Below are 56,386 nucleotides of genomic sequence, written 5' to 3'. Positions count from 1 at the left end.
CAACTGTTGTATCACGGCGGCGTTGCGCTGCCATTCGCCATGCTCCGCGTACGGGAAGACCCCGGTGTAGCGGCCAGGCTTGGAAATATTGGACGTCACTGCCGTGCCGCCCGAGATATGCACGTCGTCACCCAGCACCAGATGCCCCGAGAGCATCGCGGCGCCGCCGATGGTGCAGCGCTCGCCGATGGTGGTCGAGCCCGCCACACCCACGCAGGCCGCCATCGCGGTATGTGCGCCGATGCGGCAGTTGTGGCCGATCATGATCTGGTTGTCGAGCTTCACGCCGTCCGCGAGGACGGTGTCTTCAAGGGCGCCGCGGTCGACGGTGGTGTTGGCGCCGATTTCGACGTCATCGCCCAGCGAAACGCCGCCGAACTGCGGGATCTTGCCCCAGGCGCCCTTGCCCAGCGAGGGATCCGGCGCGAAGCCGAAACCATCGGCCCCCAGCACCGAACCGCTGTGCAGGATGACTCGGGCGCCGATCTTGACGCCTTCATACAGCGTGACGTTGGCATGCAGCCGGCCATCGGGCCCGATGGACGATCCGGCGCCGATGACGCAACCCGGACCCAGCACCGTGCCCCGTCCGATGCGCACGCCGGCTTCGACGACGCAGTTCGGGCCGATCCGCACGCCTTCTTCGATGATTGCGTCGGGCGCAACCACGGCGGAGGGATGGGTTTCAGCAGGCAAGGCGGGTCTGCGGGCAGTGTCGAACCACTGCGCGACGCGCGCGTAGAGCAGATAGGGATGCTTGCAGACGACCAGCGCAAATGGCGGGCGGTCGCTGCCCTGGGCTTCGAGCGCCTCGGCGACGTCGGTGGAGACGATGACCGCCCCCGCTCCGGTTGCGCCAAGCTGGCTTTGGTAACGGGGATTGGACAGGAAAGTGATTTCCTGGGGGCCGGCCGAAGACAGGGTCCCGATGCCGCAGACCCGCATGGGGTCTGCGCCGGGAACCGCACTGATACGCCAGTCCATACCCTGGGTATTGGCGGCGCTCAACAATGCTTCAAGTGTCGGCGCGCGGGCAAGATCCAGTAAAACCGGCATGACTAGACGGGTATCGCTTTACTTGCCCAGGCTCTGGATCACCTTGTCGGTGATGTCGATGCGCGGGTTGACCGTCACCGCGTCCTGGATGATCAGGTCGTAGTTTTCCTGTTCGGCAATGCGCTTGATGGCGTCATTGGCCTTGGACACGATGCCCGAGAATTCTTCGTTGCGGCGGCGGTTGAAGTCTTCCTGGAACTCGCGGCGCTTGCGCTGCAGGTCGGTGTCCAGGTTGGCCAGTTCGCGTTGGCGCTTGACGCGGTCGGATTCCGACAGGACGGGGGCGTCCTTGTCGAACTTCTCGGCTTGCGAGCGCAGGCTGTTGTTCAGGCGCTGGAGTTCGTCGTCGCGCTTCTTGAATTCGGCTTCGATCTTGCTTTGGGCAGTCTTGGCCGGACCCGATTCGCGCAGGATGCGTTCGGTATTGACGAAACCGATTTTGGTGCCTTGCGCTTGCGCGGGGATCGCGGCAGCCGAACCGAGAATGAGCGCACCCACCAGGGCAATGGAGCCGCCCAGCTTGCCACGGCGCTTGGCGCCCAGCGTCTTCGATGATTTAAGTGCGAAATCAGACATCATGAAAATCTCACCTTCCAGTAAGGCAAAGCCAAAGTGTGTATTGTGCCACTAAACAGCAAGGACGCTGGACCAGGGGGCCGCGCCCTTGTTTTCAAGAGTAACGCCTCGCTTAGAATCCCGTCCCGATCTGGAACTGGAAGCTTTGCTTGTCGTCGCCCGGCTTGGAATTAAGCGGTCGCGCATACGACAGCTGCAGCGGGCCCATCGGCGATTGCCAAGACAGGCCGATACCGGCCGAGAAACGCCAGCCGCACGGATCCTCGACCTCGGTGTTGTCGCGGCCACGGGTGCAGGACAAGCCGCTGCCCGCCGACACCTGACCGGCGTCGCTGAAGATGAACCAGCGCAGGGTGCGATCCTTCGAGGCGCCCGGGAACGGCAGGTACAGCTGGGCGTTGGCCACGATGCGGCGCGTGCCGCCCAGGTAATCGCCCGTCTTGACGTCGCGCGGACCCAGCGACGAGCCTTCGTAGCCGCGGACGGTGCCGATACCGCCGGCATAGACGTTCTTGATGACCGGGTAATCCTTGCTGCCGTAGCTCTGGCCCCAATCGACCATGCCGTTCAGCGCCAGGGTGTACGAGCCGCCCAGCGGCACGTAATACTGCTGTTGCGCCGTCAGCATCGTGTATTGCAGATCGATGGTCGACACGTCGGCCTTCAGGCGCGTGTACGAACCCTTGGTCGGCGCCAGCGCGCTGTCACGCGTGTCCTTGGACCAGCCGGCGCTCAGGATCACCGAGTTCGTCGCATCGCCATACTGGTCAACGAAACTTTCGTAGGCCGCCGGCGAGTTGTTGTACAGGTCGATCTGGTTGCGTTCGAAGTTGCCGCCCAGGAAGATGCGGTCGTACTCCGAGATCGGGATACCGAAGTTCATGCCCAGGCCCAAGGCCTTGACGCGGTAGTCACCGTCGTTGTTGTTCCAGGGCTCGGTCACGCGGTAGTACGCCGACGTGGTGCGGCTGATGCCGTCCTTGGTCCAGTACGGATCGGTATGCGACAGCACCACGGCGCGGTTCGTCTTGCTGGTGTTCAGTTGCAGCGTCAGGTTGGTGCCGCTGCCGAAGACGTTGTCTTCGCTGATACCGGCCGACAGAATGGCCTTTTCGGACGAGCCGTAGCCCACGCCCAGGTTGATCATGCCGGTGGGCTTTTCCTTCACGTCGACGTTGACGTCGACCTGGTCGGGGGAGCCCGGGACCGGCTCGGTCTTGACGTTGACGTCGCTGAAGTAACCCAGACGGTCGACGCGATCGCGCGAGGTCTTGATGTCGCCGGCGTCGTACCAGGCAGCTTCCTGCTGGCGCATTTCGCGGCGCACGACTTCGTCGCGGGTACGGGTGTTGCCGCCGATCTGGATGCGGCGCACGTAGACGCGGCGGCTCGGATCGACGTAGAACGTCAAGTCGGCTTCATGCTTGGCGCGGTCCAGTTGCGGGTTCGGGTTGACGTTGGCGAACGCGTAGCCCAGCTCACCCAGGTAGTCGGTGATCGCCTTGGCGGAATCATTGGTCTTGGCGGCCGAGAAGGTCTCGCCTGCCTTGATCTGCACCAGGTCGTTGATTTCCTTGTCCAGGCCCAGCAGGTTGCCGGCCAGCTTGACGCTGCGCACCTTGTAGGGCTCGCCTTCGTGGACGGTGATCGTGATGCGGATGTCCTGGCGATCCGGCGAAATGGTGACCTGCGGCGGCTCGACCGAGAACTCCAGGTAACCCTTGTCCAGGTAGAACGAGCGCAGGCGTTCGAGGTCGCCCTCGAGCTTTTCGCGCGAGTATTTATCGGTATCGGTGTACCAGGTCAGCCAGCCGGGGGTGGTCAGCTTGAATTCGTCCAGCAGGTCGCTTTCGGAAAAGGCCTTGTTGCCGACGAAACGGATTTCCTGAATGCGGGCAACCGAGCCTTCGAACACGTCGAAGCTCACGCCGACGCGGTTACGCGGCAGCGGCGTGACGGTGGAAGTGACTTCGACGCCATATTTGCCCTTGGACAGATACTGCTGCTTCAGTTCGTACTCGGCGCGCTCGAGCATGGAGCGGTCGAAAATGCGGCCTTCCGCAAAACCGACTTGCGCCAGCGAGGTGGTGATGGCCTTGGAATCGAATTCGCGCATGCCGTTGAAGTTAACGGACGCGATGGTGGGACGTTCTTGAACGACCACGACGACGACATTATTGTCCGTCTGGATCTGAACGTCGGTGAAAAAGCCCGTGCCATACAAACGGCGGATGGCTTCGGTGGCTTCTTCTTCGGTGAATTTCTCGCCGACCTTGACAGGCAGATAACCAAAGACAGTGCCGGCGTCGGTTCGTTGAATACCCTCCACGCGGATATCCCGCACGACAAAGGGTTCGAAGGCGTGGGCCAAGGCCGGCAACATCAGCGCGGCTACGAGACCCGGCAGTACACCCTTTTTGTGTTGAAACATCCGGCGAAAAGACATCCTTGAGTATCCTCGGTCGTGCAAATGGCGGGGGATTTTATGCTAAATGGCGTTCAAGTGAACAAACGCGTGAAATCGTTGAACAGCGCAAGCCCCATCAGGCTTGCCAATATGCCTATGCCGGCGCGTTGTCCGATGTCGATCCATCTTGCGGGCGGGGGGCTGCCCCGCACAATTTCGACGAGATAGTACAGCAGATGGCCACCATCCAGCATAGGAATGGGAAGCAAATTTAAAACGCCCAGGCTGATACTGATCAATGCGATATAGGCGATATACGCAACAATTCCGATCCGGGCGGTCTGGCCGGCGTAGTCCGCAATCGTGACCGGACCGCTCACATTGCGCCACGACACGTCGCCCGTCACCATGCGGCCCATCATGCGCAGCGAAAACCAGGCGGTGTCCCAGGTGCGGACGGCGCCGCGCCAGAGGCTGTCGAAGACGCCATAGCGCACGGTCACCATCGGCACGTTGCCGCCCAGTTGCACGCCCAATCGGCCGATTTCCTGGCCGTTGACGACTTCAGGGCGAGGCGTGACATTCAGGGTGACGTTGGCACCATCCCGGACCACGGTCAGGGCGAGCGGCTTGCCGGCGCTTTCCTGGATCTGCTTGACGAGCGCGCCGGTGTCGGGCGCCGGCTGGCCATTGACGGCCACGACCAGGTCACCCGCGCGCAGGCCGGCGGCCTGCCCTTCTCCGCCGTCGATCACCGCGCGCACGGCGGGCTTGGGCTGGGCCAGACGCACGCCGGCCGCGGCAAGCGGGTCGCCCTCGGCCGGGTCCATCGTGTTGGGGGGAAGATCGAGTTCGCGCCGCTGGACGGCGCCGGACGGCGTGCTGACCTCGATGCTGGCGCGCCCGCCGGTGGACATGACGTCCATCAGACGCCAGCGGGCGTCGGACCACGAGGCGACCTCCTGGCCATCGATGGCCAGGATGCGGTCGCCGGCCAACAGGCCAGCCCGCGCTGCGGGGGTCTCGGCCGCGGGCGGCGCGATGATGGCGACGGGCTCCTCGGTGCCGGCCATGTTCAGGCACGCATACAGGAACACCGCGAGGATCAGATTGAAGATGGGGCCAGCGGCCACGATGGCGATGCGCTGGCCCACAGGCTTGGTGTTGAAGGCGGAAGCCGCCACGGCCGGCGAGGCCCCAGGCGGCGCATCGTCCAGCATCTTGACGTAGCCGCCCAGCGGCAGCGCGGATACCGCCCATTCGGTGCCGTGCCGGTCGGTGCGGCGCAGGATGACCTTGCCAAAGCCCACCGAGAAACGCAGGACCTTCACACCGCAAAGGCGGGCGACCCAATAGTGCCCAAGCTCATGGAAAATGATCAGTGAGCCGAGCGCTACCGCAAAGGCCAGCAAGGTGAAAAGCATGGGGTCGGAATCTAGGAAATCAGAGGCAAACGCAGAGGCAATCGCGGCCCGCCATCAGGCCAGTCCGAGGTTGCCCGCAAAGGCGCGCGCCTCGGCGTCAAGCGCAAGTACGTCGTCAAGACTGCTGAGCGTAACAGATGCTTGCCGCGCCTGCCACTCGAGCGCAGCCTCGATGACCCGCGGAATCCAGGTGTAGGCCAGCCGCCCGTCCAGAAATGCGTCAACCGCCACCTCGTTGGCCGCATTGAGCACCACGCAGGCGCCCTGCCCCGCCCGCATCGCGGCAAAGGAATGCGCCAGGCACGGAAAGCGGGTCAGATCCGGCTTTTCGAAGTCCAAGCGGCCATGCCGGGTCAAATCCAGCGGGCTTACGCCGCTCTCGATGCGGTCGGGAAAGCCAAGGCCGTACGCGATGGGCGTGCGCATGTCGGGCTGGCCCAGCTGCGCGAGCACCGAACCGTCGTCGTACTCGACCATCGAATGCACGACGCTCTGCGGGTGCACGACCACGTCGATCCGATCGGCCGGCATCGCGAACAACCAGTGCGCTTCGATGACCTCAAGCCCCTTGTTCAGCATCGTGGCCGAATCGACGGAGATCTTGCGGCCCATGCTCCAGTTGGGGTGGGCGCAGGCCTGCTCGGGGGTGATGTCGTGCAGATCTTCCAGGTCGCGGCCGCGGAAAGGCCCACCCGACGCGGTCAGCAGCAAACGGCGCACGCCCTTGGCCGGCTGCTGCGGCGCATCGGCACGGCCTTGGTGCGGCAGACATTGGAAGATGGCGTTGTGTTCGCTGTCGATGGGCAGCAATTCGGCGCCATTGTCGCGGATGGCCTGCATGAAAAGCGTGCCGGCGGCGACCAGCGCCTCTTTGTTGGCGAGCAGCACGCGCTTGCCGGCGCGCGCGGCGGCAAGCGCCGAAGGCAGGCCTGCGGCGCCCACGATGGCGGCCATCACGGTGTCGCACTGCGAATCCGCGGCGGTGTCGGCCAGCGCCTGTGCGCCCACGCGGATCTCGGGCATGGATTGCCCGCCCGTCCAGGCATCGATGAATTTCTGGCGGGCGGCGGCGTCGGGCACCACGACGACCGCGGCCCGGCTGGCCAGCGCCTGCTCGGCCAGCCGTTGCATCCGGCTGTGGGCCGAAAGCGCGTAAACCGCCATCCGCTGCGGGTGGCGGGCAATCACGTCCAGCGTGCTTTCACCAATCGAACCGGTCGATCCCAGCACGACGACACGTTGAAAAGCCGTCAAAACAAGACTCCAGACAAAAGTAGCGCGAACGGCGCGACGGGAAGAATCGCATCGATCCGGTCATAGACGCCGCCATGGCCAGGCAAGAGTGTGCTGGAATCCTTGCGGCCCGCGCGGCGCTTGAGCAGCGACTCGAACAGGTCTCCCACAATGGACAGCACGCCCAGCACCGCGGCGATCGGCAGAGCGAGCCAGAAAGTCCAGCGTTCCACCAGGGCGTGACCGAAGGTGCCGTCCCACAGGCTGGACAGCCCGATCCACACCACCGCGCCCAGGACGCCAGCAATGGCGCCTTCGATGGTCTTGCCCGGACTCACTCGCGGAGCCAGTTTACGCTTGCCGAAGGCCCGGCCGGCAAAGTAAGCGGCAATATCGGCCACCCAGACGAGGGCCAGCAGCGACACGACGAACACGGCGCCGCGCGCCACGTACATCTGCGCCAGCACCGCCCAAGCGGCAAACGCGGCCGGGACGGAGAAGACCGACCACGCCAGACTGGCCGGCGGCGCGTCGGCGCGCCCGCGCACCACGGCGGCCACGCCGGCAAACAGCCAGACGGCGGACACGGCCGGCACCAGGTAGCGCAGCACCCAGCCGGGATCGCCCGCGCCGGTCCGGTCACCCGCCAGCCACGCGGACGTCAGCACCAGCATGCCAGCGAACAGCAGGACGGCGACACCGATGGAGATGAGGGGGGAAGGCGGTTGCGGCAGCGTCAGGCGCAACCACTCCCAGTTGGCGCACGCGGCCGCAAGGGCCAGCAGCGCGACGAACCACCAGGGATTGGCGCTCGCCATGGCGGCGGCCAGAATGGCCAACAAAACGACGGCGGTAACGATACGCTGGCCCAGCATGTGACGGTCTCCTCTTGTGCAGCCTGGAAAGACGCGCGCGTCGCGTTCAGCTTACTTTGCAGCCGCTTCGCTGACTTGTGCGCTGGTGCGGCCGAAGCGGCGCTCGCGCGTGCGGTACCAATCAAAGGCGGCCATGAGTTCATTGGCGCCGAAATCCGGCCAGTAGCGGTCCGTGAAGTAGAACTCCGCGTACGCCATCTGCCAGATCAGGAAATTGGAAATGCGCTGCTCACCGCCGGTGCGGATGAACAGGTCGGGCTCGGGGGCCCATGCCATGGAAAGGTGCCGGGAAAGACGCTCCTCGTCCACCCGTTCTGGGTGCGCGGCCAGGTCGGGCTCGGCCGCCAGCATGGCGCGGGTGGCTTGCAGGATGTCCCAACGGCCGCCGTAGTTGGCGGCGACGGTCAGGTGCAGCCGGTCGTTATGCGCGGTGCGCTCTTGCGCAGCGGCGATCAGCTCGCGCAGGCGCGGTTCGAAGGCGCTCAGGTCGCCGATGACGTGCAGGCGCACGCCCTGCTCTTGCAGCTTGCCGACCTCGCGCTCGAGCGCCTGCACGAACAGGCGCATCAGGAGCGAGACTTCTTCGGCCGGACGGCGCCAGTTCTCGGAACTGAACGCAAACAACGTCAGGTAGCGCACACCCGCGCGACCGCACGCCTCGACCACGCGGCGGACGGCCTGCACGCCTTTGGCGTGCCCGGCCGTGCGAGGCAGCAGACGCCGCGTCGCCCAGCGGCCGTTGCCATCCATGATGATAGCGACGTGCTCGGGGATGTCGCGGATATCGGGAACCGCCTGAGTCGAACTTGTTGCCATTAGTTTGGGGGCTGCGCGCGGCGGACCGGCGAAAGACACGAATACGGGAAAAAACCTGCGCCGTCGTTTCCATCGCTACGAGGAAGTACCGCGAGGCAATGGACAGGACGGCGCATGTGCAACGAAATCCTGACGCCACGCGGGCCGACAAAGCGGCGCCGCGTGGCGTGTTGGGATTATACGGTCATGATTTCGGCTTCTTTCTGGACGACCATCTTGTCGATGTCGGCGACGGCGCGATCCGTCAGCTTCTGGACGTCGTCCTGCGAACGGCGTTCGTCGTCCTCGGAGATTTCCTTGTCCTTGACCAGCTTCTTGAGCGCTTCGTTGGCCTCACGGCGCAGGTTACGCACCGCGATCTTGGCGTCTTCGCCTTCGCTGCGCACGACCTTGGTCAGGTCGCGGCGGCGTTCTTCGGTCAGCGCGGGCATCGGAACGCGGATCGTGTCGCCCATCGAGATGGGGTTCAGGCCCAGGTCCGACTCACGGATGGCCTTTTCGATCGGGCCGGCCATGTGCTTTTCGTAAGGCTGCAGGCTGATGGTGCGGGCATCGACCAGGTTCACGTTGGCGACCTGGCCGACCGGCACGGGCGAGCCGTAGTATTCGACCTGCACGTGGTCCAGGATGCCGGTGTGGGCGCGGCCCGTGCGGATCTTGGCCAGGTTGGTCTTGAGCGTATCAAGCGACTTGGCCATCCTGGCTTCGGCGGATTTGCGGATTTCTGCTGCGCTCATGGAATTTCCTTTTCTTTAAACGTGTACCAACGTGCCTTCGTCCTCGCCGCTCACGACTCGCTTGAGCGCGCCGGACTTATTGATCGAAAACACCTTGATCGGCAATTTCTGGTCGCGGCACAACGCGAAGGCGGTGGCGTCCATGACTTCAAGGCGGCGAACGATCGCCTCGTCGAAGCTGATGCGCGCGTAACGCGTCGCGGTGGGATCCTTGTTGGGATCCGCACTGTAGATGCCGTCCACCTTGGTGGCCTTCAGCACGATCTCCGCGCCGATCTCGGCGCCGCGCAGTGCCGCAGCCGTGTCGGTGGTGAAGAAGGGATTGCCGGTACCCGCGGCGAAGATCACGACCTTGCCCTCTTCGAGGTAACGCAAGGCCTTGGGCCGGATGTAGGGCTCGACGACCTGATCGATATTCAGCGCGGATTGTACCCGGGTGTCGATACCCTTGTGCTTGAGCGCGTCTTGCAGCGCAAGCGCGTTCATGATGGTGGCCATCATGCCCATGTAGTCGGCGGTGGCGCGGTCCATGCCCTGCGCACCCGGGGCGACGCCACGGAAGATGTTGCCTCCGCCGATGACGATGGCCAATTCGACGCCTGCGGCGGCGACTTCAGCGATCTCATCGGTCATACGGACGATGGTGGAGCGATTGATGCCAAATGCATCGTCGCCCATCAGCGCCTCGCCGGAAAGTTTGAGAAGAACCCGTTTGTATGCCCTGCTGCTCATAGGTGATATCCCGAAGAACAATCCGACGAAAGTGTAAGACAAGAATGGGGTTGACCCCCAGCACCGCGCCCGCCTGGCGGGTTGGCTGCCCCATCGGCGTCTGCCTTTGGGGGCCCATGCGGCGAAAAAGGCCGGACTAGAATTTAATCTAGCGCCGGCCTTTAAGCACTACCTAGAGGTCAGGCGGCGCCAGCGGCGGCGGCGGCAACCTCAGCGGCAAAGTCGCTGGTCTTCTTCTCGATACCTTCGCCGACGACGAACAGCACGAACTTGCTGATCGATGCGCCCTTTTCCTTCAGGTGCTGTTCGACCGTGTGCTTGTCGCTCTTGACGAACGGCTGCGACAGCAGCGTCACTTCCTTCAGGAACTTCACGACCGAGCCTTCGACCATCTTGGCGACGATGTCGGCCGGCTTGCCGGATTCGGCGGCCTTCTGCTCGGCAACCGAGCGCTCGGCGGCGATGTCGGCAGGGTTCACGCCGTCGGCGTTCAGGGCCTTGGGCTTGGTGGCGGCGATGTGCATCGCCAGGTCCTTGCCCACTTCCTCGGCGCCGGTGTATTCGACCAGCACGCCGATCTTGCCGCCGTGCACGTAGCTGGCCAGCGAGTTGGCGGTCTCGATGCGCTCGAAGCGGCGGATCGAGATGTTTTCGCCGATCTTGCCGATCAGGGCGGTGCGGGTGGTTTCGACGGTGCCTTCACCGAAGGGCAGCGCCGACAGCGCGGCCACGTCGGCCGGGTTCTGCGTGGCGACCAGCTCAGCCAGCTTGTTCACGAAGCCGACGAAGTCGTCGTTCTTGGCGACGAAGTCGGTTTCGCAGTTGATTTCGATGACGGCGCCCTTCTTGGCGTCGGCGGAGATGAACAGACCGATCAGGCCTTCGGCGGTGACGCGGGCGGCGGCCTTGCTGGCCTTGTTGCCCAGCTTGACGCGCAGGATTTCTTCAGCGCGGGCCAGGTCGCCTTCAGCTTCCGTCAGGGCCTTCTTGCATTCCATCATGGGCGCGTCAGTCTTTTCGCGCAGTTCCTTGACCAGGGCAGCGGTAATTTCAGCCATGTTTGCTCCAAATTTTGCTAAGACACGCCCCGGCGGGCCGGGGCTGTGATTTGATTCGATGAGACGCCCGCACGTGGCGGGCCTGGAAGATGGGAGCCCAGCTTCGCAGCGCCGGCGGGGCGAAAGCGGACCAGATGCGGCGCCGCTTCCAGACCTTACCCGCCGGACATGACAACAGGCTTAGGCCTGGTTGTCTTGCACTTCGACGAACTCTTCCTGACCTTCGCCCAGCTCTTCGACCAGACCGTTCAGGTTTTGCTCGCGGCCTTCCAGGACGGCGTCGGCGATGCCCTTGGCGTACAGCGCGATGGCCTTGGCCGAGTCGTCGTTGCCGGGGATCACGTAGTCGATGCCTTCGGGCGAGTGGTTGGTGTCAACCACGGCGACCACGGGGATGCCCAGGGTCTTGGCTTCGGCGATGGCGATCTTGTGGTAGCCGACGTCGATCACGAACATGGCATCGGGCAGACCGTTCATGTCCTTGATGCCGCCGATCGACTTGTTCAGCTTGTCCAGTTCGCGTTGGAACAGCAGGCCTTCCTTCTTGATCATGCGCTCGGCGCCGCCTTCGGCGACCACGGCTTCCATGTCCTTCAGGCGCTTGACCGAGGTCTTGACCGTCTTGAAGTTGGTCAGCATGCCGCCGAGCCAGCGGGCGTCGACGTAGGGCATGCCGCAACGGGCGGCTTCAGCAGCGACCAGCTCGCGAGCGGCGCGCTTCGTGCCGACGAACAGGATGTTGCCGCCGCGAGCAGCCAACTGCTTCACGAACTTGGTGGCTTCCTGGTACTTATCAACCGTCTTTTCGAGGTTGATGATGTGAATCTTGTTGCGGTGACCGAAGATGTACTGAGCCATCTTGGGGTTCCAGTAACGGGTCTGGTGACCAAAGTGGACACCCGCTTCCAGCATTTCGCGCATCAAAGACATTTAATTCTCCAAGGGTTGGTTTCTTGCGCCGCACCTGCATCAGCATCTTGCTGACACCCTGGGTGGTGTTGCGCGCGATTTCCCGCAAAACGCGGGATGACAAAGATTTTAACCGGGCCGGCCGATCACTGCCGCAATAACTACGACGCTCCAGGCGCGTTGCCTGTAGCGGCTCGCCTTTAACGACTTCTACTACGCTGCCGCGATAAACCCAGACGGCCGCCACCACAAGATTCTTGCATTGCGTCTTTCCGACACTCCAGGAGACTCCTGGAAGTTTCTTCGAGACGCACCCGGAATTGTTTTGTTGGCGGCGAAATCCAGTTCTTCGCAAACCTGGCCGCTAGGCCAGCCCGCGCATCAGGCCGCTGTGGCAGTTCTTCAGGATCCTTTTCAGGAATGCCCTTTTCAGGGTGCGCTTTTCAGCGCATTTCCAAGAACTTAATCCAGCGCCCATACCGAACCTGCATCGCCGCTCGAAAACACTTCCGGGCTTGCAAGCACACCGCGCCCAGCTGGCGGCGGCATTCATGCCCCGAACGCATCCGGCTGGATCCCGATCGACGCCCGACTGCTTCCCAACACCCTGCGGCTTGCCCGAATTCGCTCCACAACCTTCGCTTGCGGTGAAACTTCAGGGCCTGCCGCGTGATCTTATGAAGAACCGCGCATGACCGAATAATCCTGCCGGGTGTGCCCTGAACCCAAAGGCCAGCACCCGCCGGGTTTGGCTGGGGGTCAGACTGCCTGAGCGTTGGCTTTTGCCGAAGCTCTTGCCATGGCACTGGCGGTGCAGACCCTTCTTGCCGGTAACCCGATTGCTCCCCAAATTTTTAGGGAAGCCTATAATTCTACTATTCTTTCAAGCAGACATTCAAGCGACATATCGCAAGCTTTCCATGGGCACAATCACTGATCCGGCCGACCTGGCCAAGATGCGCGCCGCCTGCCAGGACGCCGCCAAAGTTCTCGATTTCATCACGCCGCACGTCAAACCGGGCGTTACCACCGGCGAACTCGACCGCCTCTGCCTGGAGTACCTGACCGACGAACTGAAGGTGAAGTCCGCCACGGTCGGCTACGCGCCCCCCGGCTACCCGCCCTTCCCCGGCGCCATCTGTACCTCCGTGAATCACCAGGTGTGCCATGGCATCCCTGGCGACAAGGTGCTGAAAAATGGGGACTCATTGAACATCGACGTCACCATCATCAAGGATGGCTGGTTCGGCGACACGAGCCGGATGTACGCGGTGGGCGAACAGTCCATTTTGTCCCGGCGCCTGTCCGACATCACGTTCGAGTGCATGTGGAAGGGCATCCAGCAGGTCAGGAACGGCGCCACCCTGGGCGACATCGGCAACGCCATCCAGAAGCACGCCGAGTCCAACGGATTTTCGGTGGTGCGCGAATTCTGCGGCCACGGCATCGGGCAGCGCTTTCACGAAGATCCCCAGGTCCTGCACTACGGCAAGCCCGGCACGGGCGTCAAGCTGGTGACCGGCATGCTGTTCACGATCGAGCCGATGATCAACGCCGGGCGCCGCGAGATCCGCCAACTGGCCGACGGCTGGACCGTGGTCACGCGCGACCACAGCCTGTCCGCGCAATGGGAACACGCCGTCTGCGTGACGGAGACCGGCTACGAGGTCCTGACCCTGTCGCCCGGCATGCCCCAGCCGCCCGCGTTCATCACCGAACCCATCGTCATCCCCGCCGTCTGAAGCACCGCAGCCATCCATGACCGCCGAAATCCTTACCCAGCTGCGCGAACGCATTCAGGAATCCCGGCGGGCCGCGGTGGCCCAGTTCCGGGAACACGAACGCCCCGATATCCTGCTGACCGAGCTGCGGCGCATCGTGGATGCCGCCCTGCGGGATCTGGTCAAGCATTGCCCGCTGCCGGTCGGCGCCACGCTGGCGGCCGTGGGCGGCTATGGCCGCGGCGAGCTCTACCCCCACTCCGACGTCGATCTGCTGATCCTGCTGCCGCATGCGCCGACGCCCGACGAGGAAAGCGCGATCGAAAAGCTGGTGGCGTCGCTGTGGGATCTGGGACTGGAGCCGGGCCACAGCGTGCGCACCATCGAGGACTGCGAACGCGAGGCGGACGCCGACATCACCGTGGAAACCGCCCTGCTGGAATCCCGCTGGCTGGCCGGCAGCCGCGTGCTGATGCGCAAGTTCGACGCGGCCACCAAGTCGCGGCTCGATCCGCAAGCTTTCTTTCTGGCCAAGCGCGTCGAAATGCAGCAGCGCCACGGGCGCTACCACGACACGCCCTACGCGCTGGAACCCAATTGCAAGGAATCGCCCGGCGGGCTGCGCGATCTGCAGGTCATCCTGTGGATGGCCCGGGCCGCCGGGTTTGGCAACAACTGGCGGTCGGTGGCGCAGGCGGGTCTGCTGACCTCGTCCGAGGCGCGCGACCTGCGCAAGGCCGAGCAAGCCTTCAAGCGCCTGCGCATCGAACTGCACCTGCTGGCCAACCGGCGCGAAGACCGGGTGCTGTTCGACCTGCAGCCCGCGCTGGCCGAGGTCTACGGCATCCATGCGACTGCCACGCGGCGCGGCAGCGAACTGCTGATGCAGCGCTACTACTGGGCGGCACGGCTGGTGACGCAGCTGAACGGCATCCTGGTGCAGAACATCGAGGAGCGGCTGTTTCCCCGCCCCGACAGCGACGCGCGCGACATCGACGACGATTTCCGCAACCTGCGCGACCGCCTGGACATCATTCGGGACGACGGCTTCGAGCGCAATCCCACCCTGCTCCTGCGCGCTTTTTTGGTGATGCAGCAGCACCCCGAGCTGACGGGCATGTCTGCCCGCACGCTGCGCGCCATCTGGCATTCGCGTCACCGCATCGACGCGCAGTTCCGCCGCAATCCGGTCAACCGCAAGCTGTTCCTGCAGATCCTGCAGCAGCCGCGCGGCATCGTCCACGAATTACGGCGCATGACCATGCTGAACATCCTGCCGCGTTACCTGCCGGTGTTCCGCCGCATCGTGGGCCAGATGCAGCACGATCTTTTCCATGCCTATACGGTGGACCAGCACACGCTTGCGGTGGTGCGCAACCTGCGCCGTTTCACCATGCCCGAGCACGCGCAGGAATATCCGTTGGCCAGCCAGCTGATCGCGGGCCTGGACCGTCACTGGCTGCTGTACGTGGCCGCGCTGTTTCACGACATCGCCAAGGGCCGCGGCGGCGACCATTCTGAACTGGGCGCGCGCGAGGTGCGCAAGTTTGCCGCCGACCACGGCATGGATCCCGAAGACGCCAAGCTGGTGGAGTTCCTGGTGCGTCAGCATCTGCTGATGTCGGCGGTGGCGCAAAAGCGTGATCTGTCCGATCCCGACGTGGTGAAGGAGTTTGCCGCGACGGTCAAGGACGAACGCCATCTGACCGCGCTTTATCTGCTGACGGTGGCCGACATCCGCGGCACCAGCCCCAAGGTCTGGAACGCCTGGAAGGGCAAGCTGCTGGAAGACCTGTACAAGCTGACGTTGGCCGCGCTGGGCGGCGCCCACGCCGACGCCCATACGGTGCTGGCTGAACGCAAGGAAGAAGCGGCGCGGCTGACCCGCCTGGCCGGTCTGCGCGACGACGCGCGCGAAGCCTTCTGGAATCAGCTGGACGTGGCGTACTTCCTGCGGCACGACGCCTCGGACATCGCCTGGCACACGCGCCATCTGTATCACCAGGTCGAGCCCACGCGCGCGGTGGTCAAGGCGCGCCCCACCGAGCAGGGCGAAGGCCTGCAGATCATGGTCTACACGCGCGATGCCCCCGACCTGTTCGTGGCGATCTGCGGGTATTTCGACGCCAAGTCCCTGTCCATTCAGGACGCGCGTATCCACACGACCCGTCATGGCTGGGCGCTGGACAGCTTTATCGTGCTGCTGCCGGAAGGCGCCAGCGACCTGCGGGCGCAGGCCACGCTGGTCGAGCACGAACTGGCCGAGCGGCTGAAGGACCCGCAAGCAGCCGCGCAGGCCCAGCCCGGGCGCGGCGGATGGTACGGACGCGGCCGGCAGTCGCGCGTGTCTCGCGTGTTTCCGGTCATGCCGCAAGCCGAACTGCAGCCGGACGAGCGCAGCACATCGTGGCGCCTGTCCGTCACGGCGACCGACCGGCCGGGGCTGCTGCATGCCCTGGCGCGCGTCTTTGCCCGCCACGAGGTCAACCTGCTCATGGCCAAGATCATGACGCTGGGCGACCGCGTCGAGGACGTGTTCATCGTGGACGGGTCCGCCCTGGCGCGCCCCCGCAGCCAGATGCAGTTCGAACGCGACATCCTGGACGCGCTTTCCGGCGGCGAGGCCCAGCAGCGCGCCACCTGAGCCCGCATCGCCAGACCCCGCCCGGACCGCATACAATCCGGGTTTTCGGCCAGGCGATGCTTGCTCCCATGCAGCTCAATGACTATCTGCGCGTTTTCGGTGGCAGCTTTTTCTTTGCGCTGGCCACCCTGCTGCCGTTTCTGAACCCACCCGCGATCGCCCCCATCTTCCTCTCGCTGACCGAGGGCGCTTCGTCCGCCACGCGGGTGGTGCTGGCCAAGCGGGTCGCCACCAACGTGTGCCTGATGCTGATCGTGGCCATGGTCGCGGGCAACGTGCTTCTCAGCTTCTTTGGCATCTCGCTGTCGATCGTGCGCGTGGGCGGGGGCATGCTGGTGATCGCCAGCGCCTGGCGGCTGGTGAACTCGCCAGATGCCGACACCGAACGCGTCGCCCGCATGGCCGAATCGTTCACGCCCGAAATGGCCAAGGCCCGCGCGTTCTATCCGCTAACCTTTCCCATCAGTTGCGGTCCCGGCTCCATCGCGGCCGCCATCACGGTGGGGGTCTCGCTACGAGACCAGAATCACGCATTGAGCCTGGTACGCCTGGCCGGCTCCATTCCTGGCATCATCGTCGTTTCGCTCACGCTGTATGTCTGCCTGCGCTTTGCGGCCCAGATGCTGCACCGCCTGGGCGACAATGGCACCGCTGTCTTCATGCGGTTGTCGGCCTTCATCATGCTGTGCCTGGGGGTGCAGATCTTCTGGGAGGGCGCCCGGGAACTCCTTTTGGGCGTGCTGACCCAGGTGATGCAACCAATTCCCGTCCCGAAGGCCTAAGCATGGCCGGCCGCCACGCCGGCCTCGTTTAACCCATTCCAACGCAACAATGACCTCTCGCTCAGAACGCCTGCTCCGCCTGATCGCCCTCTTCTCCTTCGGCGCCGTGGGCATCGCCCTCGTTTCCCAGCACGTCTTCGACATGCCGCCCTGCGCCTGGTGCGTGTTGCAGCGCCTGATTTACCTGGTGATCGGCGTCGTCGCCCTGGTGGGCGGCTTTGGCGGCGGACGCGCCCTGACGCGGATCTGCGGCTTTCTGGCCGCCCTGCTGTCGCTGTCGGGCATCGTGGCCGCCTGGTACCAGTACACCGTGGCCGCCAACATGCTCTCGTGCGACCAGACCTTTGCCGATCGTTTCATGACCGGCATCGGCCTGGAAAGCGCCATCCCGTCGCTGTTCGGCATCTACGCCACCTGCATGGACGCCAAGGTGCCGGTGCTGGGCATTGAATATGCCCTGTGGAGCCTGGCGCTCTTTGTGATTCTGTTCTTCATGGCGCTGCCGGTGGCGTTCAGGCGCGGCCGCGCGTGAACGCGGCGTGCACATGCAGACACTGAAATACCTGGCCGGCTATCCGGAACCGCTGCTGGCGCAGGCCCAGAAACTGCTCGACCAGGACAAGCTGGGCGCGGCCCTCCTGGCGCGCTATCCGGAAGGCGCGCACGACGTGCGCACCGACAAGGCGCTGTACCAGTACGTGACCGAGCTGAAGAACGCCCACATGCGCAATGGCGACCAGATCAACAAGGTTGTGTTCGACAGCAAGATCCATGTGATTCAGCACGCGCTGGGCCAGCACACCTACATTTCGCGGGTGCAAGGCGGCAAGCTGAAGGCCAAGCACGAGATCCGCGTGGCGACGTTGTTCAAGAACGTGCCCGCGCCATTCCTGAAGATGATCACTGTGCACGAGCTGGCGCACCTGAAGGAGAAGGACCATAACAAAGCCTTCTACAACATGTGCCTGCGCATGGAGCCGCACTACCACCAGTACGAATTCGACCTGCGCCTATACCTGACGCACCTGGAGGCCACGCGCACGCCGCTGTGGGAAGCGAAAGGCTAGATCGCATCTTCAACGGGTAAAAAAATGCCGTCCCGAGGGACGGCATTTTGTTCTGCGCCAAACGCCGGCGGCGATCAGGCTTCGTCGGAGGTGTGCCCCATGTTGAAGCGCAGGCCGCCCGCATCTTCGTCCTTGCCGGGCTCGGAGCGCGATTGCCCCAGGCGGGCCAGGTACTCGGGCGTGATGTCGCCGGTGATGTACTGGCCGTCGAAGCACGAGGCCTCGAAGCGCGTCAGCTTGGGATTGATGTCGCGCACGGCCTGCTGCATGTCGTGCAGGTCCTGGTAGACCAGGCTGTCCGCGCCAATGGCGCGGGCGATTTCCTCGTCCGTGCGGCCGGTGGCGATGAGCTCGCTCTGCGTGGGCATGTCGATGCCGTACACGTTGGGGAAGCGCACCGGAGGCGCGGCCGAGGCGAAGTACACCTTGTTGGCGCCGGCGGCGCGGGCCATGTCGACGATCTCGCGGCTGGTCGTGCCGCGCACGATGGAGTCGTCGACCAGCAGCACGTTCTTGCCCTTGAATTCCATGCCGATGGCATTGAGCTTCTGGCGCACCGACTTCCGGCGCACGGCCTGGCCCGGCATGATGAACGTACGGCCCACGTAGCGGTTCTTGATGAGCCCTTCGCGATAGTCCAGGTTCAGGCGTGCGGCAAGCTGCATGGCGGCCGGGCGCGAGGAATCGGGAATCGGCATGACGACGTCGATGTCGCCCAGGCGCATGTTGCGCGCGACCTTGTCGGCCAGGTACTCACCCATGCGCAGGCGCGCGTCGTACACCGACACGCCGTCGATCATCGAATCGGGGCGGGCGAAGTAGACGTATTCGAAAATGCACGGAACCAGCTGGGGGTTGTCGGCGCACTGGCGGGCCACCATGCGGCCGTCCAGGTCGATGAAGACGGCTTCGCCGGGCTCCACGTCGCGCACGAACGTGAATCCGCTGCCTTCAAGCGCCACGGATTCCGAGGCAACCATCCATTCCACACCCTCTTCGGTTTCCTGGCGGCCGATACACAGCGGGCGGATGCCGTTGGGATCGCGGAAGGCCAGCAGGCCGTAGCCGGAAATCTGGGCCACGACGGCATAGGCGCCGCGCACACGCTTGTGCAGGGCGGACACGGCGCGGAACATGGCGTCCTCGTCGAGCGACACGCCGTTGGCGGCCGATTGCAGCTCGTGCGCCAGCACGTTCAGGAGGACTTCGGAATCGGAGTTCGTGTTGATGTGGCGGCGATCGACGCGATACAGCGACTCGCGCAGCTCACGCCAGTTGGTCAGGTTGCCGTTGTGGGACAACATGATGCCGAACGGGGCATTGACGTAGAACGGCTGGGCCTCTTCCTCGCTGGCGCTGGAGCCGGCGGTGGGATAGCGGACCTGGCCGACGCCCGACGTGCCGGGCAGCGCGCGCATGTTGCGCGTGCGGAAGACATCGCGCACCAGGCCGTGCGCCTTGTACATATTGAACTGGTTGCCTTGCGACGTCGCAATGCCCGCGGCGTCCTGCCCGCGATGCTGCAACAGCAGCAAGCTGTCATAGAGCAGCTGGTTGACCGGCCCGCGCCCGATGACCCCTACGATTCCACACATGGTGAGATTTCCTGGTTGATTTGAAGCTAATCAGTACGGCAGCCACGTCGCCAGGGTTGGCGGCAGCCACGTCTTGATATGTTTGATGGCCTCGATGGCCGAATGCGAAAACATGGCGTCCTGCCACCACGGCTCTTGCGGCAGCGGCGTATACCCTGCGGCGGCGACCAGCGCCAGCACGATCAATAGACCACGGGCCAGCCCGAACATTCCGCCCAGGCCGTGATCGGCGGGGCTGAGTCCGGTGCTGCGGATCAGGGCGGCAAGCGTCATATTGACCAACCCCACGCCGAGCAACACGATGATGAACACCGCCGCGTAGGAAACTCCCATGCGCAGCAGCGTCGTTTCAATATAGGGCTCCAGCCAGGTGTACACCGTGGGCCCCCACCATATCGCGGCCACGAAGGCCAGCAGATAGGCGACCAGCGACAGCACCTCTTTGAGCAGGCCGCGCACCAGGCCCAGCACACCCGATACCACCAGGATGGCCAGCACGACGAAGTCGAAGCCGGTCACTATTGGGCGGCAATGAAACCATTGTCATAGCCCAGCGTGCGCAACCGCGCCTGGGCCGCCTGGGCCGCCTCGCGCGACGGGAACGGCCCCACGCGCAGACGGTACTGCTGCTTGCCATTGATCGTGGCCTGCTCGACAAAGGCGTTGGTGACGCCGGCCTGATGCAATTTGCCGCGGCGCGACTGGGCGTCTTCGGACGTCGTGTAGGCAGCGATCTGCAGCACGAAATTGCCCTTCGCGGCGGCGGGTTTGGACGCTTCCGGCTTGGGCGCCGATGCCGGCGCACTGCGGCCCTCGAGCAGCGCCAGGGCGCGTGCGCCGTCGTCGGAACGCGTTTCAGGCTTGGCCGGCGTGGCCGGCTTGGCGGGCTCGGGCTTGGGCTTGGTTTCGGGCTTGGGCGGCGTGGCCGGCGGGACGGCAGGCGTCGCGGGCGGGGTGGCCGGCTGCGTGGTGTGGGGCGTCGTGGGCGTGCCGGACGCGGCGGCCACGGGCGGCACGGAATTCACGGCGGGAGGCGTAGGCACCGCGGCCGGGTCGGTGGCCCCGGACGCCGAGGGGTCGGCGGGCGCGGCAACCTGGGGTTCGGAGACCTGAGGCTGGAACGGCGTCGTGCGTTCCGGCACCTTGATTGGGATGTTGTCGTCGACCGGGGCGGGCTGAGAGTCCAGCACCATGGGCAGGATGATGACTGCGGCCAGCACCAGCGCCACTGCGCCCGCAAGCCTGCGCCGCGCACGGCCGCGCAACTCGGCCGCCTGGACCTCGCTGGGCACGGCAGCCCGTTTGGAGGCCTGCGCCTGCTCGGCAGGATCTTTGCGTTTGAAAAAACCCATGGAAGAGAATTCCTTGCGGCGCCTTGCGGCATTGCGGCGGCACGGCCGCCATGACGCGAATGGCCCGATTTGCCTATGCCTTGCGACCCAGAGCCTGCAAAACGGAGGCTACGGTGAGAAACGATCCGAATACGACGATTCTATCATTCTCCCCTGCCCGTTCGCGCGCTGCCGCAAAGGCCTGCGCAGGATCGGCGTAGGCCTGGATGCCGGGGCTTTCGCTGCCGGCGGGCAGCGGCGGGAGCGCCGCGCCGACCTGGTCCGCGAGCGCCTGGCCCGGGGTGCCGCGCGGTCCGGGCAGGCCCGCGCAATACCAGTAGTCGATGCGGGAACCGAGCTTGGCCACCACGCCGGCGAGGTCCTTGTCGTTCAGCATGCCGAACACCGCGTGGGTGTACGGATGAAAGCCCATGTTGTCCAGGTTCTGCGCCAGCACGGCGGCGGCGTGCGGGTTGTGCGCGACGTCCAGAATAACGGTGGGCTGGCCCGGCAGGATCTGGAAGCGGCCCGGCAGCGAAGCTTGCAGCAGCCCCAGGCGCACGGCCTGCTGCTGCACGGGCAGCCGGTCGCGCACGGATTCCAGCGCGGCCAGCGCCGCCGAGGCGTTGAGCAATTGGTTGGCGCCGCGCAGGGCCGGATAAGCCATCGCGCTGCGGCGCTGCTCGCGCCCGCCGTAGGCCCACTGCTGGCGGTCGCCCGAATAGTTGTAGTCGCGTCCGAAAAGCCACAGGTCCGCGCCGATCTCCTGGACGTAATCCAGCAGCGACTGCGGGGGCACCGGGTCGCTGCAGATGGCGGGCCGGCCGCTGCGGTAGATATGGGCTTTCTCGAAACCGATCTTTTCGCGCGTGTCGCCCAGCCAGTCGGTGTGATCGAGGTCGACGCTGGTGACGATGGCGCAGTCGGCGTCGACGATGTTCACGGCATCCAGGCGTCCGCCCAGGCCGACTTCGAGGACGACGGCGTCGAGCCGCGACTGCGAGAACAGGCGCAGAATGGCCAGCGTGGTGAATTCAAAGTAAGTCAGCGAGACGTCGCCGCGCGCGTCTTCGACGGCCTGGAACTGGGCGATCAGGTCCTGGTCGGACGCGATCTGCCCGTTGACGCGGGCGCGCTCGTTGAAGTCGATGAGGTGCGGCGAGGTGTACAGGCCCACCTTGTAGCCCGCCGCAAGCAGGATGGCCTCGAGCATGGCACAGGTGGAACCTTTGCCGTTGGTGCCGCCGACGACGAACTTCACGCCGGGCAAGGACAGCGCCATGCGATCCGCGACCTGGCGCACCCGGTCCAGACCCATGTCGATCGCCGTGGCGTGGATGGACTCCAGGTACTGCAGCCAATCAGACAGGTTGGCGGCGGCGTCAGGCGTGCGGACAGAAGACATGGGGCGGGTTCGCGAAAGGAAATCAGCCTGCGATTTTAGCAGTCCGCGCCCGGTGTTTTCCCTAATCCCCTAGGGCGCGGCCCGGTATCCCGGTACAAAAAGTGCTTGCCCATGTTTTTCTCATACGTAAAAATAAATTCATGTATGAAAAATATAAGGAAGAGACATGACGCAGCGTGATACCCCGAGCTGGCTGGTGCGTGAAGCCGACGTCCCCGGTTACCACCCGGCCAACCACACCGGCACCCTCAACCGCCGGCTGATCAGCCCGGACACCGTGGGCGCCCGCGGGGTGGAAGTCCTGCTGGGCGTGATCGACAAGGGCAAGGGCGCGCTGCCGCACGCGCATCCCGGCATCGAACAGGTCTGCTACCTGATTTCGGGCACCGCCCGCGCCCAGGTGCAGGACGAATGGGCCGACATGGGCCCGGGCGACTGCTGCTACTTCCCGCCTGACATCCCCCACGTCTTCACGGTGACGAGCGACGAGCCGGCCCGGCTGCTGGTCATCTACACGCCCCCGTACGAAGAATCCCCCGAACGCGTGATACGCGATTTTCCGGCGTCACCCTCGGCCGCTTGACGCGGCTTGACCCAGGCAGCGGCCGCAGAGCCGCGCCGCATTCCATAAAAACAGGAGACACACCCATGCAATCCCTACGCCTGCTGGGCGCCGCGCTAGTGAGCGGCGCCGCCTTGATGGCCGCTGGCCCCGCGCACGCCGCCGATTACCCCACCAAGCCCATCACCCTCGTGGTGCCCTTTCCCGCCGGATCCGGCACGGACGCCGTGGGGCGCATTTTCGGGGCCGAACTGTCGACCATTCTTGGCCAGCAGGTCGTGGTCGAGAACAAGCCCGGCGCCAACGCGACGATCGCGGCCAACTACGTGGCGCGCGCCAAGCCGGATGGCTACACGCTCTTCGTCACCACCAACACGTCGCATTCGGCCGCGCCATGGCTGATGAAGAACGTGCCATACGACCCGGTGAAGGATTTCACCCCCATCGCGCGGGGCGGCAACCTGCCCTTCATCCTGGTCGTGAACCCAAAGCGCCCCTGGAAGACGGTGGCTGACCTGGTGGCCGACGCCAAGAAGAATCCCGGCCGCATCACCTATGCCAGCGGCAACAGCACGGGCATCGTCGCCGGCGCAACACTGGCCAACCGCGCCAAGATCGACATCCTGCACGTGCCCTACAAAGGCACGCCGCAAAGCCTGACGGACGTGGTGGGCGGCCAGGTGGACTTCATGTTCACCGATCTGGCCTCGGGCCTGCCGTTCGTGCAGTCGGGGCAATTGCGCGCCCTGGCCGTGTCCACGGCCGAGCGCAGCGCCATCGTGCCCGACCTGCCATCGATGGCCGAAGCGGGCGTGCCCGACTTCGACCTGAATTCCTGGAATGGCTACTTCGGCCCGGCCGGCATGCCGCCCGAGATCGTGGCCAAGCTGAATGCGGCCATCAACAAGATCGCCGCGAATCCCGACACAAAAAAGCGCCTGGCGGGACTGGGATTTGATGCGTTCTCCAGCACCCCCGAGGCCTTCGCCCAGTTCGTCGGCGAACAGCGCGACCTGTGGGGCAAGCTGATCCGCGACGCGGGGATCGAGCAGCAATGATCGACCAGCCCCTGCCCGACACGCCGGCCGCCGGGCCGCTCGCCGGCGTGCGCATTCTGGACCTGAGCTCGGTGGTGATGGGGCCGTATGCGACCCAGGTCCTGGCGGACCTGGGCGCGGACGTCATCAAGGTGGAGTCGCCGGCGGGGGACAACATGCGGGCCGTCGGCCCCATGCGCAACCCGGGCATGGGGCATCTGTACCTGCACCTGAACCGCAACAAGCGGTCGATCGTCCTGGACCTGAAGACCCCCGAGGGCCGGGAGGCCTGCCTGAAACTGGCGGAAGGCTGCGATGCCCTGCTCTACAACATCCGCCCGCAGGCGATGGCGCGGCTGGGGCTGTCGTACGAGGCCGTTTCCGCCCGCAACCCGCGCCTTGTGTACGTGGGCGCCTACGGGTTTGGCGAGGCCGGCCCCTATGCCGGCCGCCCCGCCTACGACGACCTGATCCAGGGACAGACCGGCATTGCCGCGCTGTCCGCGCAGCAGAGCGGCGATGTGCCGCGCTATGCGCCGCTGACGCTGGCTGACCGGGCGGTCGGCCTGCACGTCGGCATCGCGCTGGTATCCGCAGTGCTGGGCGCCCGCACGCTCGGCCGCGGCCAGCAGGTGGAGATCCCGATGTTCGAGGGCATGGCGCACCTGGTGCTGGGCGACCACCTGGGCGGCGCGACCTTTGAGCCGCCGATGGGTCCCACGGGCTACGCGCGCCTCTTGGCGCCGCATCGCCGGCCGTACGCCACCGCGGACGGATACATCTGCCTGCTGATCTACAACGACAAGCACTGGCGCAACTTCTTCGCATTGATCGGGCGTCCCGAGCTGTCGCAGGATCCGCGCTTTTGCACACACGGCGCCCGCGCGGCGCACATCAGCGAGGTCTACGCCTTCGTGGCCGAGGTGATCGCCACCCGCCCGAGCCAGGACTGGCTGACGGAACTGGCGCGCGCCGACATTCCCGCCTCGCAGCTCTACACCATCGACGGCCTGCTGCAGGACGAGCACCTGACCGCCACCGGCTTCATCCAGGAAATGGACCACCCGTCGGAAGGCCGCATTCGCACCACGGGAACGCTGGGCCGCTACGAAGCCACGCCGACTTCGATACGGCGCCCTGCCCCGCGCCTCGGGCAGCACAGCCGCGAGGTGCTGGCCGAGGCGGGCTACGGCCAGGAACAGATCGACGCCATGCTTGCCCGTGGCATTACCCAGGACGGAAACAACGATGGACTTTGAATTCACCCCCGACCAGCTCGCCCTGCGCGACGCGGTTTCCCGCATCTGCGACCGCTACCCCGACGAATACTGGCTGGAACGAGACCGCGAAGGCGGGTTTCCCGAACCCCTGCACGCGGACCTGGCGCGCGACGGCTGGCTGGGCATCGCGATGCCGCAGGAGTACGGCGGCGCGGGCCTGGGCATGACCGAAGCGGCGCTGATGATGCAGACCATCGCCGCGTCGGGAGCGGGCTTTACCGGCGCCTCGGCCGTCCACATGAACATCTTCGGGCTGAATCCGGTCGTGGTGTTCGGCAGCGATGAACAGCGCGGGCGGTGGCTCGAACCGCTGATCGCCGGCCGGGAAAAGGCCTGCTTTGCGGTCACCGAGCCCGACGCAGGGCTGGACACGACCAAACTGAGCACCCGCGCCGTGCGCCAGGGCGACGAATACATCGTCCATGGCCGCAAGATCTGGATTTCGACGGCCCAGGTGGCCAGCAAGATGCTGCTGTTGGCCCGCACCACGCCGCTGGCCGAGGTGGACAAGCCCACGCAGGGACTGTCGCTCTTCTACACCGACCTGGACCGCGAAAAGATCGAGGTGCGGGAGATTGAAAAAATGGGCCGCAAGGCGGTCGATTCGAACATGCTGTTCATCGATGGCCTGCGGATTCCGGTGGCCGATCGTATCGGCGAGGAAGGCCGCGGCTTTGAATACATCCTGCATGGCTTGAATCCCGAGCGCATCCTGATCGCCGCCGAAGCGGTGGGAATTGGCCGGGCGGCGCTGGACCGGGCGGTCAAGTACGCCGGCGAACGCACCGTGTTCGGCCGCCCCATCGGCAAGAACCAGGGCATTCAGCACCCGCTTGCCCAGGCGTGGATGCAGCTGGAGGCCGCGGACCTGATGGTGTTCAAGGCGGCCAGCCTGTACGACGCGGGCAAGCCCTGCGGCCCGGCCGCCAACTCGGCCAAGTACCTGGCGGCCGAAGCGGGCTACAACGCCTGCCAGACGGCGGTGATGACGCTGGGTGGCATGGGCTACGCCAAGGAGTACCACGTGGAGCGGCTGCTGCGCGAAAGCTTCATCCCCCGCATCGCGCCGGTCAGCCCGCAGCTCATCATGTGTTTCATTGCGGAAAAGGTGCTGGGCCTGCCCAAGTCGTACTAGGCGAGCGCCCCGCCCGCAGGCGGGCGCGGTTCAGGCCTGCTGCTCCAGCCCCGTGCAGGCCGCCCGCAGGATCCGGGCATACGATTCCTGCTCCGGCTCGATCCGGTAGATCGGGCCGCCCACCGAAATGGCGTAATGTTCTCCGGACAGCGTGACCGGCCAGGCGATCGCGCCCACGTCGGCGATCGACTCGCCGCTATTCATGAACCAACCCCGCTGCCGCGAGGCGTCCAGATCCGCGAGCAGCGCCTCGCGGGTCACCAGGGTGCGCTCGTTGTAGCGCGTCATGGGGATGCCCGCCAGCAGCGCATCGCGCGCCGTGTCGTCCAGCAGCGAAAGCAGCGCCTTACCCAGCGAATTGGCGTGAACGTCCTTGAACTCGCCGGCAACCGGCGCGTATCGGATCGTATGGGGGGAGTCGAGCACATCCAGGTACACGACACGGCCGTCGGCCGACAGCTTGGCGAAGACCACCGTTTCGCGCGTGGCGTCGCGCAGTTCGACCAGGCTGGGATACACCCGGTCCAGGACAGGATCGGCCCGCGCGATGCGCTGGGCCATGGCGAGAAGCCGGCCGGTCGGGTAATAGCCCTGGCGCCGTCCGGTTTCATACAGGTAGCCCAGGCTGGTGAGCGTGCGGATCAGCGCCAGGCAGCTGGACACCGGCACATCCAGCAGGCGAGCCAGTTCCGACAGGGGCAGCGCGCGTTTCTCGCGGGCGTAGGTTTCGATGATCTCGATAACTCGCAACGCCGTCTTGACACTCATTGCCCGATCCAGACTCTTAGCACGTGAACCATCCAGTTGCGCGGGGCTAAAGTTCGCCCCGAGGGTGCCGTTATGGTAACTGAGAATTTCCTGAAAACAGCGCGTTCTCCGAGACGCCCCCCTCGCCGTTGGAGTGATCATGGCCGTAACCCCGTTAGCCCCCGCAGCGTTCGCGTCGTTACCGGTTTCGACCGTTATCGCCACGCCCGACCCTTCCGCCACCGCCACGCCCGCCCCCGCCAGCAGCAATAGCAGCGGCTCGGGCAACGCCACGTCGGATCAGGCCAATGCGCAGAAGATGCCGCTCGATAAGGCGCTGGACGAGATCAACGAACAGATGAAGGCCTGGTCGACCCAGCTTCAGTTCGAGATCGACCCGAATGTGCACCAGGTGGTTGTGTCCGTGATCGACGCCGAGTCGGGTGACGTCCTGCGCACCATCCCCAGCGAAGCGGTGCTCAAGATCGCCAAAATGATCGTGAACATGCAGGGAAACGGTATCAAGACCTCGGCCTGATCCGGCACTTAAAACGCCGTTCGCCAAAATTGCAGCGGGGCCCGGCACGAGAACCGTCGAAATAGGCCCGCCTTATGCCTTTACCCGGCCGATAGCCGGGACCACATTTTTGTCAGAATTGCATCGCTAGGAAGGAACTTCACATGGCCACCATCACCAACCTCGGTTCGAATTCAGGCTTGCCCCTGGAGGACATCCTCTCGAAGCTGGAGGCTGCCGAGGAAAAGAAGCTGCAGCAGTACACCGTACGGCAGACCAGCTTCGAAACCCGCGTTACGGCATACGGCCAGCTCAAGAGCGCCGTGGAAGCCGTGCAGAAGGCTGCCGCCGCGCTGGGCAAGCCCGAGACGCTGGGCGCCGTGAAAGGCAGCGTGACCGGCGGCGACGCCCTGACCGCGACCGTGGCCGCCGAAGGCGCCGTGGCCGGCCAGTACACGATCAACGTGAAGAACGTTGCCACCTCCCAGACCCTGCAATCGGGCGCGGTCGCCGACCGCAAGGCGTCCAATGGCGCCACCGGTTCCTTTGAAATCGAACTGGCCGACGGCACCAAGAAGACCGTCGACCTGAAGGACGACACCTCGCTGAACGGCATCGTCAAGGCGGTCAACGCCGACGACTCGCTGGGCGTGCGCGCCACCGTCATCACCGACGGCGACGGCAAGAGCTACCTGATGATGACCGCCAAGAACACGGGCGTGCAGGCGTCGGTCAAGTCCATCACGGTGACGGGCGACCAGTCGCTCAAGGACGTCCTGAACTACAACACCGACGCTGCCGACACCAGCGCGAAGATGACGGCCACCGCCGCTGTCGACGCTGAAATCGACATCAACGGCATCACCGTCAAGAGCGGCACGAACAACATTTCGACCGCCATCGACGGCGTCACGCTCAACCTGTCGTCCAAGACCGAAGCCGGCAAGCCCATCACGCTGAAGCTGGAAAGCGATCCCTCGGTGGCCAGCAAGGCGATCCAGAGCTTCGTGACCGCCTACAACACGCTGCAGACGACGATCAAGAACCTGACGGCTTTCGACGCCGCCGCCGCCACCAACCAGCCGCTGACCGGCGACGGCACGACGCGCGCCATCCAGTCGTCGCTCGCCAGCGCCCTGCAGTTCGTGACGGGTGAAGGCACGCTGCGTTCGCTGGCCGACCTGGGCATCACGACCAACCCGCAGACGCGCCAGCTGACGCTGGACCAGACCAAGCTGGACAAGGCGCTGTCCGCGAACGGCGCGGACGTCTCGCGCATGCTGACGGGCGAAAACGGCCTGGCCGCCAATTTTGCAAAGGCGACCAAGGATATCCTGAGCGACACCGGCTCGATCAAGACCAAGACCGACGGTCTGGCCAAGTCGATCGCCAACGTGAAGGATCAGTACACGCGCGCCAAGGCCGCTGGCGAAGCTTCGCTGGAGCTGATGCGCGCGCAGTTCGTCCAGTTGGACAAATTCGTTGCGCAGCAGTCGGTCACGGCCAACTACCTGACGCAGCAGTTCGCGGCCATGAACAAGTCGACGAAGTGATAACCGAGAAGATGCATTAAATGACGTACGCCGCGCGCCGCCCCACAGGCTCATACTCTGTCCGCTCCTACGCCGATATCGGCCTGGAGACCCAAGTGATGAGCGCCACACCGGAAAGGCTGATCACCCTGCTTTACCAGGGTGCGCGCGCGGCAATCGGACAGGCTCGCCTGCATCTGCAGGAAGGGCGGGTTGCCGAGCGCGGCGCAGCTATCACCAAGGCCATCAAGATCGTCGACGAAGGCCTGAAGATGGGCCTGAACATGGAAGCCGGCGGCGACATCGCCGCCAACCTGAGCCGGCTTTACGACTACATCGTCCGCACCCTGCTCATGGCAAACCTGAAAGCCGACGTCGAGCAGTTGGACATTGCGGACCGCCTGCTGGCGGACCTGGCCGACGCCTGGCAGACTTCCATCGATCGGCCTGCCCCGGGCGCAACGCCTTGATGGCCCCCATAACCGCTATTGCCAGCCATCGATCGCCCGAGATTTCTATGACGTCGCTCACCCAGTCTTCCACCATCCTGGAACAGTACCAGGAGATCGCGCTCTCAACGAGCGAGATGTTGACGGCCGCCCAGGCCGGCGACTGGGACACCGCACTCATGCACGGCCAGCTCTATTGCGAGCAGGTCGAGCGCCTGCGCCATGCCGAACCCGTCAATCCGCTGGACGAAGCCGGGCGCAGCATGAAGTACGACTTGCTTGTGCGCATTCTTGAAAACGATGCCATGACGCGCGACCTGGCGCTGCCCCAGTTGGCGCGGCTGGGCGAACTGCTGGGACGCATGAAGCGCCAGCAGACCCTGCTGTCCGCCTACGGCAACCAGGCGCCTGACGAATGAGCATCGGTCCCGCCGCGCTCGGCAACGTCCTGGTGCAGCGGTTGGACGCCGTGCTTGGCACGACGATGTCCGCCGCGAACGCCAACCAGATTTCGGGCGCGCGGCCCGATGCGGTCAGCCAGCCCGGCAGCCCGGAGAAAGCCGGGCCTTCGGACGGCTCGGCGCGCGATACCCGGCAAGGCATACAAACTGGCGGCGCCCGAGGCGACCGCCAGAATACTGTTGTCGATCCCAAAACCGCCGCCGCGCTGGCACTGGCCGCGCGCGGCCTGGTCACCAGCAGCGACACGACCGCGTCAGCCCCGACCACGCTGGGCACGACGGCCCGCACCATCCTGGCCCTGCTTGCCCAATACCCCGAAGCCGCGCCGGCCGTGCAAGGCCGAGCGCCCTTGTGGAGCGCCGATGCGCAGGGCGGACAGCAACCCGGCGGCGCCGCCCCGGGCAGCCAGGCCGGCCCGGCTCAACCCGGCCAACCCGCGCAGGCTGGCCAGCCCGGCCAGCCCGCCGCCGCACCGGCAACCCCGCTGCCCGCTGCCGCCGCCACGTCTGCCGCCACGTCTGCCGCCACATCTGCCGCCACCCCGGGCGCTACCCCCGGCGCTGCCCCTTCTGCGGCCGCAGACGCGGCCAGCGCCAAGCCGGCCACGCATCCGGCTGGACAAGCCGTTGGCGCGAAAGGCGCCGACGCCGTCTCGCACGCCTCGCTTGCCGCCGGCGGCCCGTCTGCCCGCGCCCTCGGCCAGGCCTTGCGCAATGCGTTGCAGACCAGCGGCCTGTTCTACGAATCGCATCTGACCGACATGGTCTTTGGCCGCAAGAATCCGTCCACGCTGGAGAACGAGCCGCAAGCCCGGCTGTCTCGCGACACGGCCTCGCACGCCAACGTCCAGGCCCGCGGCCGCACCGAAGCGGCCAGCGCCAGCCGGTCTGCCGGCGGCGCAGAAGCGCCGGCGTCCTCGGGCGGCTCGGCGGCATCGTCCACGCCCGGCGCGCCGATCAGCGGCATCCATCAGGATCTGACGGTGCTGGTGCGCCAGCAGCTGGACGTGCTGGCCAATCAGACGGTGAACTGGCAAGGCGAAGCCTGGCCCGGCACGCAGATGGAGTGGGAAGTCGAACGCGACCCCTACGGCGCCGACCGCGAATCGGCGGTTCCCACCTGGGCCACGCGCGTGAAGCTGGATCTGCCGCGCCTGGGCCTGGTGGACGCGCGCCTGAACCTTGCGGGCGACCAGATCGTGCTGCAGCTCATTGCGCCGCACAGCGCCTCCGAGATCAACGACTCCTCGGACATGCTACGCTCGCGCCTTCTGGCTGCCGGCCTGACCCTGAGCAATCTGACGGTAAGCGTGGTTGAACCCCGCCCTGTCATCCCGACCGATTTCTGATGAACACCCCTTCCTCCCCCGCGGACGCCGGCCCGAACGCCAACCGCAACGCGGCGGTCGCCATCTCGTACGACGAAAGCGACGGCGCGCCCCGCGTGGTGGCCAAGGGCTACGGCCAGCTGGCGGACACGATTGTCCGCGCGGCCGAGGAAAACGGACTGTACGTGCACGAATCGCGCGAACTGGTGGGCTTGCTCATGCAGGTCGACCTGGACGCGCATATTCCCCCCCAACTCTATGTCGCGGTGGCAGAATTGCTCGCCTGGCTCTACCGCCTGGAATCGCGCGACATACCCCAGGCCGCGCGGCCCGAAATCTCTACCTAAGGACGATCACCGTGTTGGATGCCGCCGATCCGGAATTCCTGCTGACCCGGCCGGAAGACATGCGCTCAGCCCTTTTCGAGCTGACGCACCCCGACAGCCACATCCTGGTGCGCGATGCCGCGGACCGCGAGATTGCCGTGCTGATCCTGGGAGCCGACAAGCAGACGCGCCAGTTCTTCTGGCGCCCGCGCGACTACGATGGCGCGGACTTCGAACAGTCGGACAGCATGGGCCTCTTGAGCGGCACGAACTTCCACTTCCACGCCACCGCCTATGGCGGCGTGCAGATCCGCTTTCGCGTTCAGCGTCCTGAAGTCATCCACTTCGATGACGGCAGCGCGGCGCTGATGTCGCCCTTCCCCGATCGCCTGGCCCGCATCCAGCGGCGCAAGATGTTTCGCGCCTCGATGATCACCAGCGCCAACCGGTGCCTCGCCACGTGGCAACCGGCGCCGGCGGACAAGCCGGTGGGTTTCACCGTGCGCGACATTTCGGGGGACGGCGTGGGCCTGCGCGTGGGACTGGCCGTGGGCGAGCTGCCCGAGCGCGGCACGGTCATGCAAGACGTGGAGCTGGATTTTGGCGAGCTGGGCAAGCTGAGCGCCGACCTGGAAGTGCGCAACATCTATCCGGTGTCGGGCCAGCCGATGGCCGCCGCCGACGGCAGCGACGGCGAAGCGCCCAAGCACGTGTCACTGACGGGCGAGCCCCCGGTCAGCCATGTGGGCGCCCTCTTCATGAACCTGAACGCCCGTCAGGAAAACTGGTTGCAGCAGGTGGTGTGGCGCCTGGAGAAAGGCGCGCAGCGCAACTGAAGCGGCGTCTTGCGGGCACATGGCGTGCCCCTGATGGCGCGCCCCTGATGGCGCCGCCGCAACGCAAAAGGCCTTCCCCGCGGGGAAGGCCTTTGAACTGCTTGCCGGCCTTACACGGCCATCGACGAGATTTCCTTGTAGGCCGCAACCAGCTTGTTGCGCACCTGGACCGCCGTCTGAAAGCCCAGGCTGGCCTTCTGCAGGTCGATCATGACGTCGTTGAGCGAGATGTCGGGCGCGCCCAGCTCGAAGGCCTTGGCCTGGTTGCTGGCGGCGTTCTGGGCGGAGGTCACGCGACGGATGGAGCGCTGCAGTTCCGCGGCAAAACCGTCGGGTTGCGCGACGCCCTCGCCGGCGGACAGATTACCCGTCTCCGCCTTGCTCACGACCGCGCGCATCTGCTGGAGCATGCCTTCGATGCCGGACAAGCCTGATACAGCCATTACCTATTCCTTGCTGGTGGGGGATTACGCCAAATTGAAGACGCAGCGTAACGCCGATCGGGGCGGTCCATAGCCGACAAGAACCGCCAAAAAACCCGACATTTCAACGAATGCGAGCGTCCCCCGCCGGGGATGCGGCCCCGGTTTGCGCCTCGTCATCGACATAGGGCTTAAGTAACGCCAAAAAACGGCTGTTTTCATCGATTGGGATTGGTGTCTCAGGGGCAATAATCCACGCTCTCCCCAGACCAGAAGCACGTTGCATGTGTAATCGGCCCTACCCAGACATGAAGTCATTTTCCCTGCTCCGCGAAGCCAGCGGGAGCCGTCAATGAATCAGCAGGCTACCCTGAGCTCGTCGCTTCTGGCCAAGTTCCCCGTGCTGGAACGGGTCCGCGCGCTTCCCAAGCCCGTCCTGCTCGGCGCCGCCGCGGCCCTTGTCGCGGTGATCGTCGCCGTGGTCATGTGGAGCAGCGAACCGAAGTACAAGGTGCTGTTCTCGAACCTGGACGACCGTGACGGCGGCGCCATCGTGACGGCCCTGGGCACGATGAACGTGCCCTACCGGTACAACGAAAACGGCACCGCGCTGCTGGTGCCCGCCGACCGCGTCTATGACGCCCGGCTGCAGCTGGCCTCGCAAGGCCTGCCGCGCGGCGGCTCCGTCGGCTTCGAGCTGATGGACAACGCCCGCTTCGGCGCCAGCCAGTTTGCGGAACAGATCAACTACCAGCGCGGTCTGGAGGGCGAGCTGGCCCGTTCGATCGAAGCCATGAACACCGTGCAGCACGCCCGCGTCCACCTGGCCATGCCGCGCCAGTCGCTGTTCGTGCGCGAGCGCCAGGCGCCCACCGCCTCCGTGCTGCTGAACCTGTACCCGGGCCGCAGCCTGAGCGATGCGCAGGTGTCCGCGATCTCCTGGCTGGTGGCTTCCAGCGTGCCGGAACTGACCGCCGAAAGCGTGTCCATCGTCGACCAGAACGGCCGCCTGCTGTCCGCCCCGCTGGGCGAAGGCCGCGGCATGGACGCCGACCAGCTTCGCTTCGTGCGCGAGATCGAGCAGCGCACCGTCGAGCGCATCCTCACCATCCTGAATCCCCTGGTCGGCCCCGGCAACGTGCACGCCCAGGCCACCGCCGACGTCGACTTCTCGCGCCGCGAGGAAACGTCCGAGGTCTACCGTCCGAACCAGGAACCTGGCCAGGCCGCCGTGCGCAGCCAGCAGACCAGCGATTCCACCCAGCGTGGCGTCGGCCCGGCCCAAGGCGTGCCCGGCGCGCTGTCGAACCAGGCGCCCGCCAACGCGCAGGCGCCGATCACCAATCCCCCGCAGCAACAGCCGCCCCGCCCGGGCCAGCCCCCGCAGGCGGCCAACGCGCAGCAGCAACAACAGCAGCAGCAGACCGGCACGCAGGCCCCCGCCGGCAACCTGAACGAACGCCGCGACGCGACGACGAACTACGAAGTCGACCGCACCATCAGCCACATCAAGCAGCCCACGGGCAACCTCAAGCGCATGTCGGTGGCCGTGGTCGTGAACTACGTGCGTGACAAGGACGGCGAACTGCAGGCGTTGCCGCCCGAGGAACTGAACAAGCTCACCAACCTGGTGCGCGAGGCAATGGGCTATTCCGAAGGCCGTGGCGACTCGCTGAACCTGGTCAACAGCCAGTTCAACGATGGCCCGCCGCCGCTGCCGATGTGGCGCGATCCGGAAATGATCTCGCTGTTCAAGACGATCCTGCTCTGGCTGGTCGGTGGCGTCCTGGCCCTGTGGCTGTACCGCAAGGTTCGCCGCTCGGTCACCGAGTACCTGTACCCGCCGGTCGATCCGGAACAGGCCGAAGCCGAGCGCGCCGAAGCCGCCCGCGAGGCCCAGGACCTGGCCCGCGCCAAGGAAACCGATCGCTATCAGGACAACCTTGAACGCGCTCGCACCATGGCCAACAAGGATCCGCGCGCCGTCGCGATGGTCCTGCGCACCTGGATGACCAAAGATGAAAAATGATTCCCTGCCAATGGACGGCATGACGCGCAGCGCCGTCCTGATGATGTCGCTGGGCGAAGACGCCGCGGCCGAAGTGTTCAAGTACCTGAGCGCCCGTGAAGTGCAGCAGGTCGGCGCCGCGATGGCAAGCCTGAAGCAGGTCACGCGCAACGACGTCGCCGTCGTGCTGGAAGAGTTCCGCCAGGAAGCCGACCAGTTCATGGCCGTGACGCTGGGCTCGGACGACTACATCCGCAGCGTCCTGACCAAGGCGCTGGGCAGCGACCGCGCGGCCGGCCTGATCGAGGACATCCTGGAAGCCGGCGACGGCGGCAGCGGCATCGACGCGCTGAACTGGCTGGATCCGAACACCGTGGCCGAGCTGATCGGCGACGAGCACCCGCAGATCATCGCGACCATTCTGGTGCACCTGGAGCGCGACCGCGCCGCCGGCGTGCTGGCGCTGTTGACCGACCGCCTGCGCAACGACGTCATGCTGCGCATCGCCACCTTCGGCGGCGTGCAGCCGGCCGCGCTGTCCGAGCTGACCGAAGTGCTGAACTCCGTGCTGGCCGGCCAGGGCGCCAAGCGCAGCAAGATGGGCGGAGTGCGCACGGCGGCCGAGATCCTGAACATGATGAACTCGACGCAGGAAGAGACCGTGGTCGCCAGCCTGCGCGAACGCGACAACGACCTGGCGCAGAAGATCATCGACGAGATGTTCGTCTTCGACAACCTGCTCGACGTCGAGGACCGCGCGATCCAGCTCATCCTCAAGGAAATCGACAACGACACGCTCATGGTCGCGCTCAAGGGCGCCCAGGAAGAGCTGCGCGCCAAGTTCCTGCGCAACATGTCCAGCCGTGCGGCCGAAATGCTGCGCGAGGACCTGGAAGCCCAGGGCCCGATCCGCATGTCGAAGGTCGAGACCGAACAGAAGAAGATCCTGCAGATCGCCCGCCGCCTGGCGGAAAGCGGCCAGATCGTGCTGGGCAATTCCGGAGACGACGCGTATGTCTGAAGCGGACCACGGCGCGGCGACGCTCATCTCGCGCAGCGCCGCCTGGCGGCGCTGGCAGATGCTGTCGTTCGACGAGCCGGCGCCCGTCGAAGTCGAACCCGAGCCGGAACCCGATCCGGGCCCCGATCCCGCCGTGGTGATGGCGCAGTTGCGCGCCCAGGCGATTGCGGAAGGCCACGAGGAAGGCGTCACGCGCGGTCATGCCGCCGGGTTCGAAGCTGGCCAGCAGGCGGGCTATGAGGCCGGTCTTGCCGCCGGCCGCGAAGCCGGCCACGCCGAAGGCCTGGCCCAGGGCCGCGAACAGGGCGCCGCCGAAGCGCAGCGCCTGCATGCGCTGGTGGAAGCCTGCGCTGTGTCGATCGGCGCGCTGGAAGAAAAGATGGGCCAGAGCCTGTTGACGCTGGCCCTGGACATCGCCCAGCAAGTCGTGCGCACCACCCTCGCCGAACAGCCCGAATCGGTGGTGAACGCCGTGCGCGACGTGCTGCACATCAATCCGACGGCCGGCGGCCAGATGCGCCTGTGGGCCAATCCGGACGATATCGAACTGATCCGCCTGCACCTGGCGGACGAATTGAAGGAAGGCCACTGGCGCGTGCTGGCCGATGAATCCATTCTGCGTGGCGGCTGCCGCGCCGAGACGCCTTTCGGCGACATCGACGCCACCTTGCAGACCCGCTGGCGCCGCGTGGCCGCCTCGCTCGGCCGCAACGCCTCCTGGGAGGAGCCGGTGTGAACGGCAATCCGGCCTCCGAGCAACCCGGCCAGGCCGGCGCGCCCCTCGCAGGCGCCCCGGCCGTTTCCGCGTCGGCCAAGCCGACCGCGCCCGTGCTCGACCGCTGGCAGACGCAACTTGAGATCGGCTCGATCCGCGCGGCGTCCACCGACCCCTGGCTGGTCAGCGGCAAGATCACGCGCGCGACCGGCCTCGTGCTGCACGCCACCGGCCTGCGCCTGCCCGTCGGCGCCGCCGCCCGCATCGAGATCGCGCGCGGCCACGACCATTGGGCCGACGCCGAAGTCGTGGGCTTTGACGGTCACACGCTGTACCTGATGCCGCAAGCCGACATTTCCGGCCTGCCGCCCGGCGCGCGCGTCGTGCCCGGCGAACCGCCCGTGCAGCGCCAGATTCCGCTGCCGCGCAAGGCCGAACTGAACGGCAACGCCAAGCCCCAGCTTGGCCGCCACCTGCCTGTCGGCAACGCCCTGCTTGGCCGCGTGCTGGACGGCGCGGGCCGTCCGCTCGACGGCCTGGGTCCGCTGACCGGCGCCGAACTGGCGCCCCTGTCTGCCCAACCGATCAACCCGCTGTCGCGCGCGCCCATCGATACGGTGCTGGACACCGGCGTGCGCGCCATCAATGGCCTGCTCACGGTCGGCCGCGGCCAGCGCATGGGCCTGTTCGCCGGTTCCGGCGTCGGTAAATCCGTGCTGCTGGGCATGATGGCCCGCTATACCAAGGCCGACGTGATCGTGGTCGGCCTGATCGGCGAACGGGGCCGTGAAGTCAAGGAATTCATCGAGCACAACCTGGGCCCGGAAGGCCTGGCGCGCTCGGTCGTGGTGGCCGCGCCGGCCGACGTGTCGGCGCTGCTGCGACTGCAAGGCGCCGCGTACGCCACGCGCCTGGCCGAGCATTTCCGCGACCAGGGCCTGGACGTGCTGCTGATCATGGACTCGCTGACCCGCTACGCGATGGCGCAACGGGAAATCGCGCTGGCCATCGGCGAACCGCCCGCCACCAAGGGCTATCCGCCGTCGGTCTTTGCCAAGCTGCCCACGCTGGTGGAACGCGCGGGCATGGGCGCGCCCGGCCCGTCCGGCAAGGCCGGCTCCATCACGGCGTTCTACACCGTGCTGGCCGAGGGCGACGATCAACAGGATCCGATCGCCGACTCGGCGCGCGCGATCCTGGACGGCCACGTCGTGCTGTCGCGCCACCTGGCCGAATCGGGCCACTACCCCGCCATCGACATCGAAGCGTCGATTTCGCGGGCGATGACCTCGCTCATCACGCCGCAGCAGTTCTCCATCGTGCGCCGCTTCAAGCAAAGCCTGTCGCGTTACCAGCGCAACCGCGACCTCATCGCCGTGGGCGCGTACGCCGCCGGCAACGACCCGCAGCTGGACGACGCCATCGCGCGTTACCCGCGCCTGGAAGCCTTCCTGCAGCAGGACATCGGCGAGAACGTCGGGTACGAAGACGCCGTCAATCAATTGCGAGCCAGTTTCGAATCACGGGACACTTATGCCTAGCCAACTGCCTCTGGACATGCTGATCAACCTGGCCAAGGAAAGCACGGACGAAGCCGCGCGCCTGCTCGGCCGGCTGACCGCCGAACGCAGCAATGCGCAACGCCAGCTTTCCATGCTGCACGACTACCGCCAGGACTACCTCGAGCGCCTTCAGACGGCGATGACGACCGGCATGGCCGCCAGCGATTGCCACAACTATCAGCGCTTCATCGGCACGCTGGACGACGCGATCGGCCAGCAGCAGGGCGTGCTGCGCCAAGCCGAGGAAAACCTGTCCAAGGGGCAGCTCTATTGGCAGCAGGAAAAACGCAAGCTCAACTCCTACGATGCCCTGGCGCAGCGCGAACAGCGCGCCCAGGCGCTGGTGGAGTCGCGCCGTGAACAGCGCGCCAACGACGAATACTCCGCCCGCCTGGTCCAGCGCCAGGCCAGCGGCATGCAGCATTAAGCAATACTCACAGGAAGCTTTAGATGACCGCTCCCCTGCCCTTGCCTTCGATCGCGCCGGCCGCTCCGGCGCCGGTCAACGACGCGCGCGGCGCCAAACTGGCTGCCGGGAACAAGAAAGATAAAGGCCCCGCCTTCTCCGACGTCCTGGCGCAACAGCGTCCGGCGCAGCAGCAGCCCAACCAGGCCGCCGACGCCCGCCCCGCGAACGGCAACAGCAAGACGCCGTCCAAGGACGGCAAGCCCAGCGATCCGGCCGCCACGGCCGAAGGCGCCGCCGCCGGCGCCATCAATGACGCGGTGCAGACCGCCGCCCAGGCCGAAGCCGGCGCGCTGGCCGTCGCGGCGCAGCTGCCCGTGGCCCCGTCCGACCTGCCGCAACAGGCCCTGGAGATCGCGGCCCAGGCCGCCGAACAGGTGCAGCTTGCCCGCGGCAATGCCGCTGCGGCCGTCACCGCCATGAACCAGGGCGCCGCCGTGCTGACGGCCGCGCTCACTGCCGCCGACACGTTGGCGCCGCAGGCCGCGCAGCAGACGCCGGTGGCCGCGACCGCCGGCCAGGCGCAAGCCGCCGCCGCCCAGATCGCCCGCGACGCCGAAGCCGCGCTGCCGGTCCTCACCGCCGCGGTCAAGCCGGGTTCCGCGCCCGTTGCCCAGGCGCCTGCCGATCCCAAGGCGACCGTCAAGGCCGAAGCGCCCAAGGTGGCTGCCGACCTGCCGCTGCCGCGCGTCGCGCGCGAGACCCCCGCGGACCCAGCCGCGCCCGCGCCGCAGACCCACGTGGCCGATGAAGATCAGCCCGATCTGCTGGCCGGCACGACCCCGCAATTCCAGGCGCCGCAGCATGGCGCCACGCCGCACGAGGCGCTTGGCGCCGCGCTTGCCGCCGCCACCCAGCGGCAGGCCCTGCCGGTCGTCAACCAGGCCGCGCTCGCGCAGCCGGTCGTACCCGTCGTGCTGCAAGTGGCCACGCCCGTCGGCGCCACCCACTGGGGCACCGAGCTTGGCCAGCAGATGGTCATGATGAGCAACAACGTGCGCCAGGGCATGCAGACGGCGGAACTGCGCCTGGATCCCCCGGACCTGGGCCCGCTGCGCGTCAGCCTGAACCTGGCCGATGGCGTGGCCAGCGCCTCGTTCGTGTCGGCGCACGCCTCCGTGCGCCAGGCGATCGAAGTGGCAATTCCGCAGTTGCAGCAGGCGCTCGCCCAGGCCGGCATCTCGCTCGGCCAGACCAGCGTCGGCGAACAGGCCGCGCAGCAGGAATTCGCGCAGCAGAACGGCAGCGGCTCGCAGCGTCAGCAAGGCGGCAATGCCGTCGTCGCGGACGGCGTGGCAGAGTCCGCGCAGCCCGCGGTGACGGTGTCGCGCAACGCCAACGCATTGGTCGACACGTTCGCGTAATGATCCGGCAGCCCGCGCCCGGCAACGGATGCGGGCGGTGCAGCAATAGCTTGAGATACGCGGCTTTCGCCCTGTTTTTCGCCTCCAAGCGGCGGCGTGAATTCGGGCAGAATGCTTTCATCCACTAAGAATCCGTTTTCACCAGCGGCAAACACGCATCGAACTCCAGATGGCGACTATCAAACCCATTCCCGCGCCGGCGCGCGACGCGAAGTCCTCCGGCGGCATTGGCCGCATCCTTCGGCCGCTGCTGGCGATCCTGGTGCTGCTGCTGGTTGCCGCGGCCAGTGCCGGCGCGACCTGGTTCATCACGCAGCGCCTGCAGCAGCCGCAAGGCGGCGCCCCGGTGCAGCTTGGCGTGGGCCAGGTGCCTGGCGGCCAACCCGGCCAGCCGGGTCAGCCCGGTCAGGCCGGCGGCGTGCAAGGCCAGCCCGGCCAAGGCCCGCAGGCCACGCCGACGACCTTCGTCGCGCCGTCCGCCACCCCGATCGCCGTGCCCGCGCCCATCTTCGTGCCGATCGAGGCCTTCACGGTCACGCTGCAGAACGCAGACACGGAACGCATCATGCACGTCGGCCTGACCCTGCGCGTGAGCGACGAACAGACCCGCACGCGCCTGGAAAAGTACATGCCCGAAGTGCGCAGCCGCATCCTGATGGTGCTGTCGTCGCAGTCGCCCACCGCCGTGCAGACGCAGCAAGGCAAGAACGACATGGTCGCGGCCATCAAGCAGGCAGTGAACCGTCCCTTCTCGCCCCTGCCTGACGGCCAGTACGTGACCGACGTGCTGTTCACGGCGTTCGTGGTGCAATAAGCATGGCCTACGAGGCGTTTCTTTCGCAGGACGAAGTCGATGCGCTGCTGGCCGGCGTCACCGGCGAGAGCGATAGTAAAAAGGAATCCGACGGCCAGAACGCCGGCGCGCGCGCCTACGACTTGAGCTCGCCCGAGCGCGTCGTACGCCGCCGCATGCAGACGCTGGAGCTCATCAACGAACGCTTTGCGCGCAACATGCGCAACGTTCTGCTGAACTTCATGCGCCGCAGCGCCGACATCACCGTCGGCTCGATCAAGATCCAGAAGTACGCGGACTTCGAGCGCAACCTGCCCGTTCCCAGCAATCTGAACATGATTCAGATGAAGCCGCTGCGCGGCACGGCGCTCTTCACCTACGACCCGAATCTGGTGTTCCTGGTCATCGACAGCCTGTTCGGCGGCGATGGCCGCTACCACACGCGGGTCGAGGGCCGGGACTTCACCACCACCGAACAGCGCATCATCCGGCGCCTGCTCAACCTGACCCTGGAAAGCTACGGCAAGTCCTGGGATCCGGTCTATCCGATCGAGTTCGAGTACGTCCGTTCGGAGATGCACACCAAGTTCGCCAGCATCACCGGCAACAACGAAGTGGTGGTCGTCTCCTCGTTCCACATTGAATTCGGCGCGACTGGCGGCGACCTGAACATCTGCCTGCCATACTCGATGATCGAGCCGGTGCGCGATCTGCTGACGCGCCCGTTGCAGGAAACGACGCTCGAGGAAGTGGATCAGCGCTGGTCGCAGCAGCTGTCGCGCCAGGTGCGCAGCGCCGACATCGACGTGGTCGCGGAATTTGCCCGCATCCCGTCGTCGATCCGCGAGCTGATGAGCCTGAAGGTCGGCGACGTCCTTCCGGTGGACGTGCCCGAAACCGTCATCGCCCACGTCGACGGCGTGCCGCTGATGGAATGCGGCTACGGCGTCTTCAACGGCCAATACGCCCTGCGCGTACAAAACCTGTTTACCCACGATACAGAACCCAACGAGGCCTCTGACCATGACTGACAAGAACGAGCCCGGCACTGGCTCGTCCCCGGCCGACGACTGGGCCGACGCGCTCGCCGAACAATCCCGCGCCAACCCGCCCACGCAAGCCGACGGTCTGAAGCCGCAGGACGACTGGGCCGCCGCGATGGCGGAACAGGCCGCCACGCCGGCGGCGGCTGCCCCCGCGCCCGCCGCCCCGGCCCCGGCCGCCGCACCCGCTGCGCCCGCGCAATCCGCGGCGCAATCGGTGTTCAAGCCGCTGGCCGGCGCCACGTCCGGCCAAGGCACCGACATCGACCTCATCATGGACGTTCCCGTCCAGTTGACGGTCGAGCTGGGCCGCACCCGCCTGACCATCAAGAACCTGCTCCAGCTGGGCCAGGGCTCCGTGGTCGAACTCGACGGCCTGGCCGGCGAGCCGATGGACATATTCGTCAACGGCTACCTGATCGCCCAGGGCGAAGTCGTGGTCGTCGAAGAAAAGTACGGCATCCGCCTGACCGACATCATCACCCCGTCCGAGCGGATCAACCGCTTGAACAACCGTCGTTGAACCCTGGCGCCATGACCGAACCTGCTCTGCTGCGCGTCATCGTCGGCCTCGTGCTGGTGGTGGCCGCCATCCTGGTCTCGGCGTGGCTTGCCAAGCGCGCCGGACTGGTGCAACGCGGCGGCGGCAATCTGCTGCGCCAGGTTGCCAGCCTGCCGGTCGGTCCGCGCCAAAGCGTCGTCGTCGTCGAGATCGAAGACACCTGGCTGGTGGTGGGCGTTGGCCCGAACCAGCTCACCACCCTGCATACCCTGCCCGCCGGCCAGTTGCCGGAGGGTTCGCCTTTGCCCACGGCCGCCTTTGCGGCCAAGCTGGGCCAGGCACTCAAGCGCCGCTAAGGCACAACGCCCCGGCGCGAATCAAGCGATACCCATGAGTTTGCCTACCCGCACGACATTCGCACGCGCCGGCCAGCGCGCGCTGCCCATGCTGGCCGCCGCCGCGGTGCTGGGCCTGGCCTTCTTCCCGGCCGGCGTCGTGGCCCAGGCCACGCTGCCCGCGCTGACGGCCACGCCGGGCGCGGACGGCTCGCAGACGTACTCGCTCAGCATGCAGACCATGCTGCTGATGACGTCGCTGTCCTTCCTGCCGGCGGCGCTGCTGATGATGACGGGCTTCACGCGCATCATCATCGTGCTGGGCCTGCTGCGCAGCGCGATGGGCACCGCGATGTCGCCGCCCAACCACGTGCTGATCGGCCTGGCGCTGTTCCTGACCTTCTATACGATGTCGCCGGTGTTCGACAAGATCTACACCGACGCCTACAAGCCTCTGTCCGAAGGGACGATCCAGTTCGAGGCCGCGGTCGAACGCGCCGCGGGTCCCCTGCGCACGTTCATGCTGCACCAGACGCGCGAGAACGACCTGTCGCTGTTCGCCAATCTGGCCAAACAGCCGGCGCTGGAAGACCCCTCGCAGGTGCCGATGCGCATCCTGGTGCCGGCCTTCATCACCAGCGAACTGAAAACCGCCTTCCAGATCGGGTTCACGATCTTCATTCCCTTCCTCATCATCGACCTGGTGGTTGCCAGCGTCCTGATGGCGCTGGGCATGATGATGGTGCCCCCCGTCACCGTGGCGTTGCCGTTCAAGCTGATGCTGTTCGTGCTGGCCGACGGCTGGAACCTGCTCATGGGCTCGCTTGCCCAGAGCTTCTACCAGTAACGCCGCAAGGAGATCGCCATGACTGCCGAAACCGTCATGACCATGACCTACCAGGCGATGAAGGTCGTCCTGGCGATGGCCGGCCCCCTGCTCCTGGTCACCCTGGTGGTGGGTCTGGTCATCAGCATTTTCCAGGCCGCCACGCAGATCAACGAAATGACGCTGTCGTTCATTCCGAAGCTGCTGGCCATGTGCGGCGTGCTGGTGCTGCTGGGCCCGTGGCTGATCGGCGTCATGGTCGACTACATCCGGCAGCTCATCGGCCAGATCCCCATGCTGGTGTCCTGAGCGGCGTTCGCCGCCGGACACGGGTTGCCACGCCATGTTCTCTTTCACGCTCGAGCAGCTCAACGGCTGGGTCGGCCAGTTTCTCTGGCCGTTCGTGCGTATCCTGGCGCTCGTGGCCACCGCGCCCCTGTTCTCCGAATCGCTCATTCCCGTCAAGGTCAAGATTGGCCTGGCCTTCGTGCTGGCCGTGGCGATCGGGCCTGCGCTCGATGCCATGCCGCCGGTGGCGCCCGGCTCGTACGCGGGCCTGTGGATGGTGATGCAGCAGGTGCTGATCGGCATCGCCATGGGCTTTACCATGCGCATCGTGTTCGCGGCGGTGCAGACCGCGGGGGAATTCGTCGGACTGCAGATGGGTCTGTCGTTCGCGTCGTTCTTCGATCCCAGCTCGGGCGCCAACACCGCCGTGCTGTCGCGCCTGTTCAACATCGTCGCGATGCTGACCTTCCTGGCGCTGGACGGCCACCTTCTCGTCCTGGCGGCCCTGGTGCGGTCCTTCGATACCTTGCCGATTGCCACGATCCAGCTGCACCAGAATGGCTGGGGCACGGTCGTCGAATGGGGCAAGACGGTGTTCGTGTCGGGCCTGCTGCTGGCGCTGCCGCTGATCTGCGCGCTGCTCACCATCAACCTGGCGATGGGCATCCTGAACCGCGCCGCCCAGCAGCTTTCCGTGTTCTCGGTGGGCTTTCCCGTCACGCTCATCATCGGCGTGACGGTGTTGACCATCGTGCTGCCTCACGCCGGCCCGTTCCTGGAATCGCTCTTCGAATCGGGCCTGACCGCGATGAGCCGCGTCGTGGACGCCCTGGCGGGACGATAGCGGGGCCGGCGGGCGGCCCGCCCGCCCCCGGCGCTCAGTGCTGGCCCACCACGCGGAAGACGCGGATGGTCTCGCGCAGCGCGCCCGACTGATTGCCCAACTGCGTCACCGCGCCACCCAACTCCTGCACGAGGGCCGTGTTCTGCTCGGTCATCACGTCCATCTGCGAGACCGCGGTGTCCACCTGCTCGATGCCGGTCGACTGTTCCTGCGAGGCGCGCGAGATCTCACTGATGATGGCCGTGACGCGGTGCACGGCGTCCACGATCTCCTGCATCGTCGCGCCAGCCTGTTCGGCCTGTGCCGAGCCTTCCGTCACGCGATCGACCGAGTCCTCGATCAGCGACTTCACTTCCTTGGCCGCCTGCGCGCTCTTTTGCGCGAGGCTGCGCACCTCGCCCGCCACCACCGCAAAGCCCTTGCCGGATTCGCCGGCCCGGGCCGCTTCCACCGCCGCATTCAGCGCCAGGATGTTGGTCTGGAAGGCGATGCCTTCGATGATGCTGACGATGTCGGCGATCTTGCGCGAGCTGTCTGAAATGCCGTGCATGGTGTTGACCACCTGCCCCACGGCCACGCCGCCGCGCCGCGCGACGTCCATGCTGCTGGCGGCCAGGTCGTTCGCCTGCCGCGCGTTGTCGGCGTTCTGACGCACGGTCGAGGTCAGTTGCTGCATGCTGGCGGCCGTCTGCTGCAACGACGCCGCCTGCCCCTGAGTGCGGCCGGCCAGCTCCTGGTTGCCGCGGGCAATGTGCACGGCGGCGTGCGTCGTGCCTTCGATGCCGCGGTACACATCGTGCGCGATGCCGATCAGGCTCTTGCGCATCACTTCCAGCGAAAACTTCAGGCTGCCCACCTCGTCGTCCGACTCTGGCACGATCTGCGTGGTGAGATTGCCGGCCGCGACCTGGCGCGCCATGTTGGCAGCGTCCAGCATCGGATCCAGGAGCGAACGCGCCAGGCTCCAGCCCATGCCGTAGATGGCGGCAACGGCCAGCGCTATCGCGCCGCAGCCCAGCCCCGCGCCCCACGGCGACAGGCTGTCCCAATTGGCGTGCAACCCATAGGCGCCCGCCGCGGCGACGAAGCCGGCCGACAGCGTGGCGTGGCGCAGCATCCGGTTGCGCACGCCGGACCGGAACGGAAAGGCCAGCACGTCCAGCCCACGGCGCCAGCCAGCGCGCACGGGACGGCCACGCAGGATGCGCACGCCCTTGGCCTTGCCCTCGCGCATGCGCGCATAGAGTTCCTCGGCCATCTCGACCTGCTCTTCCGACGGACGCACGCGCACCGACGAATAAGCCACGACCTCGCCGTTCTCGACAATGGGCGTGGCGTTGGCCAGCACCCAGTAAAAGCCGCCATCCTTGCGGCGGTTCTTGACGACCCCCAGCCAGGACTCGCCGGCCTCCAGGGTCTCCCAAAGATCCGCGTAGGCCTCCGGGGGCATGTCGGGATGGCGCACGATGTTGTGCGGCTTGCCGATGAGTTCGTCGCGCGTGAAGCCGCTGACATCGACGAACGCAGGGTTGGCATAGACGATGCGGCCCTTGGTATCCGTGCGCGAGATCAGGTATTGATCCTCGCGCAGCTTGGTTTCCACATTGGTGACGGGTAGGTTGACGCGCACGGCTTGTCTCCGGGTTTACAACATATACGACAGCAGATTGAGCGGCATGCAACGGACGCGATGCGAGGCAACGGTGCACTCCCGCCGGCTTCGTCTGGCGCCCGATCCCCCGGTCACCATCGATCACTGTGTTTTCGGCCTGACGCATCAGGCGTTGCCAATGTTTACGGTCATAAAGCAGAAAACTTAACGTGCTTATGACCGCGATCAACGCCCTTATAACCGCTGGAAATAAGACGAGCGATTCCTGCCGGATCCGAGCATTGCGGACGCAAAAAAGCCGCGCCCGATCCCGCGTGTGCAGGATCGGGCGCGGCCCGGAACAACAACGATCAGTTCAGCGACGGCGCGGCATAGCCGCCGAGCTGATGCGCAGGCACTTCAATGACTTCGCCCGCGTTGATCTTGAACACGGCCACCGCTTCGGCCAGGCGCTGGGCCTGCTCCTGCAGCGAGCCGGCGGCGGCCGCGGCCTCTTCCACCAGCGCCGCGTTCTGTTGCGTCACTTCGTCCATCTGCGACACCGCGCGGTTGACCTGGTCGATGCCGCTGGATTGTTCCTCGGACGCCGCCGAGATCTCGCCCATGATGTCCGTCACGCGCTTCACCGACGCCACGATTTCCTGCATGGTCGCGCCGGCGCGTTGCACCTGCTGCGAACCGGCGCCCACCTTGGAGACCGAGTCCTCGATAAGACCCTTGATTTCCTTGGCGGCCTGGGCGCTGCGCTGCGCCAGCGAGCGCACTTCGCCCGCCACCACCGCAAAGCCCTTGCCTTGTTCACCGGCACGCGCGGCTTCCACCGCCGCATTCAGCGCCAGGATGTTGGTCTGGAAAGCGATGCCGTCGATGACCGACACAATCTCCGAAATCTTACGCGAGCTGGCCGAAATGCCTTCCATGGTGTTGACCACTTCCGACACGGCGGAACCGCCGCGTTCGGCCACGTCCGACGCGCTGGCCGCCAGCTGGTTGGCTTGGCGCGCATTGTCGGCGTTCTGCTTCACGGTCGAGGCCAGCTCTTCCATCGAGGCAGCGGTCTCTTCCAGCGAAGCGGCCTGCTCTTCCGTGCGGCTGGACAGATCCGTGTTGCCCGCGGAAATCTCGCGCGAGCCCACCGTGATCTCGTCCACGCCGCGGCGCACCGTCGACACCGTGCGCGTCAGGCTTTCCTGCATGCGCTTGAGGGCGGCGAACAGCTGGCCGATTTCGTTGTGCGAACGCACTTCCACGCGGCCCGTCAGGTCGCCGGCGGCGATCTTGTCAAAGTGCTGGCCGGCCTCGACCAAGGGGCGCACGACCAGGCGGCCGAACAGGATGCGGGCAAGCACCATCAACAAGAGGGCCAGCGCCACGGCAATGCCCACGGCGATCATGGCCAGCTTGAAGTTCGCTTCGGCCTGATCGATCGTCTGGCGCTGCTGATCGGCGATGTACTTGTCGAACTGGGCGATCGCCTCGATGAAGGCGGCGCTACGCGGCGTGCCGTATTCGTTGTTCACCATGTAGAACGTCGAATAGTCTTCGCTGCGCAGGGCTTCGACCATCGTGTCCACGCCGTCGTCGATGTACGAGCGATAGCGGCGCACCAGGTTCATCGACAGCTGGCGGCCGGTGTCGTCCTCGAGCATGTTCTTCTGGAAATCGGCGAAGCGGCTGCGCACGCCGGTCAGGAGGTCGGTGGAACCCTTGAGCGCGGCGGCCGCGTCACGCGCCGAATTCTCGCCGCTGCCCCAGCCGGACTCCTGCAGGTGACGGGCGGCCACCATCAGGCCAACGCGTGCACGCAGCATGTCGCTGTTGATGATCTCGACCTGCTTGGCGCGCTCGGTCAGCGCATTGACCTCTCGGATCGATTCATAGTTGCTTTGCAGGAAGTAGGCGGCCAAGCCCCCCACTGCTGCGATCAGCAGCGCGAAAAACGCCATCACCCACAGCAGCATCGTGCCGACGCGCGCATCGCGCAGCCTCAGTTTGCGCTTGACCTTGGGTGCGCGCGCGGCTTTTTTCTTGCCCGCCTTGCCGGCCTTTGCGCCGGATTCGAGACTCGCTTCCATTTATTTCCCCATCCCTCAGGAACTGCTCTGACCAAATGAAAAACCACCCGTGGGACACGCCCTGTTACACAGGGCTTGCACTCAGGGCGACGAACATCGGGCTTGGGGCCCGATGTCTTCTGCTGGACTGCGGGGCTATTTGCCCTGCGGCGCCAGACCGGCCGGTTCTCCCGGACCCGGAATGTAGATGGTTTGCACCTCGGGGGCCACGGCCGGTTGGGCCCAGTCCTGAGTGATCTCAGGCGCAGGGGCCGGTCCCAACAATTTCTGGCGTTCCCAGGGTTCCAGCAGAATATTGGTGCTGTCGACGAGCCGCATCAGCCGGCCATCGGGGCCGAACTGCAGCAGCGCTTCCTTGCGGCTGTACAGGCCGTCGGCGACAAAGGTGATTTTGTGGGACCAGAGCATCAGCACCGTGCCGTCGCTCTGTTTGAACTGTTGGGCAGGCGGAGCGGTCAGCGCGCGCGCGGCCTCTTCCACCGTCGTCTGACCGGGCGTCAGGGTCGACAGCTTGCTCGGATCGAAGTTATGACCCGTTGCCGCGCAACCCGCGACAAAGGCCGCAATCGCGGCCGCTGCCAGAAGATGTAGATAACCTCGCATACCCTGCCTATTTGCCGGTCTACCCGGCGTCAGAAAGATTCCCAATCGTCGTCCGAAGGCGCCTGCCGCCGGCTTGCGGCCGGTGCGGATGCGGGCTTCGGGTCGGTCTTCGCGGCGGGCGCGGAGCGCGTCGCCGCCGGTCTGCGCGGCGGCCGCGCCGCCGAGGCGCCTGCGGCCGGCTCGGACTTGGTGGCCGTGCTGTGCGCCAGCCGCACCGCGGCGGGCCTGGCTGCCGGCGCGGCGGGCGCCGGCGCAGGCTCGGGCTCCCGCGCGGGTGTCCCGGCAGCCGCCGGCGCCGCCACGCGGGCGGCCGGCCGATGCTGCTGGGCCAACTGGCGCGCCGGCACTTCGATGACTTCGCCCGCATTGATCTTGAACACGGCCACCGCTTCGGCCAGGCGCTGGGCCTGATCCTGCAGCGAACCCGCGGCGGCCGCGGCCTCTTCCACCAGCGCCGCGTTCTGCTGCGTCACTTCGTCCATCTGCGAAACCGCGCGGTTGACCTGGTCGATGCCGCTGGACTGCTCTTCGGACGCCGCCGAGATCTCGCCCATGATGTCCGTCACGCGCTTCACCGAGGCCACGATCTCCTGCATCGTCGCGCCGGCGCGTTCAACCTGCTGCGACCCGGCGCCGACCTTGGAGACCGAGTCCTCGATCAGGCCCTTGATTTCCTTGGCCGCCTGCGCGCTGCGCTGCGCGAGCGAACGCACTTCGCCCGCCACCACCGCAAAACCCTTGCCCTGCTCGCCGGCGCGGGCCGCTTCCACGGCGGCGTTCAGCGCCAGGATGTTGGTCTGGAACGCGATGCCGTCGATGACCGACACGATTTCCGAGATCTTGCGCGAACTGGCCGAAATACCTTCCATGGTGCTGACCACTTCCGCCACTGCCGAACCGCCGCGCTCGGCCACGTCCGATGCGCTGGCCGCCAGCTGGTTGGCCTGGCGGGCGTTGTCGGCATTCTGCTTGACGGTCGACGCCAGCTGCTCCATCGATGCGGCGGTCTCTTCCAGGGAGGCCGCCTGCTCTTCCGTGCGGCTGGACAGATCCGTGTTGCCCGCCGAGATCTCGCGCGAACCGACGTTGATTTCGTCCACGCCACGGCGCACCGCGGAAACGGTCCGCGCCAGGCTTTCCTGCATGCGCTTGACTGCCGCCATCAGCGCGCCGACCTCGTTCGTGGAGTTGACTTCCACCCGCACGGTCAGGTCGCCGGCGGCGATCTTGTCAAAGCTCTCGCCCACGGCGCGCAGCGGACGCAGCACGACGCGGTTCATGAAAAGGAACGCGCCCAGCGACACGGCCAGGATCAGCAGTGCCAGGGCGATGTACACGTAGGTCATCGTCGACGCATGCGCGCGCGACGTCTGCAACATCTCTTGGCTGTACTTGTTGATGTTCGCGGAGAAGTCGGTGAGCTGCTTGAAGAACGCGCCGCTGGCGGCGCCCGCCTTGGTGTTCTTGAGCGACAGGTAGGTCGCGGCATCGCCCTTGTCCAGCGCGGCCATCATGCTTTCCAGCGACTCGGCAAAGCCGTTGAACGCGGAAAGCAGCTGGCCTTCCGACGCGCGGCCGACCTCGGTGGTCTTCGGAATCGCCTTGAAGGTCTCCATCTTCTTCTTGGAGTCCGCGATCAGCTGCTGGACGATGCGCGAGTTCTCGGCGGCGCCGCTCGTGTCGCCAGCGGCGCGTTGCGCGGCGGCAATGTCGGCGCGCACGGTCGCGCGCAGCATCTGGGTGTACGAATCCTTGATCAGATTGCTCTGCTGCACGCTCAGAGAATCCAAGGCGTCGATCGCCCGGGTGTTGGACTGCATGCTGTTCCAACCCAGGACAATGGCAACGAGCGCGGCCAGGGCAACTGCCAACTGGGCCAGCATCAATCCGGTGCGCACCTTCAGATTGCTAAACATTTCCGTAGTTCCGGTAGCCGTCCCGGCGGCGCTTTCGAGGCCGCCGGGCCGTAAAAGGGGTTTTCCTCTACTGCCTGTTCAATGCACTGACGCCCACTACAACCGTCAGAAAGATTCCCAATCGTCGTCCGAGGGCGGCGGACGGCGCGTGGCGGGCTTGGGCGCGGCTGCCGGCGCGTCCGCGGCATCCGCTGCGCGCGCTGCCGGCCGGCGCATCGGGCGCGCGGCGGTCGCGCCCGCCGGCTTGGGCCGGGCCACTTGCGTCAAACGCGGCGCGGGCGCGGCCTTAGGCGCGGGCGCGGGCTCGGGCTGCGCAGCCGGCTTGGCGGGTTCTTCCTGTGCGGGCTTGGGCGCGGCCATCAGCGGCGCGCTGCGTTGCTGCGCCAACTGGCGCGCGGGCACTTCGATCACTTCGCCGGCGTTGATCTTGAACACGGACACGGCTTCGGCCAGGCGCTGGGCCTGCTCCTGCAGCGAGCCGGCGGCGGCCGCGGCCTCTTCCACCAGCGCCGCGTTCTGCTGCGTCACTTCATCCATCTGCGACACCGCGCGGTTCACCTGGTCGATGCCGCTGGACTGCTCTTCGGACGCTGCCGAGATCTCGCCCATGATGTCCGTCACGCGTTTCACCGACGCCACGATTTCCTGCATCGTGGAACCGGCGCGTTCGACCTGCTGCGAACCGGCGCCCACCTTGGTCACGGAGTCTTCGATCAGGCCCTTGATTTCCTTGGCGGCCTGCGCACTGCGCTGGGCCAGCGAGCGCACTTCGCCCGCCACCACCGCAAAGCCCTTGCCCTGCTCACCCGCGCGGGCCGCTTCCACGGCGGCGTTCAGCGCCAGGATGTTGGTCTGGAATGCAATGCCGTCGATGACAGACACGATCTCCGAGATCTTGCGCGAGCTGGCGGAAATCTCCTGCATCGTGTTGACCACTTCCGACACCGCCGAACCACCGCGCTCGGCCACGTCCGACGCGCTGGCGGCCAGCTGGTTGGCCTGGCGCGCATTGTCCGCGTTCTGCTTCACGGTCGAGGCCAGCTCTTCCATTGAGGCGGCGGTCTCTTCCAGCGAAGCGGCCTGCTGCTCCGTGCGGCTGGACAGGTCGGTGTTGCCCGCGGAGATTTCCCGCGCGCCCAGGTTGATCTCTTCGACACCGCGGCGCACCGAGGCCACCGTGCGCGTCAGGCTTTCCTGCATGCGCTTGATGGCGCCGAACAGGTGACCGATTTCGTTGGTGCTGCGCACTTCGATGCGGCCCGTGAAATCGCCGGCCGAAATCTTCTCAAAGTGGTCGCCGGCTTCATGCAACGGGCGCAGGACGGTGCGGCTGATGAAAATCCAGCAGCCCAGCGCCAGAACCAGGGCGATGGCCAGCATCACGATGGTCACGGTGCGGGAAATGTTGTGATCGGCTTCCGCCTGCGCGATGAGCTCGTCGGTGCGCGTGTCCGTGAACTGCAGCACGTTGTCCACGGCCGTGCGGAACGCGGTGTTGGCAGCCCCGCCGGCGTCGTTCAGGTCCAGGTAGTCTTGAATGGCCAGATTCTTCAGCGCGGCGGCCTGGCGGCGGTAGACGTCATCGAACTGCTTGTAGGCGGCGTCCAGCTTGGCCACGATCTCTTCGGAACCCGCCATGCGCGGCGCCTTGCGGAAGGCATCGAACAACTTCAGGCCATCGGCCATGAGGCCGTCGGCGCGCTGGGCCTGCGAGGTCGACTGTTCGGTCTTGCCCTGCTGCATGTCCATCAGCGAATTGGCAAGCAGCAGGCGTCCGCGCAGGAACGTGCTGTAGGCGCGCTGCAGTTGCGCCGCCTGGTTGGCATAGGCTTCGTTGACCTGTGCCAGCTTGTCGCTGCCGGAGTTCAACCCCATCCACGCCACCCCGTTCGAAATGAACATGGCGCCCGTGAAGAGCAACAGCACCAGAATGATACAAGTGCGAACTTTCAAATTTCCAAGCATGAAATATCCGAGCGTTAAGCAACGAAGAACGACACAACCCACCCTATACGCACTACGGACGCCCCGGCCCTTGGCCGGCAGCGTCCGAAAAATGCGCCTGTCGCGGTGCGGACACGCCGCGCCGCGCTGAAACCTACCGCATCACTTGCGGCTGAACAGGCTGGAACCCTGAATGGTCATGAAAGCAGCCGAAGCCGCCTGCAAGGCCACCTGGCGCAGCGCGAGCTGGCTGGCGCCCGCGTAGTAATCCAGGTCTTCCAGATCCGACAGCGACTTCGAGTACGACAGGCCCTTCTGCGTGCCGGTGGCGTCCAGCGCCTCCAGCTCGTTCAGGCGGGCGCCCACCGACGCGCCTACGGTCAGGACGTTGTCGTAGTTGGTCGCGAGTTTCTTGTTCGCCGTCGCCAGTTCGTTGTTCAGACGCGCCAGCGCCTTTTCATCGCCTGCGATGGGCGAATCCAGGACCTTGATGAGGTTGTCCAGGGTGTTGAACAGATCCACATCGGCCGATTGGATGCTCTCGACATCGATCACGTCGCCATTTTGCGGCGTGCCTTTGACCACCACGGCGACGCCGCCGAAGTCGATGCTGGCGCCTTCCTTGTATTCCGTGGGACCGGCCGGCGGCGCGGGCGTGATCACCGGCGGCACGGGCGGGGTGGCCGACGGGTCGGTCGTGATGACGCGATAGCCCATGTTGCCCGTGGCGGGGTCCGATTCGAACTGCAGGCTGAAATTCTTGCCGATGTTGGGGTTGCCCGGCGTGACCGAGACCGTGCTGAACTGCGCGGTGCCGCCGTTGGCCGCAGACGCCGTGCTCACGTACGCCGTCGAACCCGGATTGGCGCGATTGAAGATGTCGCTGCCCAGGTCGCTGGTGGACAACTGGCGCGACTGGTCGACCTGCACGGTGCGCTCGCCGGTGGCGCCGCTGTAGACGATCTTGCCCGTCGCGTCCTGGGCGTAAGGCACCACGCTGCCTTCATAACCCGAGAACATATATTGGCCGTTGCCGTCGGTGCTGTTGGCAAGGCCCAGCAGCGCGTCGCGGGCGCTCTTGAGCGCCGTGGACAGCGCCTGGCGGTCGCTGTCGGCAAACGTGCCGTTACCGGCCTGCACGACGCGCGTGCGCACGTCCTGCAGCGCGGTGGTGATGGAGTCCAGGACGTTGGCTTCCTGGCCGAGATTGGTCTTGGCCGTGTTGCGGTTCAGCCCGTACGTCGTGTTCATGCTCTGCGTCTGCGCGACGCCGATCGACAGGGAAGCCGCCAGCGGATCGTCCGCGGGGGTGAGGAACTTGCGGCCGCTGCCAACCTGTTCCACCAGGCGATTCATGTCGGATTCCTGGGCGAGAACGCCGCTCAGGCCGTTCGTGTACATCATCGTGGTGCTCAGACGCATGGTGCAGCTCCGAAATGCTTTCTAGTATTCACAGTCAACGTTCTGATCAGCCGCGCAGGCCCAACAGCGTGTCAAAAATGGTGCTCGCCACATCGATGATGCGGGCGCTGGCCTGGTATTGCTCCTGGTACAGCGACAGGCTTACGTATTCTTCGTTCAGGTTCACGCCCGACACCGCCTGCTGCGCGGCCGTCGTCTGCTTGATCAGGTTGACCTGCGCCGTGGCGGCCGTCTTGATCTGCTGCGTCTGCACGCCGACCGTGTTCACGACCTGCGCAAACATGTCGTTGATGCTCATCGTGCCGTGGCTCAGCACCTTGCTGGTCTGCAGCTGCGCCAGCTTCAAGGCGTTCTTGCCGTTGGCATCGCCGCCGTCCAGGTCCGCCGCGGCAACCTTGTCGGGATCGGTGATCAGCACGTTGATGTCGCGGGCCGCGTTACGCGTCGGCGACAGCGACCACTTGTCGCCGGCCTGGGGCGGCGCATTGATGGTCAGCGTCACGCCCATCTCGCTTTCGAGATTCAGCGTGGCGGTGGGCGGCGTGCCGGTGGCCGGGCCGTTGTAGACCTGCGAGCCTTCCGGCATGCGCACGACCTGGTAATTGGTGCCGTCGAACGAGATCTCGTAGTCCTTGGCATTGACGTTTGCCAAGTCGGTGAATTCGCCCGAGATCTGCGCGTTGCTCTTGTTTGCCGTATTGGGCACGCTCTGCGGCGAACCAATACTGAAGAAGTCCGTGCCCGGATTGCCGCCCTGGTCCAGACCCTGCTTGTGCTGCTCGTTGAACGACAGCGCCAGGCCGACGGCCATCTGGCCAAGCTGGTTCTGCATGACGTCCAGCGACGAGGCGCGGAACTGCAACAGGCCGCCCAGCTTGCCGCCGGAGATTTCGGTGTCGTTCATCTCGACCGCGATGGTCTTGCCGGTGCCCGCGGGCAGCGTGTACGCAATGACCGTGCGGCCCGCGTCCGAGGCGGACGGCACTGCCTGCAGCGGGTAGAGGGTGTTGCCCGACAGCAGCGACTGCCCGCCCTTCGTGAGCGAGATGCTGATCTTGTCGCCCTGCTCGTAGGTCGTGATGCCGATGAGCTGGTTCAGTTCCATGACGGCCTGATCGCGCTGGTCGAGCAGGTCGTTGGGGGGGCTGCCGCCGGCCTTGCCGGCCGCCAGCGAAATCTGCTGGTTCAGGTCGTCGATGCGGGTCAGGTAGCTGTTGACCTGGTCGACCGTGGTGCTGATCTGCGAGTTCAGGCCTTCACGCTGCTTCTGCATTTCCGAGTAGGCCGAGCGGATCTGCGTCGTCAGGCTGTTGGCCTGGCCGAGCAGGTCGGCGCGCGCGGCGGGATCCGCCGGCTTGCTGGCCACCGTGTTCATGCTGGTGAAGAAATTGGTCAGACCCGGGGCGATGCCCACGGTGCGGTCGGAGAACAGGTTGTTGATCTGCGAGACCTGGTCGAGCTGCGCCTGGAGCTGGGCGCCGCTGCCGTTCGCGCCGACGAGCTGCTTGTACAGGAAGCTGTCGTAGCTGCGAACGACGGTGTCGACCTGGACGCCGCGGCCGATGTAGCCGTTGGCGGTCGCCTGGGCGCCCGCGGTCGAGGTCATGACGCGCTGGCGGTTGTAGCCGACCGTGGTGGCATTGTTGATGTTGTGGCCGGTGGTTGCCAGGCCCGCTTGCGCCGCGTTCAACCCGCCCAGTGCCGTTTTGTACAAATTCATGCTGACAATGCCCCGTATGTAACCGCAGCTGTTATCTCTGGATACCCCGTTTACGGCAGGAGCTCACCCAAATTTAGAGTCCTTCCAGCATCCGGCGTGAATTTTCCACGTTGGATGCCGCGCCCCGCAGCTGGCCCATGATGCCGATGAGCTTCTGGGCATAACGCGGGTCCGTCGCGTAACCGGCGTCCTGGATCCGGCGCGCCGCCTCGATCTCGTTGCGGGCCGTCGTCACGCTTTCGTAGCGCGGGCTGTTGCCGATCAGGCGGGCGTAGTCGGCGAAGGATTCCTCGTACGACGCGTAGGCCCGGAACGGCTGCGTCACCT

General features: G+C 65.9%; 54 protein-coding genes (2 of these 54 running past the window's edge). 29 read left to right on the top strand and 25 right to left on the bottom strand.

The window, feature by feature from the left end:
- The 11 genes from lpxD to rpsB all read right to left on the bottom strand — a co-directional run.
- On the bottom strand, window positions 1–1,056 hold the 5' portion of the coding sequence (gene lpxD, locus QEP15_RS10560; RefSeq protein WP_056316781.1) for a UDP-3-O-(3-hydroxymyristoyl)glucosamine N-acyltransferase. The gene continues 42 nt to the left of window position 1, outside the view; 1,056 of the gene's 1,098 nt are visible here — the first part of the coding sequence; its start codon is at window positions 1,054–1,056; its stop codon lies off the left edge, out of view.
- Window positions 1,057–1,074: 18 nt separating this feature from the next.
- Window positions 1,075–1,635: an OmpH/Skp family outer membrane protein gene (locus tag QEP15_RS10555; RefSeq protein WP_056316777.1), complete on the bottom strand. Its 561-nt coding sequence runs from the start codon at window positions 1,633–1,635 to the stop codon at window positions 1,075–1,077.
- A 109-nt stretch (window positions 1,636–1,744) separates the two neighbouring features.
- Window positions 1,745–4,078: an outer membrane protein assembly factor BamA gene (bamA, locus tag QEP15_RS10550; RefSeq protein WP_056316774.1), complete on the bottom strand. Its 2,334-nt coding sequence runs from the start codon at window positions 4,076–4,078 to the stop codon at window positions 1,745–1,747.
- A gap of 53 nt (window positions 4,079–4,131) precedes the next feature.
- Complete coding sequence (gene rseP, locus QEP15_RS10545; protein WP_142055686.1) at window positions 4,132–5,463, bottom strand: RIP metalloprotease RseP; 1,332 nt, start codon at window positions 5,461–5,463, stop codon at window positions 4,132–4,134.
- 54 nt (window positions 5,464–5,517) lie between these two features.
- Window positions 5,518–6,717 (bottom strand): 1-deoxy-D-xylulose-5-phosphate reductoisomerase, encoded by a 1,200-nt coding sequence (locus QEP15_RS10540; protein ID WP_175157224.1) that lies wholly within the window; start codon window positions 6,715–6,717, stop codon window positions 5,518–5,520.
- Entirely contained in the window at window positions 6,714–7,571 is an 858-nt protein-coding gene (locus QEP15_RS10535) for a phosphatidate cytidylyltransferase (protein ID WP_056316764.1), read from the bottom strand. Before QEP15_RS10535 ends, QEP15_RS10540 begins: the two co-directional genes overlap by 4 nt.
- 51 nt (window positions 7,572–7,622) lie before the next feature.
- Entirely contained in the window at window positions 7,623–8,387 is a 765-nt protein-coding gene (gene uppS, locus QEP15_RS10530) for a polyprenyl diphosphate synthase (RefSeq protein ID WP_056316763.1), read from the bottom strand.
- Window positions 8,388–8,563: 176 nt separating this feature from the next.
- Entirely contained in the window at window positions 8,564–9,124 is a 561-nt protein-coding gene (gene frr, locus QEP15_RS10525; RefSeq protein ID WP_056316760.1) for a ribosome recycling factor, read from the bottom strand.
- A 15-nt stretch (window positions 9,125–9,139) separates the two neighbouring features.
- Complete coding sequence (pyrH, locus tag QEP15_RS10520) at window positions 9,140–9,856, bottom strand: UMP kinase (protein ID WP_056316757.1); 717 nt, start codon at window positions 9,854–9,856, stop codon at window positions 9,140–9,142.
- A gap of 179 nt (window positions 9,857–10,035) precedes the next feature.
- Entirely contained in the window at window positions 10,036–10,914 is an 879-nt protein-coding gene (gene tsf / locus QEP15_RS10515) for a translation elongation factor Ts (RefSeq protein WP_056316754.1), read from the bottom strand.
- A gap of 180 nt (window positions 10,915–11,094) precedes the next feature.
- Window positions 11,095–11,844 (bottom strand): 30S ribosomal protein S2, encoded by a 750-nt coding sequence (rpsB, locus tag QEP15_RS10510; protein WP_063952311.1) that lies wholly within the window; start codon window positions 11,842–11,844, stop codon window positions 11,095–11,097.
- 899 nt (window positions 11,845–12,743) lie between these two features.
- Between rpsB and map the strand changes: the two genes are divergently transcribed.
- From map to QEP15_RS10485, 5 genes are all read left to right on the top strand, one after another.
- Window positions 12,744–13,565, top strand: a complete 822-nt coding sequence (map, locus tag QEP15_RS10505; protein WP_142055691.1) for a type I methionyl aminopeptidase — start codon at window positions 12,744–12,746, stop codon at window positions 13,563–13,565.
- A 16-nt stretch (window positions 13,566–13,581) separates the two neighbouring features.
- Window positions 13,582–16,188, top strand: coding sequence for a [protein-PII] uridylyltransferase (locus tag QEP15_RS10500; protein ID WP_280148758.1), 2,607 nt, complete (start codon window positions 13,582–13,584; stop codon window positions 16,186–16,188).
- 68 nt (window positions 16,189–16,256) lie between these two features.
- The gene (locus tag QEP15_RS10495; protein WP_056316742.1) at window positions 16,257–16,970 is read left to right on the top strand and encodes a MarC family protein; all 714 of its coding nucleotides are present in this window, start codon (window positions 16,257–16,259) and stop codon (window positions 16,968–16,970) included.
- Window positions 16,971–17,019: 49 nt separating this feature from the next.
- Window positions 17,020–17,502 (top strand): disulfide bond formation protein B, encoded by a 483-nt coding sequence (locus QEP15_RS10490; protein WP_152384190.1) that lies wholly within the window; start codon window positions 17,020–17,022, stop codon window positions 17,500–17,502.
- Window positions 17,503–17,515: 13 nt separating this feature from the next.
- Complete coding sequence (locus tag QEP15_RS10485) at window positions 17,516–18,037, top strand: YgjP-like metallopeptidase domain-containing protein (protein WP_152384189.1); 522 nt, start codon at window positions 17,516–17,518, stop codon at window positions 18,035–18,037.
- Window positions 18,038–18,111: 74 nt separating this feature from the next.
- Here the strand turns inward: QEP15_RS10485 and purF are convergent, their stop codons facing one another.
- From purF to folC, 4 genes are all read right to left on the bottom strand, one after another.
- Window positions 18,112–19,632 (bottom strand): amidophosphoribosyltransferase, encoded by a 1,521-nt coding sequence (gene purF / locus QEP15_RS10480; RefSeq protein ID WP_217618917.1) that lies wholly within the window; start codon window positions 19,630–19,632, stop codon window positions 18,112–18,114.
- A gap of 30 nt (window positions 19,633–19,662) precedes the next feature.
- The gene (locus QEP15_RS10475) at window positions 19,663–20,151 is read right to left on the bottom strand and encodes a CvpA family protein (RefSeq protein ID WP_056316730.1); all 489 of its coding nucleotides are present in this window, start codon (window positions 20,149–20,151) and stop codon (window positions 19,663–19,665) included.
- Complete coding sequence (locus QEP15_RS10470; protein WP_280148757.1) at window positions 20,151–20,984, bottom strand: SPOR domain-containing protein; 834 nt, start codon at window positions 20,982–20,984, stop codon at window positions 20,151–20,153. Before QEP15_RS10470 ends, QEP15_RS10475 begins: the two co-directional genes overlap by 1 nt.
- A gap of 73 nt (window positions 20,985–21,057) precedes the next feature.
- On the bottom strand, window positions 21,058–22,368 hold the full coding sequence (folC, locus tag QEP15_RS10465; RefSeq protein ID WP_152384187.1) for a bifunctional tetrahydrofolate synthase/dihydrofolate synthase: 1,311 nt from the start codon (window positions 22,366–22,368) through the stop codon (window positions 21,058–21,060).
- A 166-nt stretch (window positions 22,369–22,534) separates the two neighbouring features.
- Here folC and QEP15_RS10460 point away from each other — a divergent pair, with 166 nt between their 5' ends.
- The 4 genes from QEP15_RS10460 (at window position 22,535) to QEP15_RS10445 (ending at window position 26,382) form a co-directional block, all read left to right on the top strand.
- On the top strand, window positions 22,535–22,951 hold the full coding sequence (locus tag QEP15_RS10460; protein ID WP_280148756.1) for a cupin domain-containing protein: 417 nt from the start codon (window positions 22,535–22,537) through the stop codon (window positions 22,949–22,951).
- Between the two features lie 65 nt (window positions 22,952–23,016).
- Window positions 23,017–23,988, top strand: a complete 972-nt coding sequence (locus tag QEP15_RS10455; protein WP_056316720.1) for a Bug family tripartite tricarboxylate transporter substrate binding protein — start codon at window positions 23,017–23,019, stop codon at window positions 23,986–23,988.
- The gene (locus tag QEP15_RS10450) at window positions 23,985–25,226 is read left to right on the top strand and encodes a CaiB/BaiF CoA transferase family protein (RefSeq protein ID WP_217618919.1); all 1,242 of its coding nucleotides are present in this window, start codon (window positions 23,985–23,987) and stop codon (window positions 25,224–25,226) included. The genes QEP15_RS10455 and QEP15_RS10450 overlap by 4 nt, the downstream gene beginning before the upstream one ends.
- Window positions 25,216–26,382, top strand: coding sequence for an acyl-CoA dehydrogenase family protein (locus QEP15_RS10445; RefSeq protein ID WP_280148755.1), 1,167 nt, complete (start codon window positions 25,216–25,218; stop codon window positions 26,380–26,382). Before QEP15_RS10450 ends, QEP15_RS10445 begins: the two co-directional genes overlap by 11 nt.
- A 30-nt stretch (window positions 26,383–26,412) precedes the next feature.
- Here the strand turns inward: QEP15_RS10445 and QEP15_RS10440 are convergent, their stop codons facing one another.
- Window positions 26,413–27,150: an IclR family transcriptional regulator gene (locus QEP15_RS10440; protein ID WP_142055703.1), complete on the bottom strand. Its 738-nt coding sequence runs from the start codon at window positions 27,148–27,150 to the stop codon at window positions 26,413–26,415.
- A gap of 139 nt (window positions 27,151–27,289) precedes the next feature.
- Between QEP15_RS10440 and QEP15_RS10435 the strand changes: the two genes are divergently transcribed.
- The 7 genes from QEP15_RS10435 to QEP15_RS10405 all read left to right on the top strand — a co-directional run bounded on the left by QEP15_RS10435 (window position 27,290) and on the right by QEP15_RS10405 (window position 32,578).
- A complete protein-coding gene (locus QEP15_RS10435) occupies window positions 27,290–27,667 on the top strand; it encodes a flagellar protein FlaG (protein WP_056316709.1) in 378 nt (125 codons plus the stop codon).
- A 143-nt stretch (window positions 27,668–27,810) separates the two neighbouring features.
- The gene (fliD, locus tag QEP15_RS10430) at window positions 27,811–29,199 is read left to right on the top strand and encodes a flagellar filament capping protein FliD (RefSeq protein ID WP_056316706.1); all 1,389 of its coding nucleotides are present in this window, start codon (window positions 27,811–27,813) and stop codon (window positions 29,197–29,199) included.
- Between the two features lie 20 nt (window positions 29,200–29,219).
- Complete coding sequence (fliS, locus tag QEP15_RS10425) at window positions 29,220–29,648, top strand: flagellar export chaperone FliS (protein ID WP_056316703.1); 429 nt, start codon at window positions 29,220–29,222, stop codon at window positions 29,646–29,648.
- 47 nt (window positions 29,649–29,695) lie between these two features.
- A complete protein-coding gene (locus QEP15_RS10420; RefSeq protein ID WP_062841391.1) occupies window positions 29,696–30,046 on the top strand; it encodes a flagellar protein FliT in 351 nt (116 codons plus the stop codon).
- Window positions 30,043–31,437, top strand: coding sequence for a flagellar hook-length control protein FliK (gene fliK, locus QEP15_RS10415; protein WP_280148754.1), 1,395 nt, complete (start codon window positions 30,043–30,045; stop codon window positions 31,435–31,437). Before QEP15_RS10420 ends, fliK begins: the two co-directional genes overlap by 4 nt.
- Window positions 31,437–31,763: an EscU/YscU/HrcU family type III secretion system export apparatus switch protein gene (locus QEP15_RS10410; RefSeq protein WP_056316694.1), complete on the top strand. Its 327-nt coding sequence runs from the start codon at window positions 31,437–31,439 to the stop codon at window positions 31,761–31,763. Before fliK ends, QEP15_RS10410 begins: the two co-directional genes overlap by 1 nt.
- 11 nt (window positions 31,764–31,774) lie before the next feature.
- Complete coding sequence (locus tag QEP15_RS10405; protein ID WP_425285982.1) at window positions 31,775–32,578, top strand: flagellar brake protein; 804 nt, start codon at window positions 31,775–31,777, stop codon at window positions 32,576–32,578.
- A gap of 110 nt (window positions 32,579–32,688) precedes the next feature.
- On the opposite strand, the gene fliE is transcribed toward QEP15_RS10405, so the two are convergent.
- Entirely contained in the window at window positions 32,689–33,021 is a 333-nt protein-coding gene (gene fliE, locus QEP15_RS10400; RefSeq protein WP_056316686.1) for a flagellar hook-basal body complex protein FliE, read from the bottom strand.
- Between the two features lie 331 nt (window positions 33,022–33,352).
- Here fliE and fliF point away from each other — a divergent pair, with 331 nt between their 5' ends.
- From fliF to fliR, 13 genes are all read left to right on the top strand, one after another.
- The gene (fliF, locus tag QEP15_RS10395; RefSeq protein WP_152384181.1) at window positions 33,353–35,029 is read left to right on the top strand and encodes a flagellar basal-body MS-ring/collar protein FliF; all 1,677 of its coding nucleotides are present in this window, start codon (window positions 33,353–33,355) and stop codon (window positions 35,027–35,029) included.
- A complete protein-coding gene (gene fliG, locus QEP15_RS10390; RefSeq protein ID WP_056316680.1) occupies window positions 35,019–36,029 on the top strand; it encodes a flagellar motor switch protein FliG in 1,011 nt (336 codons plus the stop codon). The genes fliF and fliG overlap by 11 nt, the downstream gene beginning before the upstream one ends.
- On the top strand, window positions 36,022–36,765 hold the full coding sequence (fliH, locus tag QEP15_RS10385; protein WP_152384180.1) for a flagellar assembly protein FliH: 744 nt from the start codon (window positions 36,022–36,024) through the stop codon (window positions 36,763–36,765). Before fliG ends, fliH begins: the two co-directional genes overlap by 8 nt.
- A 92-nt stretch (window positions 36,766–36,857) precedes the next feature.
- Window positions 36,858–38,285, top strand: coding sequence for a flagellar protein export ATPase FliI (fliI, locus tag QEP15_RS10380; RefSeq protein ID WP_056318674.1), 1,428 nt, complete (start codon window positions 36,858–36,860; stop codon window positions 38,283–38,285).
- Window positions 38,278–38,733: a flagellar export protein FliJ gene (fliJ, locus tag QEP15_RS10375; protein WP_056316675.1), complete on the top strand. Its 456-nt coding sequence runs from the start codon at window positions 38,278–38,280 to the stop codon at window positions 38,731–38,733. Before fliI ends, fliJ begins: the two co-directional genes overlap by 8 nt.
- 23 nt (window positions 38,734–38,756) lie before the next feature.
- Window positions 38,757–40,136, top strand: coding sequence for a flagellar hook-length control protein FliK (locus QEP15_RS10370; RefSeq protein WP_152384179.1), 1,380 nt, complete (start codon window positions 38,757–38,759; stop codon window positions 40,134–40,136).
- Window positions 40,137–40,305: 169 nt separating this feature from the next.
- Complete coding sequence (gene fliL, locus QEP15_RS10365) at window positions 40,306–40,950, top strand: flagellar basal body-associated protein FliL (protein ID WP_056316670.1); 645 nt, start codon at window positions 40,306–40,308, stop codon at window positions 40,948–40,950.
- 2 nt (window positions 40,951–40,952) lie between these two features.
- Window positions 40,953–41,960: a flagellar motor switch protein FliM gene (gene fliM, locus QEP15_RS10360; protein WP_152384178.1), complete on the top strand. Its 1,008-nt coding sequence runs from the start codon at window positions 40,953–40,955 to the stop codon at window positions 41,958–41,960.
- Window positions 41,953–42,495, top strand: a complete 543-nt coding sequence (gene fliN / locus QEP15_RS10355) for a flagellar motor switch protein FliN (RefSeq protein WP_056316662.1) — start codon at window positions 41,953–41,955, stop codon at window positions 42,493–42,495. Before fliM ends, fliN begins: the two co-directional genes overlap by 8 nt.
- Window positions 42,496–42,506: 11 nt before the next feature.
- A complete protein-coding gene (gene fliO / locus QEP15_RS10350) occupies window positions 42,507–42,830 on the top strand; it encodes a flagellar biosynthetic protein FliO (protein ID WP_056316659.1) in 324 nt (107 codons plus the stop codon).
- A 34-nt stretch (window positions 42,831–42,864) separates the two neighbouring features.
- Window positions 42,865–43,656, top strand: coding sequence for a flagellar type III secretion system pore protein FliP (gene fliP / locus QEP15_RS10345; RefSeq protein WP_369818491.1), 792 nt, complete (start codon window positions 42,865–42,867; stop codon window positions 43,654–43,656).
- Window positions 43,657–43,674: 18 nt separating this feature from the next.
- Window positions 43,675–43,944 (top strand): flagellar biosynthesis protein FliQ, encoded by a 270-nt coding sequence (fliQ, locus tag QEP15_RS10340; RefSeq protein WP_056316656.1) that lies wholly within the window; start codon window positions 43,675–43,677, stop codon window positions 43,942–43,944.
- Window positions 43,945–43,978: 34 nt separating this feature from the next.
- A complete protein-coding gene (gene fliR / locus QEP15_RS10335) occupies window positions 43,979–44,767 on the top strand; it encodes a flagellar biosynthetic protein FliR (protein WP_128828151.1) in 789 nt (262 codons plus the stop codon).
- A gap of 34 nt (window positions 44,768–44,801) precedes the next feature.
- On the opposite strand, the gene QEP15_RS10330 is transcribed toward fliR, so the two are convergent.
- From QEP15_RS10330 to flgJ, 8 genes are all read right to left on the bottom strand, one after another.
- Window positions 44,802–46,397 carry a methyl-accepting chemotaxis protein gene (locus QEP15_RS10330; protein ID WP_280148753.1) on the bottom strand — a complete coding sequence of 532 codons (1,596 nt, stop codon included), beginning with the start codon at window positions 46,395–46,397 and terminating at the stop codon, window positions 44,802–44,804.
- A 332-nt stretch (window positions 46,398–46,729) separates the two neighbouring features.
- Window positions 46,730–48,454 (bottom strand): methyl-accepting chemotaxis protein, encoded by a 1,725-nt coding sequence (locus QEP15_RS10325; protein ID WP_062840925.1) that lies wholly within the window; start codon window positions 48,452–48,454, stop codon window positions 46,730–46,732.
- A gap of 135 nt (window positions 48,455–48,589) precedes the next feature.
- Entirely contained in the window at window positions 48,590–49,057 is a 468-nt protein-coding gene (locus QEP15_RS10320; protein WP_056316644.1) for a hypothetical protein, read from the bottom strand.
- Window positions 49,058–49,086: 29 nt separating this feature from the next.
- Window positions 49,087–50,973 (bottom strand): methyl-accepting chemotaxis protein, encoded by a 1,887-nt coding sequence (locus QEP15_RS10315; RefSeq protein ID WP_280148752.1) that lies wholly within the window; start codon window positions 50,971–50,973, stop codon window positions 49,087–49,089.
- 105 nt (window positions 50,974–51,078) lie between these two features.
- Window positions 51,079–52,938 carry a methyl-accepting chemotaxis protein gene (locus tag QEP15_RS10310; RefSeq protein ID WP_280148751.1) on the bottom strand — a complete coding sequence of 620 codons (1,860 nt, stop codon included), beginning with the start codon at window positions 52,936–52,938 and terminating at the stop codon, window positions 51,079–51,081.
- Window positions 52,939–53,079: 141 nt separating this feature from the next.
- Window positions 53,080–54,339: a flagellar hook-associated protein FlgL gene (gene flgL, locus QEP15_RS10305; RefSeq protein ID WP_056316635.1), complete on the bottom strand. Its 1,260-nt coding sequence runs from the start codon at window positions 54,337–54,339 to the stop codon at window positions 53,080–53,082.
- A gap of 46 nt (window positions 54,340–54,385) precedes the next feature.
- On the bottom strand, window positions 54,386–56,059 hold the full coding sequence (gene flgK, locus QEP15_RS10300) for a flagellar hook-associated protein FlgK (protein WP_056316633.1): 1,674 nt from the start codon (window positions 56,057–56,059) through the stop codon (window positions 54,386–54,388).
- A gap of 73 nt (window positions 56,060–56,132) precedes the next feature.
- A protein-coding gene (gene flgJ / locus QEP15_RS10295; RefSeq protein ID WP_142055718.1) for a flagellar assembly peptidoglycan hydrolase FlgJ crosses the window boundary here: on the bottom strand, window positions 56,133–56,386 show its 3' portion. It continues 724 nt past the right edge of the window; only the last 254 of its 978 coding nucleotides appear in the window; its start codon lies off the right edge, out of view; its stop codon occupies window positions 56,133–56,135.

This window comes from Achromobacter mucicolens (genome assembly GCF_029866465.1).
Taxonomy (GTDB): Bacteria; Pseudomonadota; Gammaproteobacteria; order Burkholderiales; family Burkholderiaceae_B; genus Achromobacter; species Achromobacter mucicolens.
Note: the sequence above shows the minus strand (reverse complement) of the source record. Positions and strands in the feature narration are given on the sequence as shown.

What these genes read in the sequence shown, in the direction of transcription:
- fliE (WP_056316686.1), bottom strand. Translation starts at nt 33,021, where the DNA reads ATGGCTGTATCAGGCTTGTCCGGCATCGAAGGCATGCTCCAGCAGATG.
- map (WP_142055691.1), top strand. Translation starts at nt 12,744, where the DNA reads ATGGGCACAATCACTGATCCGGCCGACCTGGCCAAGATGCGCGCCGCC.
- fliS (WP_056316703.1), top strand. Translation starts at nt 29,220, where the DNA reads ATGACGTACGCCGCGCGCCGCCCCACAGGCTCATACTCTGTCCGCTCC.
- QEP15_RS10315 (WP_280148752.1), bottom strand. Translation starts at nt 50,973, where the DNA reads ATGTTTAGCAATCTGAAGGTGCGCACCGGATTGATGCTGGCCCAGTTG.
- QEP15_RS10485 (WP_152384189.1), top strand. Translation starts at nt 17,516, where the DNA reads ATGCAGACACTGAAATACCTGGCCGGCTATCCGGAACCGCTGCTGGCG.
- QEP15_RS10555 (WP_056316777.1), bottom strand. Translation starts at nt 1,635, where the DNA reads ATGATGTCTGATTTCGCACTTAAATCATCGAAGACGCTGGGCGCCAAG.
- uppS (WP_056316763.1), bottom strand. Translation starts at nt 8,387, where the DNA reads ATGGCAACAAGTTCGACTCAGGCGGTTCCCGATATCCGCGACATCCCC.
- fliD (WP_056316706.1), top strand. Translation starts at nt 27,811, where the DNA reads ATGGCCACCATCACCAACCTCGGTTCGAATTCAGGCTTGCCCCTGGAG.
- QEP15_RS10435 (WP_056316709.1), top strand. Translation starts at nt 27,290, where the DNA reads ATGGCCGTAACCCCGTTAGCCCCCGCAGCGTTCGCGTCGTTACCGGTT.
- QEP15_RS10490 (WP_152384190.1), top strand. Translation starts at nt 17,020, where the DNA reads ATGACCTCTCGCTCAGAACGCCTGCTCCGCCTGATCGCCCTCTTCTCC.
- QEP15_RS10455 (WP_056316720.1), top strand. Translation starts at nt 23,017, where the DNA reads ATGCAATCCCTACGCCTGCTGGGCGCCGCGCTAGTGAGCGGCGCCGCC.
- flgK (WP_056316633.1), bottom strand. Translation starts at nt 56,059, where the DNA reads ATGAATTTGTACAAAACGGCACTGGGCGGGTTGAACGCGGCGCAAGCG.
- purF (WP_217618917.1), bottom strand. Translation starts at nt 19,632, where the DNA reads ATGTGTGGAATCGTAGGGGTCATCGGGCGCGGGCCGGTCAACCAGCTG.
- fliF (WP_152384181.1), top strand. Translation starts at nt 33,353, where the DNA reads ATGAATCAGCAGGCTACCCTGAGCTCGTCGCTTCTGGCCAAGTTCCCC.
- tsf (WP_056316754.1), bottom strand. Translation starts at nt 10,914, where the DNA reads ATGGCTGAAATTACCGCTGCCCTGGTCAAGGAACTGCGCGAAAAGACT.
- QEP15_RS10310 (WP_280148751.1), bottom strand. Translation starts at nt 52,938, where the DNA reads ATGCTTGGAAATTTGAAAGTTCGCACTTGTATCATTCTGGTGCTGTTG.
- QEP15_RS10450 (WP_217618919.1), top strand. Translation starts at nt 23,985, where the DNA reads ATGATCGACCAGCCCCTGCCCGACACGCCGGCCGCCGGGCCGCTCGCC.
- rpsB (WP_063952311.1), bottom strand. Translation starts at nt 11,844, where the DNA reads ATGTCTTTGATGCGCGAAATGCTGGAAGCGGGTGTCCACTTTGGTCAC.
- fliQ (WP_056316656.1), top strand. Translation starts at nt 43,675, where the DNA reads ATGACTGCCGAAACCGTCATGACCATGACCTACCAGGCGATGAAGGTC.
- QEP15_RS10495 (WP_056316742.1), top strand. Translation starts at nt 16,257, where the DNA reads ATGCAGCTCAATGACTATCTGCGCGTTTTCGGTGGCAGCTTTTTCTTT.
- QEP15_RS10500 (WP_280148758.1), top strand. Translation starts at nt 13,582, where the DNA reads ATGACCGCCGAAATCCTTACCCAGCTGCGCGAACGCATTCAGGAATCC.
- QEP15_RS10320 (WP_056316644.1), bottom strand. Translation starts at nt 49,057, where the DNA reads ATGCGAGGTTATCTACATCTTCTGGCAGCGGCCGCGATTGCGGCCTTT.
- folC (WP_152384187.1), bottom strand. Translation starts at nt 22,368, where the DNA reads ATGTCTTCTGTCCGCACGCCTGACGCCGCCGCCAACCTGTCTGATTGG.
- fliL (WP_056316670.1), top strand. Translation starts at nt 40,306, where the DNA reads ATGGCGACTATCAAACCCATTCCCGCGCCGGCGCGCGACGCGAAGTCC.
- bamA (WP_056316774.1), bottom strand. Translation starts at nt 4,078, where the DNA reads ATGTCTTTTCGCCGGATGTTTCAACACAAAAAGGGTGTACTGCCGGGT.
- rseP (WP_142055686.1), bottom strand. Translation starts at nt 5,463, where the DNA reads ATGCTTTTCACCTTGCTGGCCTTTGCGGTAGCGCTCGGCTCACTGATC.
- frr (WP_056316760.1), bottom strand. Translation starts at nt 9,124, where the DNA reads ATGAGCGCAGCAGAAATCCGCAAATCCGCCGAAGCCAGGATGGCCAAG.
- pyrH (WP_056316757.1), bottom strand. Translation starts at nt 9,856, where the DNA reads ATGAGCAGCAGGGCATACAAACGGGTTCTTCTCAAACTTTCCGGCGAG.
- fliH (WP_152384180.1), top strand. Translation starts at nt 36,022, where the DNA reads ATGTCTGAAGCGGACCACGGCGCGGCGACGCTCATCTCGCGCAGCGCC.
- fliO (WP_056316659.1), top strand. Translation starts at nt 42,507, where the DNA reads ATGACCGAACCTGCTCTGCTGCGCGTCATCGTCGGCCTCGTGCTGGTG.
- fliP (WP_369818491.1), top strand. Translation starts at nt 42,865, where the DNA reads ATGAGTTTGCCTACCCGCACGACATTCGCACGCGCCGGCCAGCGCGCG.
- QEP15_RS10535 (WP_056316764.1), bottom strand. Translation starts at nt 7,571, where the DNA reads ATGCTGGGCCAGCGTATCGTTACCGCCGTCGTTTTGTTGGCCATTCTG.
- fliK (WP_280148754.1), top strand. Translation starts at nt 30,043, where the DNA reads ATGAGCATCGGTCCCGCCGCGCTCGGCAACGTCCTGGTGCAGCGGTTG.
- fliR (WP_128828151.1), top strand. Translation starts at nt 43,979, where the DNA reads ATGTTCTCTTTCACGCTCGAGCAGCTCAACGGCTGGGTCGGCCAGTTT.
- fliG (WP_056316680.1), top strand. Translation starts at nt 35,019, where the DNA reads ATGAAAAATGATTCCCTGCCAATGGACGGCATGACGCGCAGCGCCGTC.
- QEP15_RS10410 (WP_056316694.1), top strand. Translation starts at nt 31,437, where the DNA reads ATGAACACCCCTTCCTCCCCCGCGGACGCCGGCCCGAACGCCAACCGC.
- QEP15_RS10325 (WP_062840925.1), bottom strand. Translation starts at nt 48,454, where the DNA reads ATGGAAGCGAGTCTCGAATCCGGCGCAAAGGCCGGCAAGGCGGGCAAG.
- QEP15_RS10370 (WP_152384179.1), top strand. Translation starts at nt 38,757, where the DNA reads ATGACCGCTCCCCTGCCCTTGCCTTCGATCGCGCCGGCCGCTCCGGCG.
- fliM (WP_152384178.1), top strand. Translation starts at nt 40,953, where the DNA reads ATGGCCTACGAGGCGTTTCTTTCGCAGGACGAAGTCGATGCGCTGCTG.
- QEP15_RS10445 (WP_280148755.1), top strand. Translation starts at nt 25,216, where the DNA reads ATGGACTTTGAATTCACCCCCGACCAGCTCGCCCTGCGCGACGCGGTT.
- fliJ (WP_056316675.1), top strand. Translation starts at nt 38,278, where the DNA reads ATGCCTAGCCAACTGCCTCTGGACATGCTGATCAACCTGGCCAAGGAA.
- flgL (WP_056316635.1), bottom strand. Translation starts at nt 54,339, where the DNA reads ATGCGTCTGAGCACCACGATGATGTACACGAACGGCCTGAGCGGCGTT.
- fliN (WP_056316662.1), top strand. Translation starts at nt 41,953, where the DNA reads ATGACTGACAAGAACGAGCCCGGCACTGGCTCGTCCCCGGCCGACGAC.
- QEP15_RS10470 (WP_280148757.1), bottom strand. Translation starts at nt 20,984, where the DNA reads ATGGGTTTTTTCAAACGCAAAGATCCTGCCGAGCAGGCGCAGGCCTCC.
- QEP15_RS10440 (WP_142055703.1), bottom strand. Translation starts at nt 27,150, where the DNA reads ATGAGTGTCAAGACGGCGTTGCGAGTTATCGAGATCATCGAAACCTAC.
- QEP15_RS10460 (WP_280148756.1), top strand. Translation starts at nt 22,535, where the DNA reads ATGACGCAGCGTGATACCCCGAGCTGGCTGGTGCGTGAAGCCGACGTC.
- QEP15_RS10420 (WP_062841391.1), top strand. Translation starts at nt 29,696, where the DNA reads ATGACGTCGCTCACCCAGTCTTCCACCATCCTGGAACAGTACCAGGAG.